Raw genomic sequence first — 56020 nt, 5'->3', positions numbered from 1 at the left:
CGGCGGGCCGCGCTGTGAATCCACGCGGGCGGGAGGTGAGCCGTGCCGAAGAAGAAACAGCCGAAGCTCTGGAGCTACGAAGCGGGGTCGCGCGGGTCGCGCGTCTGGGTGGGGGAGCGCGTGCCGGGCGGCGTCCTCACCTGCCGCTGGTGGGACCCCGTGCGGGGGCAGAACCACTTTCAAAGCTTGGGACACCGGGACAAGGCGAAGGCCATGGAGCACGCCGACGCCCTCTCGCGGCTTCATCGCACGAACAAGGAGGCGGGGGCGCGGGGCCTCCTCACCCTGGCCGCGCTGTTCGGCCTCTACGAGGGCGCCGGCGAGCCGGCCCGCAAGAAGAGGCGCGGCGCCCAGGACGACGCGCGGCGGATGGATATCTGGCAGGCGTACCTAGGGGACGCATTCGTCGTCCAGGACCTGACGCCCGGCATCCTCAAGCGGTTCGTCGCGGACCGCAAGGCGGGGCGGGTTGCGGTGCAGGGGCACGCCCTCGGCGCCGCTAGCGACACGACCGCCGGCAAGGACGTGGGCTTCTTACAGGCGGTGCTGCGGTGGGCCGGGCCCGAAGGCCATTTAGACGACGCGCCAGTTCGGCCGTCGGTCATGCAGTTCGCCCTGCCGCGTAACGTGAACCCGCGGCGGCCGGTGGCCACGTACGACCGCTTCCTCGCCCTCCGGCCGCACTGCAGCCGCCACGGCAGCGGCCGGTTCGGGGAGTTCGTGGACCTGGTGGAGGCGCTTGGCTGGCGGGCGGGGGCGATCTGCGCTCTGGACTACGCCGACCTGGATTTGCAGGCGCTGCCGCAGGCACCGCTCGGACGGGTCCTGAAGCGGGCGGAGACCGACAAGCGCGGCGTGGAGATGTGGATACCACTGCCTGCGGATGCGAGGTCCGCCATCGACCGGCTGCTGCGCAAACGCGGCGCGGTGGGGCGCGGACCCCTCTTCCCGCGGCCGAAGGACCCCACCCGCTGTTGGACGGTCGAGTACGCGATCAAGCAGCTGCGCCACGCGGAGAGGGACGCTGGCCTGCAGCCGCAGGCGCGGGGCGCCTTCCACCCGTACCGGCGCGCATGGGTGAGGGCACGGAAGGACTGGCCGCGCTCGGACGTGGCGGCCGCGGGCGGGTGGCAGTCGGTGCGGACGCTGGAGATCTACGACGGGGCGGACGAGCACACGCTGCTCGCGGTGGTGAACGAGCCGCGCAAGCTGCGCGACGCGGGGGCGGCGTGAGAGAGGAGGAGAACGGAGCGATGGACGCTATGACACATCACGCCTACAAGGCGTTCTTGCAAGCAGTCTCCGAGGAACACGGGAGCGACCCTCCGCCCATGGACGGTTCCTCGGTGATCGAACGCCTCGCATGGTGGATGGACCGGGCGCCGTCGCACGCCGGTACGCCCATGGCGTGGCTCCGCGAATTCGCGGCGGACCTACGCAAGTGGGCGGACCTGATTGAGGCGGACGTCGGAAGCATCGCCGGCGGGCAAGAAACGTAGCAAACTACGTAGCACGGCAGGAGCGGAGACGGGAACGCCCCACGGCGCGCAAGCACATGCGGGGCGAGGGGATAGGGAGGGAGAGGCGCCGCCCGGATTCGAACCGGGGGTCGAGGATTTGCAGTCCTCTGCCTTACCACTTGGCCACGGCGCCGTACCTGCTTCGACCCCGCGGCGGGCACGAGAGCGGGCAACCGGGCTCGAACCGGCGACCTCAACCTTGGCAAGGTTGCGCTCTACCAACTGAGCTATGCCCGCGTTTGGGAACGGCAAATGTACCGGTTCGGGCCGGTCGGGTCAACCCCCGCCGGCTCCCGCCCGGGCGCCGTCCTAACCCGATCCTAAGCCGTTTTCGCCGCGTTCGCGCCCCTCTGCGCGTTGACAAGGGCGGGGGCCGCGCGCTAGCGTCTCCTGCCCCGCGTCCGGCCCGGCCGGACCCGCGTCCCCGCTGCTTCCAGGGCGTACCCGATGAAGCGCTTCCTGCCGGCCGCCGGCGCGTCGCTCCTGCTCGCCCTGGCCTCCCCCGCCCTGCACGCGCAGGGCGAGGACGCGCGCGTGCTGCCGCGGGGATGGGTGGAGCTGAAGGGGACGGGGGCGTTCACCCACTACGAGTCGCGCTTCGCGGACGGGGGCTCGGAGCCGCTGGGGGCCGCGTTCCAGGAGCAGCTGCAGGCGCTCGCCGCGCGCATCTCGGAGCCGGTGGTGCCGCCGCTGCGCTCGCGGCTGGCCGAGTTCTTCACCGGGACGGCGGCGCGCGTCACGAGCCCGGTGCTCCCGGCGGAGGTGGCGGTGGGGAGCGCGGCCGTGCGGCTCTCGGCCGACCGCCGCGACGTGCCGCTCACCTTCTCGTACGGGCTCACCGGCCGCGTCACGCTGGAGGCGACGGTCCCGATCCACCGCCGGCAGACGGAGGTGCCGTTCCTCTTCCTCTCCGGCGCCACGGTGGGCGAGAACCCCAACGCAGGGGTCAACGCGGCTGTGCTGGCGGAGGTCGACTCGGCGTTCGCGGCGCTGGGGCGCTCGCCGTACCTCCCCACGGCGGGGTCGGAGGCCGGGATCGAGCTGCAGCGGCGGGTGCGCGAGCTCACCGGCGACACCCTGCAGCTGCCGCGGCAGGGGCTCTCCTTCGCCGACCTGCTGGGCGACACGGCGGCGGCGCGGCTGGCGGGGGCCGACAGCTTCGCGCTGGCGGCCGGGACGCGGCGCACCCCCTACCGGCTGGGCGACGTGCGGGTGGGGGCGCGGCTCCAGCTCGTGAACTCGGCGCCGGGGTGGCCCTTCCCCGACAGCGCGCGGGGGGGCGGGGTGCGCAGCACGCTGGCGGTGAGCGCGCGGCTCCCCACGGGCGCCCGGACGCCGCTCACGCTCCTGGAGGTGCCGCCCGAGGGCGGGCACCTCGGGGTGGGGGTGGAGCTGCTGAACGACGTCTTCCTCTCGAGCCGGTTCTGGCTGACGGCGGCGGCGTCGTTCGACGTGGCGTTCGCGGCCGACGTGGGGCGGCGGCCGTTCCTGGCCGACACGCTGTTCCCCAGCGACAGCGCGCCGGCGCGCACGCTGCGCCGCGAGCCGGGGGCGCGGATCACGGCCTCGCTCACGCCGCGCTACCGGCTCACGCGCGAGTTCGGCTTCGCGGCGCACTACGCCTTCGAGCGCCGGGGGGCGACGACGTTCACCGCCGGCGACGCGCTGGGCGAGGTGCTGCTGGGGCCGGTGGAGACGGCGGAGGCGTGGACGGCGCACCGCGTGGGGCTGGGGATGAGCTACAGCACCATCGAGGCGGCCCGGCGCGGGCGCACGCCGCTGGCCATCGAGCTGTGGGTGCTGTACCGCAACACGGTGGCGGGGAGCGGCGGGGCGCCGCACGCGGGGGTGATCGAGGCGGGCGGGCGCCTCCCCTACCAGCTCTTCGGCCGGCCGCCGCGCGCGCGGGCGGACACGGCGGGGGCGGACTCGGCGGCGCGCGTGCCGCCGCCGCCCGGGGCGGAACCGCCGGTGCGCCGCCCGCCGCTGCCGCTGCCGCTGCCCCAGCCGGCGCCCGCTCCCGCTCCCCCGCCGGCCCCGCCACCCGCGCCGGCCCGGCCGAGCCCGCCGCCACCGCCTCCTCCTCCGTCGGGGTCGGGCGAGTGACGCATGCGGCCTCCCGGCGCAGCCGGGAGGCCCCCTCCCCCGCGCGGCCCTCGGCTGCTCGTTCCTCGCAGCCGGAGGGCGCGCTCCCCTCCCCCGCTGCGCGGTAGAGGGGAACACCTCGGCGCTTCGCGCGACGAAGTTGCATGAGGGATGCGCGCCCGGAGGGCCGGGACGCCGCCGCCACAGGGGGTATCGTGGCGGTGGTGGCCCGGCGCCGTTGGGCAACGTCGTTTGTTGCCCTACGGCGCGCGCAGCCCGGCCCGGAGCGCAGCGGAGGGACATGCCCAAAACCGCAGTGCGTCAGTGCGGAAGTGCGTTAGTGCGTAACTGCTCCAGTCCCAACGCACTCACGCACTCACGCACTCACGCACTTCTTTTCACCCCACCGCGACGCCGCGCTCCAGCAGCTCGCGGGCGTGCTCCAGCGAGACGGCGCTCTCGGGGTCGCCGCCCAGCATGCGGGCGATCTCGCGGACGCGCTCCTCGTCTTCCAGCCGCTCCACTTCCGTCGTCGTGGTGCCGCCCTGCTCCCGCTTGAGCACCCGCAGGTGGGTGGTGGCGCGCGAGGCGATCTGCGGCAGGTGGGTGATGGCGAACACCTGGTGGCTGCCGGCCACCTCGCGCATCTTCTCTCCCACCTGCAGCGCCACCCGCCCGCCGATGCCGGCGTCGACCTCGTCGAACACCAGGGTGGGGACGGCGTCCTGGCGCGCCAGTATGGTCTTGAGCGCCAGCATCAGCCGCGACATCTCGCCGCCGCTCGCCACGAAGGAGAGCGGGCGCGGCTCGAAGCCGCGGTTGAGCGAGACGCGGAACTCGACTTCCTCGGCGCCGCGCGCGCCCGGCTGCGGGAGCGGGAGGCGGGCGACTTCGAACGCGCCGCCCGCCATCCCCAGCTCGGGGAGGACGCGGTCGACCTCGGCGGCGAGACGCTCGGCGGCCGCCGCGCGCCGCCCGGTGAGCTCGGCGGCCAGGCGGTGCAGCTCGGCGGCGGCGTCCGCGGCGCGCTTCTGCAGGGCGGCCAGGTCGAACTCGGCGGAGTCGAGCAGGTCCAGCTCGGCGCGGGCGGCGCGGCCGGTCTCGACCACTTCGGCCAGGGTGGCGCCGTACTTGGCCTTGAGGCGGAAGAGGAGGTCCTGGCGGCGGCGGATCTCCTCCAGCCGCGCGGGGTCGTGCTCGATGGTGCTGCCGTAGCGCTCCACCCGCTCGGCCAGCTCCTGGAGGGCGTAGTAGGCGGTGTCGTACAGCTCGCGCAGCTCGGCCTGCGAGGGGTCGATCGCCACGAGCCGGTCCAGCGTGCGGTTGAGCGAGCCGAGGGTGCCGACCAGGGCGCGGCCGCCGCCGGAGAGGGCGTCGTACAGCGAGGCGGAGAGGGCGGTGAGCTCCTCGGAGTGCGCCAGGCGGCGGGCCTCGTCCTCCATCTCCTCTTCCTCGCCGGGGCGCAGGGAGGCGCCCTCGATCTCGTCGGCCTGGAAGCGGAGGAAGTCGGCGCGCTGCAGGGCCTCGCGGCGGCGCGCGTCGAGGTCGGCCACCTGGCGCTCGAGGGCGGCGGCCGTCTCGTGCGCGGCGGCGACCCGGGCCAGCAGGTCGGCGTGGCCGGCGTAGGCGTCGAGGATGGCGCGCTGCTCGTCGCGCTTCAGCAGCGTCTGGTGCTCGTGCTGGCCGTGCAGGTCCACCAGGTGCCGCCCCAGCTCGCCCAGCACGCCGGCGGTGGTGGGGCTGCCGTTCACCCAGGCGCGGCTGCGGCCCTCGGCGGCGACTTCGCGCTTGAGCACCAGGAGCCCGTCGTCGGCCTCGATCCCGCGCTCGTCCAGCAGCCGCAGCAGCTCGGCCCGGCCGCCCACCTCGAAGACGCCTTCCACCGAGGCGCGGTCCTCGCCGGCGCGCACCAGGTCGGCCGAGGCGCGCTCGCCGAGCAGGAGCGACAGGGCGCCCACGATGATCGACTTCCCCGCGCCCGTCTCGCCCGTGAGCACGTTGAGCCCGGGGCCGAGGTGCACGGTGAGGCGGTCGATCAGCGCGAAGTTGCGGATCCGCAGCTCGGAAAGCATGGCCGAAGGTTACACCGATGGGGCGGGGCCGTTCGGGAGGGATGTGGACGGAAGGTAAACCCGCCGGAGGAGGGCGGCAACGGGGTGACGGCTCGCCCGCGCTCCTTGCGCCAGCGGGCGGACGGCTGCGACGACCGGCGTCGGCGCCGCGCCGGGCAGCCCCCGCCCCGGCGCCTGGCGCGCCTGTCCCTCCCCCGAACTTCAGGGGAGGGACTTCGGTGATCCCCACGGGCGCGGAAACTGCCGGCTTGCCGCTGTCCTGGGGGCGGAACATATTCGACTCCCGGCCGGGCCTGCCTGATCGGCCCGGCGCCAACCGTCCCGCTGGCTTCCTCCTGGCCTATGCGATCCAACCGCCAGACCGGCCCGAACCGGCTGCTCTTCGTGGCGCTCGCGTGCGGGGCCGCCGCGCTCGCCGCGTGCAGCGACCGCAGCCCCTTGCTGCGTGAAGGGACCGCCGGACCGCCGCCGCCCGTCCTGGCCGCGGTGCAGTGCCACGTGAGCGTGCTCTCCAGGAGCTTCACCTGCGACGTCCCCGTGGCGTCCACGGGCGCCCGGGCAGACGTGGTCGTCGGCGGCCAGCACCAGTTCGTGCGGCTGACCTCCAGCAACGTGTCGTTCGCGGTGGACACGCTGCGCGCCGACGTCACGCTGCAGAACCTGATGTTCCAGCCGATCGGCACCCCCGACAGCACCACCGCCGACGCCACGGGGAACAAGATCTTCTTCCACTCCGGGCCCACGGTGACGGCCGGCACGGGCGCGGTGGAGGTGGTGACCCCCGACACCGGCACCTTCACGGCCGCCAACCAGCCGTTCTACCGCTATGTCGGCGTCCTGCTGCAGAACGAGACCAGCGGACCCAGGACGTGGAAGTTCCGCCTCTCCCCCGGCGTGCAGGGCTTCTCGTTCATCGTGTACGTCTCGGCGCCGATGCCGCGCGAGGACGGCTACATCGACGTGACTCCGGCGCACCCGTCGCAGCCGACGGGCGGCAGCGGCACCGTGCAGCTCACCGGGGTGCCGCGCACCGCGGCCGGCGCGGTGTGGACCGACACCATCGTCTGGGCGTCGCAGGACACCTCCATCGCCTCGGTGGACCCCAACACCGGGCTGGTCACAGCCAGGGAGCCGGGGACCACCGTGATCACGGCCACCAGCACCTCGCGCCCCGGCCGCACCGGGTACACGAAGTTCACCAGCACCACGACCGGCGGCCCCGACCAGACGCCGCCCACCCTCACGGCGCTCTCCATCTCGCCGCGGGTGGTCGCCGGGGCGGACTCGAACTCGGTGGTGACCGTCACCTTCTCGGCCACCGACGCGTTCAGCACCACCGTGTCGGGCGTCGGGCTGGTGGTGACCGCCGTCACCTTCGTCACCCCCGGCGGCTTCTTCGTGGGCGACAACGGGTGCCAGCGCATCTCGGGGATCTCCATCAACGGCACCTGGCGGTGCACCGTGAGCGTGCCGCGGTTCAGCGACCCGGGGACCTGGAAGATCTTCTCGTTCGCCCTCCCCGACCAGGCCAACAACCGGCGGGTGTACACGGCCGAGGACCTGCGCGCCGCGGGCTTCCCGCAGACGATCCTGGTGCTGGGCCTGTAGGACACCGCGGTCCGTCGCTCACGGGCCTCTCCTTCGCCTTCGATTTTCTCCGCGGGCTCCGCGTCTCCGCGTGAGCCACGTTCCTTTCGGCTGAACCGCGTCGTGGTACGCTGTCTGCCCGGCCTCGCGCACCCTGAGCCCCCGCGCCGCCTTGATCGTCGACTGCCACACGCACCTGAACCGCTACACGCCGGACCTGCCGGCCACGCTGGAGGAGCGGTACGCGGCGCTCCGGGCGCTGATGGACGAGCACGGGATCGACTACGCGCTCGTCATCTCCTCGTACGACGTGACGCCGGAGCGGCCGCCGACGGAGGAGGTGCTGGAGATGGTGGCCGGCGACCCGAAGATCGGCGTGGTGGCGGCGGCCACGGCGGAGATGATCCAGCGCGCCGACTACGCGCCGATCCGGGCGCTGCTCCGGGCGGGGGCGGTGAAGGCGCTCAAGCTCTACCCGGGGTACGTCCCGGTGGCGCTCGGCGACCCGCGCGTGCGGCTGCTGTACGTGCTGGCGGCGGAGTTCGGGGTGCCGGTGATGATCCACACGGGCGACACCTTCGAGAAGAGCTCCAAGGTGCGCTTCGCCCACCCGCTGGAGGTGGACGACATCGCCGTGGACCACCCGGAGGTCACCTTCGTGATGGCGCACGTGGGCAACCCCTGGTTCCTGGACGCGGCGGAGGTCCTCTACAAGAACGACAACGTCTTCGGCGACGTCTCGGGGCTCACGCTGGGCGACTTCCAGCCGCGCTACGAGCGCTTCGCGCGGGCCAAGCTCAACGAGGTGCTCGCCTTCGTCAACGACCCCGGCAAGCTGCTCTTCGGCACCGACTGGCCGATCACCGACATCGGCGGCTGCCTGAAGTTCGTGCGCTCGCTGGACGCGACGGAGGAGGAGCTGGAGGGGATGCTGTGGAAGAACGCCGACCGGGTGTTCCGGCTGGGGCTGGCGGAGGGCGGACAGGGGGGCGATGGACCGTCCTGAGGCGCCGGAGCTCCGCCTGGTGGAGGTGGTGGACGAGCGGACGCCGCTGGCCCGGGCGGCCTTCGAGCTGATCCACGACTCGATGTGGGACGTGGCGCCGCTGGACTACCAGCTGGCCGAGCTGGAGGAGACGCGGCGCGGGCTGGCCGAGGGCGGCGACTTCCACCTGCTGGCGCTGGTGGACGAGGAGGGCGAGCCGGCGGCCGCGGCGTGCGGGGTGTACCTGGAGGCGGTGAACGCGGGGTTCATCACCTACCTGGCCGTGCGCGAGGACCTGCGCAACCGGCGGCTGGGGCGCGAGCTGCGCGCGCACCTGGTGGAGGCGTTCCGGGCCGAGGCGCGCCGGAAGCGGGGCGCGGACCTGGCCTGGGTGGTGGGCGAGGTGCGCCGCGAGAGCCCCTGGCTGCGCACGCTGGTCCAGGGCGGCCGCGCGATCGCTTTCGACGTGCCGTACTTCCACCCCTGGCTCCCGCTGCGCGCCGAGGGTCGGTACGTGCTCTACCGCGAGCCCATCACCGACCGGCGCGCGGAGCTGCCGTCCGCCGAGGTGGCCGCGCTGCTGCGGGCGATCTGGCAGCGCGCCTACGGCATCCGCTCTCCCCTCCAACGCGACACCTTCCACTACATGCTCCGCCACCTCGAAGGCCGTGCCACCATCGGCGCGGACCCGGGGTTCGCGCCGCCTGGTTCCTGAGCGCGGCCTCATATCCGGCGGAAGGATCAATCCATCACACCCGAACGATGTCATCCCGAGGGGCGCGGTAGCGACCCGAGGGATCTACTCGCCTCCGCCGGTGGATCGCTCCTGGCGCGGGAACCCGCCGGCACGGTGCGCTCACCGGTCTTCAGCCGGAGCCGGACGTTAGACGACGCCGATCTCGTAGAGCATGAGGATCGGGTTGAACGTGCGCGGATCGGCGAGGTCCAGGAACTGGTCGGGCGCGTCCAGCGCGTCGCGGGCCCGGTCGAAGAGCGCGAAACAGAGGCGGTCGGAGTCCCACCGCGAGCGATACTCGACCCCGTCCACCGCGTCGGGATGGCTCCAGAAGTCCAGCGCGAGCGCCTGGCAGCGGCCGTACGGGTGCCCGTGCGCCACGTCGGCGCCGATCCCGAGCCGGACAAGGCCCGGGCCGTGGAAGCGCACCAGCCGCAGCTCGCGCAGCACCGGCACGCGGGCGATGGCGCGCTCCGCGAGCCGGGCGCGCGGGATCAGCCGGTCGTGGGGCTGGCGGATGATGGTCTCGGCGACGGAGACTTCCGGCGAGTCGCCCAGGTAGCAGATCCGGTACTCGCCCCCGGGCGCGTCGAAGCGGTTCCTCGGTCCGCCCGCGGGGTCGGGTCCGAACCAGAGAACGTCCTGTCCTTTCCTGTGCACCCTCCAGAGCTGGCTTCCCGCCGGTACACGCACGAGGGGAAGCTTGCGCGGCGCAGCCGTCACGCCGCCCCTTGCTCCCAGAACGTCCGCGCCAACTCCGCCAGTGCCCTGGTGCGGTCAGGGTCGTCCAGCGCAGCGAAGGCGGTTCCCTCGCCGGTGACCGGGTCCGGGTTCGCCAGGAACGAGAGGACGACCCACGGGTCCTCGTCCGCTCCGAACGCGGCGAGCACGTCCCGCAGCCCCTCGCGGACCCGCCCGTCGGGAGCGAACTGGCGCGCGGGGTATCCCCACTCACCGTTCGCGAGCGGGATGGCCAGCAGCCCGCCCCGCCGCTGCCGCTGCTTCACGGCCGCGACGGAGATCCCGAGCAGCTCCGCGACTTCTCCCGACGAGAGCGCTCCCCCGGCGGCCTGGAGGGCGGACTGGCGGGCGGCCGTTCCCCGAAGGAGCGAGTCCGTCCAGTCGTCCCGTTCGATCCCGATGTCCGGCTTCGCGGAGATGGCGCGCGCGACCGTCTCCGCCGGGCTCGTGGCGGCGACGGCGTCGACGAGGTCCGCGTAATCCAGGTTCCAGAGGGTCAGGCGGAGATACGCTTCGACACGCCGGAGGAGCGCTTCGCGGAGCGCCTCGAGGTCCGGCTCGGCCGTGCTCCCTCTGCGCTGAGCTCCTATCCTTCGCAACCGAGGCATGGTCTCTTCCCTGAATAGCGTCTGTGAGCTTCCGCTTGTAGCAGAGCGCGTACCTGTGTGACAACGGTAAGGTACAGGTACGCCTGGATCTGCACAACCCTGCCGTCCATTGCGCGCGGTTCTTGCGCAGGCCTGCCCTTTACTGCAGGGTGGCCGACTCCGAGGCAGAGGAAGACCGATGCGGATTCCGCTCACGCTCGCGGTGGTGCTCACGGCCTCGCTCCTGTCCGCCTGCGGGGGCGGCGAGGAGGAGCCGAGGGTGGAGATCTCGCGGCCCGAGGAGGAGGAGCGCGACACGCTGGCCCGCGCGCCGCTCACGGACGCGGGGATCTACCTGATGGTGTCGCTGGTGAACGGGTCGGAGATCAGCGCCGCGCAGGTGGCCGTGCCCAAGCTGTGGAACCCGGAGGTGCGCGCGTTCGCCGAGATGCTGCTGGCCGACCACACGGCGATGAGCCGCGCGTCGCTCCCCGTGGCCGCGGCGCTGAAGCTCGACACGGCGCGGGTGCCGCCGCAGCAGTACGGGCCGATGCAGATGGTGTCGCAGGCGCAGGGCGGGACGATCAACGTGATGCCGACGGGGCCGCGCTACGACTCCGCCTTCGTGGCGCTCCAGGTGCAGGCGCACGCGACGGCGCTCGACAGCCTGCGGCGCTGGCGGCAGGCGGCGCGCTTCCCCGGCCTGCAGGGCGCCATCGCCGCCGCCCTCCCGCGCGTGCAGGCGCACCTCGACCGCGCGCGTGCGCTCCAGGCGCGGCTCGTCGCGATCCGCGGCAGCTACCCCGTCGCCCCGCCGCCGCCGGACACCGGCTGGATCCAGCGGCTCAAGCAGGCCTCCGTCCCCTACGCCACCGCCACTGCCGACACGCTCCCCGGCATGGCCGCGCCCCCGCCGCCGGATACGGTGCCGGCGACGGGGGCGGATACTACACGACCTGAAAACCTGAATCTTTAGCCGAGATTGGCCTGCGCATCATCGGCCTCGTTGCCGTCGCTGTGCATTCTTGACCTCGAGCCTTACCTCCCAAATTAGATCTTGCATTAAATTCGATTTGAAAAACACCCAATCGCCTTGTTTCTCGTGATAATTGCGAACACGCTGTTTGAGGAATTCTCTCGCGTAGTCGATGGACACAAATTGAATCCGCTGGTACCCACGTGGCTGGTAGTCTGCGACTAAAAGTTTAAGAATACGATGTGAACTTCCTAGGTCAACAAATCCTTCTTCGTGCAGCGATTCCCATTCTTCAGGAGCTAAATCCTCTGCGAATCCAAGTCGTCTAACCGAGTGCATCACACGGTCGTTTTGAAATATTGATCGAATCCGTATCCCGCTTTTAACCTCGCAAATCACACCGACAGTCCGACCTTCAGCCCAGTGGACTTCCAATCGTTGATCCCAATCCCACTGATTACCTCCGACTTCCTCAAAGACGTGAGGGGGACGGACGGCAAGCACGTCGCAATCCGATGCTTTTCGCCTGTCAGTTCGGTGCAGTACGAAGTTAGGCAACGGGAAAAATCCGTTAAATCGTAGGTACCAATATGCGACTTCTTCCCCGAAATTCATTTCGTCAGATGTCGGAGTGAAGTTGGTTTAAGCTGCGGATTACAACAACAACTGCGTCGCCATGCCCAGCAGCAGCAGGAAGCCGCACATGTCGGTGAAGGCGGTGACGAACATCGAGCTGGCGATGGCTGGGTCCACGCCCAGGCGCTCCAGCACGATCGGGACGAAGGCGCCGGCGAAGCTCCCCACCGTCAGGTTCATCCACATCGCCAGCATCACCACCACGCCGAGCCGCGGGTCGCCCTGCAGCACGAGCGCCACCCCGGCCACGATCAGCCCGATCACCAGGCCGTTGCCGAGGCCCACCAGCAGCTCCTTCCCCACGATCCCCCAGCGGTCGCGGCCGGCGTCGCCGCCCGTGAGCGCCAGGCGCCGCACGGTGACCGCCAGCGCCTGCGTGCCGCTGTTGCCGCCCATCCCCGCCACCACGGGCATGATCACCGCCAGCATCGCCAGGCGGTCGATGGTCTCCCGGAAGAGGTAGACCACCGTGGCGCCGAAGGTGGCCGTCACCAGGTTCACGCACAGCCAGGGCAGCCGCGAGCGCACCGCGTCCAGCCAGCCGCCGCGGATCTCCTCCTCCTGCGAGGTGCCGCCCAGCTTCAGGATGTCCTCGGTGGTCTCGGCCTCGATGACGTCGATCACGTCGTCGAAGGTGACGCCGCCCAGCAGCACCCCCTCCTCGTCCACCACCGGCACCACGGTGAGGTTGTAGCGGGCCACCACGCGCCCCACCTCTTCCTGGTCCATGTCCGGCAGCACCGCGGCCACCGGCGGCTCCACCAGCGCGTCGATGGAGGTGGACGGGTCCGCCGTCACCAGGTTGGGGAGCGGGAGCCAGCCCAGCAGGTGGCGCCCCTCGTCCACCACGAACACCACGTAGAAGTCGCCCACCTCCTGCGCCTGCCGCCGCACCTCGTCGATCGCCTGGGCCGCGGAGAGCGACGCCGGCACCGCCACCAGCTCGGTGGTCATGATGCCGCCCGCCGACTCTTCGTCGTAGCGCATCAGGTCGCGGATCTCGCCGGCCTCCTCGCCGGAGAGCGAGGCGAGCACGCGGTCCTGGTCCTCCGGGTCCATCTCCGCGACGATGTCGGCCGCGTCGTCGTCGGAGAGCTCCGCCATCACGGCGGCGATCTGCTCGGGGTGCAGCGCCGCCAGCGAGTCCTCGGGGTGCTCCTCGGGCTCCATCTCGGCCAGCGCCTCGGCCGCGAGCTCCGGCTCGTCGGTCAGGGCGACGAGCACGCGCAGGCGGTCGGCCTCGTCGAGCTGCTCGAGGAGGTCGGCCACGTCGCTGGCGTGGGGGAGCGCCGTCAGGAAGTCGCGCAGCGCGGCCTGGTCGCCGGCCGCCAGCAGCTCGCGCAGGCGCTCGAGCGGCTCGCGGTCGTCGGTCGCGGCTTCGGCCATCGGGCGCCCGGTGCGGCGGAAGGGTGGGGAAGAGGGAGGGCGCGGGCGCGCGCTAGGCGCCCGGCTCCCCGGCGAGGAACGACTTCAGCAGCTCCTCCTGGCGGACGAACATCTCGCTGCCCGCGCGGTCGGCGCCCTCCGGGTGGTCGTAGCCGAGCACGTGCAGCGTGCCGTGCACGGCCAGGCGCAGCACCTCCTCGGCCGGGGTGGCGCCGTACTCGGCCGCCTGCCGCAGCGCCTGCTCCACGCCCACGTACACGTCGCCCAGCGGCGCCTCGCCCTCCTCGTGCAGCGCGAAGGCGATCACGTCGGTGGGCCCCTCGTGCGAGAGGTAGTCGGCGTTCAGCCCGCCGATCTCCGCGTCGCCCACCAGCGCCACGGAGACCTCGGCCGCGCGCACCCCTTCCGCGCGCAGGACGTGGCGCACCGCCGCCTCCACCCGCGCGGGGTCGACCGGGGGCGTGACGCCCTCGCCGACGCTCACCTCGACGTCCATCTCCATCGCCTCATTCCATCAATCAAGGAACCGTGCGCGCGCAAGCTCGAAAGGCCTCACACAGAGGCACGGAGGACACAGAGAACTTCGCTCGTGTCTGCCGTTCCTCCGTGTTCTCTGTGTCCTCCGTGTGAGTCCAGCAGTTCATCTCAACGCGTACTCGTCCCCGCCCCCGTGGCCGCGGGCTCGGGCTGCGCACCGCCGTTCGCGGCCTCGCCGTCCTGCGCCGCGGGGGGCGGGGCGGGGTAGTCGAGGCGCGAATGGTACATCCCCGAGAGCGATCGGGCCAGCACTTCCTTCACGATGTTGATCTCGCGCAGCGTGAGCGGCGACTCGTCGAGCTGCCCGGCGGCGATCTTGGCGCCCACGATGCGGTCCACCAGCTCGCGGATGCGCGCCGGCGTGGGGTCCTGCAGCACGCGCGCGGCCGACTCGACCGAGTCGGCCAGCATCACCACCGCCGTCTCGCGCGTCTGCGGTCTGGGGCCCTGGTAGGCGTAGTCCGCGGGGTTGATCCTGCCCTCGGGGTCGGCCGCCTTCGCCTGGTCCTTGAAGAAGGAGATCGGCTGCGTGCCGTGGTGCTGGGTGATGAAGGCCTTCACCGCGTCGGGGAGCCGGTGCTGCTCGGCCAGCTTGAGCCCCTCGGCCACGTGGCTGCGCACGATGGCCGCGCTCATGGCGGGCTTCAGCTTGTCGTGCGGGTTGCGCCCCTTCGGCTGGTTCTCGATGAAGTACTGCGGCTTCACCACCTTGCCGATGTCGTGGTAGTAGACGCCGACGCGCGCCAGCAGCGCGTTGGCGCCGATGGCGTTGCAGGCGGCCTCGGCCAGGTTGGCCACGCTGATGGTGTGCGCGTACGTCCCCGGCGCCTCCAGCGACAGGCGCTTGAGCAGCGGGTGCTTGGGGTCGGCCAGCTCCTGCAGCGTCTGGTTGGTGGTCACCCCCGTGAACCACTCGGCCACGGGGAGGAAGCCCACCGCCAGCAGGCTGGACCCCGTGGCGTTCACCGCCCCCCAGAGCGCCGACCAGCCGATCTCCTCCAGGCTCCACGCCCGCAGGAGGCCGACCGAGAGCGCGGCCGCCGCGTACGCCGCGGTGATGATCCCCACCACCATCCAGGTCTGCAGCCGCCGCTCGGCCACGCGCACCCCGAAGGCGCCCGCCGCCCCGCCCACGGCCACGGTGAAGGGGACGGCCAGCCCCAGGAACGGCGCCTGCCCGCCCAGCACCAGCGCCAGGATCAGCGCCATGGCCAGCGCCAGCCGCCCGCCCCAGAGCACCGCCAGCACCATGGTGGCGAAGGGGACGGGGATCAGCTCCGGCGGCAGGTCGAGCCGCGCGATCACCGACGCCAGCGCCGCCACGGCCACGGTCAGCATCCCCAGGAAGAGGATGGTGCGGTCGTCGTCGTAGAGGTGCGCGCGGGAGAGGCGCAGCAGGAAGCCGACGATCCCCAGCAGGAGCAGGTTGAAGAGGACGGCCCCCGCCGCGCGCGCCGGGGCGTGCCCGCCCTCGCCGTCGGTGCGCCGCTCGGCGAGCGCAGCCTGGTAGGCGCGCAGGCGCTCCTCCTCGCGCGCGCCCACCTGCTCGCGCGCGCCCACGATCTTCTCCCCCGCCAGCACGCGCGCCTTCACCCGGTCCACCGCCGCGCGGGCCCGGGCGCGCGCGGCCTCCGTCTCCGCCTGGTTGACGGCGAGGGAGGGCTGGAACCAGCGGACGAGGAGGAGCCGCTGCAGCTCGGCCGCGTCCGCGCCCGCCCCGGCGGGGAGGCGCTGGGCGGCGGCGCCGTAGAACTGGTCGGCCGTGAGCAGCGAGTCGGCGGCAACCAGCCGCTCGCCCCCGCGCACCCCGCGCACGCGCACGGCCGAGATCCCGCTGCGCCCCGGCGAGCTGGCGGCGACGCCCGCGGGGAAGAGCTCGCGCACGGCCGCCACGGTGGCGCCCTGCAGCGCGGCGCGGCGGGCGGAGTCGGCGAGCACCTCCACGGCGCCGAGCGTGGTGGGCACGCCGCTGCGCGAGAGGACGGAGCGGACGGCCTGCGTCTCCTGCCCCGGCGGCGCGCCCCGGAGCGCCTCCTCCACCGCGGCGAAGAAGCCCGCCAGCCCGCCGGCCACGCTGTCCGCGGCGCCGGGGGCGTAGTCGTAGACGGGGGGGACGCCGCGGGCCGCCTCTTCCTGCTCGCGGCGCAGCTCCTCCTCGGTCTTGGGGATCTGGAAGGGGATGGCGGCGATGATGTCCTCGGGCGCCACCACGCCGCGCTCCAGCAGGACGGGCCCCGGCGCCGCGCCCGAGGGGAAGAGGAGGTGGATGGCGGCCGCGGTGGCGAGGAGGACGGCCAGGCGCAGCCCGTGGTGCAGGGCGCGCGCGAAGCGGGGGCGCGGCGGGAGGTCGCCGTCCCGGGGCGCCGCCCGGCGCTCGGGGGGCCGCTCCGCCGCCACCATCAGGCCTCGCCCTCCTCCGGCTCGCGCCCGGAGTGGGCCGCGTAGGCGCGGATGATCTCCTTCACCAGCCGGTGGCGGATCACGTCGCTGCCGTGGAAGTAGACGAAGGCGATCCCGTCGATCCCCTTGAGCACCTCCTCCACCTGCACCAGCCCCGAGTCCTCGCGGCGCGGCAGGTCGATCTGCGTCTTGTCGCCCGTGATCACCGCCTTGGAGTTGAGCCCCAGGCGGGTGAGGAACATCTTCATCTGCGCGTTGGTGGCGTTCTGCGCCTCGTCCAGGATCACGAACGCGTCCTGCAGCGTGCGGCCGCGCATGTACGCCAGCGGCGCGATCTCGATGGCCCGGCTCTCCATGGCCCGCCTGAGCCGGTCGTGCGGGATCATGTCCTCCAGCGCGTCGTAGAGCGGGCGCAGGTAGGGGTCGATCTTCTCCTGCAGGTCGCCGGGGAGGAAGCCCAGGTTCTCGCCCGCTTCGACGGCGGGGCGGGCCAGGATGATGCGCTTCACCCGCTTCTTGAAGAGCGCGTCCACCGCCATCGCCACCGCCAGGTAGGTCTTCCCCGTCCCCGCGGGGCCGATCCCCACCACGATGTCGTTCTCCTCGATGGCGGCCAGGTACTTCGCCTGCCCCTCGCTCTTGGCGCTGATGGTGCGCTTGGGCCCGGGGACCACCACGCGCCCCGCGTCGGCCAGGCGCTCCACGCCGCCCTCGCCCGTCTCTGCGGCGTCGAAGAAGCGGGCCACGTCGTCGGCGCCCACGGGAACGCCGCGGCGCGCCAGCTCGATCATGTGCTGGGCCACGGGGACGGCCTTCTCCACGCTCTCCACCGGCCCCGAGAGGAGGAGGTGGTCGTCGCGGAGGAAGACGCGCAGCCCCGAGCGGCGCCCGAGCTCCGTCAGGTTGGAGTCGTTGACCCCCGAGAGCGCCAGCGGGTCGGCGCCCTCCGCGGGGATCCGGTGCTGTACCGCCTGGTCAGGCATCTATCTCGACGGAAGAATGGTTCGTTTTCGGGTCCTGAGTGCTAAGTCCTAAGTGCTTAGTGCTTAGTCCTTAGAGTAGGCCTCCGACACTTCGCACTGCCGTTCGGGGCGTGTCCCTCCGCTGCGCTCCGGGCCGGGCTGCGCGCGCCGTAGGCCTGCAAACTACGCAGGCCAACGGCGCCGGGCCCCGGTCGTGCCAAACCCCCGGCACGCCCGGGTCCCGGCCCTCCGGGCGCGCATCCCTCACGCAGAGTCCGCCTCCGCGATGAGTTCCGTAGGGGCGAGCCTGCGAGTCCGTGCAGAGGCGGCATCGGCACCACCGGCCGCCTCTCGCGCACCTGCCGGCATCCAGCGGTCGAGGCAGGCCTCGACCCTACGAACCCCGCCTCGCGCTCGAAGCCCCGTCGAGTCCACCCTCTCCCAGACCTGGGAGAGGGTTGCCGCTCCAGGGCGGCGGGTGAGGGCCCCCCGCGGCTGCGCCGAAGCCGGCGATCCGCTCTCCGCCCTCCCCGGCTCCGGTCGTCGAAAGACTCCAAGAACCGGGCCAAAAGCCGTGGGGCGGGCCCGCACGTCTCGCGGTCCCGCCCTGCCGTGGATCGTCCGGCGCGCCATTGGTACGACGCAGGCGCGCGAAGGTTCGCTTACGCGCCCTCGATCGGCGTCGGCGCGCCCTCGAAAAGCGCCCGCCCGGTGGTCGTCTTGGGGAAGGCGATCACGTCGCGCAGGCTCTTCCCCCCCGACAGCAGCATCACCAGCCGGTCGAAGCCGAAGGCGCACCCGGCGTGTGGCGGCGCGCCGTACTGGAACGCCTCCAGCAGGAAGCCGAACTTCACCTTCGCCTCCTCGGCCCCGATCCCCAGCGCCGCGAAGATCGCCCGCTGCAGCTGGGGCTCGTGGATGCGAACCGAGCCGCTGCACATCTCCATCCCGTTCCACACCGCGTCGTACGCCAGCGAGCGCACCGGCCGCCGGTACAGCGCCCGCGCGGCCTCCGCCGTGAGCGCCCCGTCCCGCGCCGCCTCCAGCACCAGCGGCACGTCGTCCGGGTGCGGGCGGGTGAAGGGGTGGTGCTCGGCCACCAGCCGGTCACCTTCCGCGTCCCAGGCGAAGAGCGGGAACTCCGTCACCCAGAGCCAGGCGTGCTTGTTCGGGTCGACGAGGTCGAGCTTCCGCGCCAGGTGCCGCCGCAGCTCGTCGAGCGCCGGCTCCAGCCCCGCCTTCACCTCGTGCGTCTCCTCGGCCACCGGCGCCGCGCCCGTGGTCGACGTCACCACCGGCCCCGCCGCCCGGCTGCGGAACTCGCCCACCACCGCCACGAAGAGGTCGCCGTCCTCCATCCCCGTCGCGGCGTAGAAGGCGTCGCGGGTCCCCTCGTCCAGCGCCTTGGCGAACTGGCCGGAGAGGCCGTCGGGGCCGCGCCTGACCCAGAGCACGCCCGCCGCGCCGCCGCGCCGGGCCACCTCCTGCAGCTCGTCCAGCTCCTTGCGCGAGAGCCGCCCCCCGCCGGGCGCGCGGATGCCGCGGATGCGCTGGGCGGTGCCCGCCGTGCCCTGGAAGAGGCGGAAGTCGGCGCGCTGCAGGACGTCGGTCGCGTCCACGATCTCCAGGCCGTAGCGCAGGTCGGGCTTGTCGCTCCCGTAGCGCAGCAGCGCCTGCTCGTAGGGGAGTCGCGGGAACGGCGTCTCGATCTCGATCCCCCCCACCTCGCCCAGGATCGCCGCCATCAGCCCCTCGCCCACGCGGAAGACGTCCTCCTCGCCGGCGAAGGCCATCTCCAGGTCGATCTGCGTGAACTCGGGCTGGCGGTCGGCGCGCAGGTCCTCGTCGCGCAGGCACTTCGCGATCTGGAAGTAGCGGTCGAAGCCGCTCACCATCAGCAGCTGCTTGTAGAGCTGCGGGCTCTGCGGCAGCGCGTAGAACTCGCCCGGGTGCTGGCGGCTGGGCACCAGGAAGTCGCGCGCTCCCTCGGGCGTGGGCTTGGTGAGCACCGGCGTCTCGATCTCCAGGAACCCCTGGTCCGAGAGCCAGCGCCGGGTGACCTGGGCCGCGCGGTGGCGCGTGATCAGCGCGTGCTGCATCTCCGGCCGCCGGAGGTCCAGCGAGCGGTGGCGCAGGCGCAGCTCCTCGGCCGGCAGCTCGTCCTGCGGCCCGTAGAACACCTGGATCGGCAGCGGCTCGGCGCGGGTGAGCACGGTGAGCCGCGCGGCGCGCACCTCGATCTCACCCGTGGCCAGGTCGGGGTTGTGCTGCCCCTGGATGCGCGGGAAGACGGTGCCCTCCACCTGGACCACGTCCTCGGGCCCCAGCCGGCGCGCCTCCTCGATCGCCTCCGGCGCGCTCCACTGCGGGTCGAAGGAGACCTGCACCAGCCCCTCGCGGTCGCGCAGGTCCACGAACACCAGGCCGCCCAGGTCGCGCCGGCGGTGCACCCAGCCGGCCAGGGTCACGGAGGTGCCCGCGTCGCCGGCGCGCAAGCTGCCGGCGGCGGTGGTGCGGTACGAGGTCGGGTGCACGGGGCCGTGGCTCATGGCTGCAGGGGCTCGGCGCGGGGCGACAGGGATTCGCGTTCCTTCCGCCGCGCCTGCCAGACGGTGTAGAGGTAGAGGCCGGCCGCCACGCCCAGCGCGTCGGCCACCCAGTCGGCCAGCTCCACGGAGCGACCGGGGACGAACGCCTGGTGCACCTCGTCGGAGATGCCGTACAGCCAGCCGAGCGCCACCGCCCAGGCGGGGGCCAGGCCGGTGGCGGCGGCCGCGCGGGCCAGCAGGAAGCCGCCCAGGGCGTAGGCGCAGAAGTGCGCCGCCTTGTCGAAGCCGGGGAGTTCGGGACCCGGGACGCTGTGCCGGGAGGAGAGGAAGAAGATCGCCGCCGCCCACAGCAGCGGCGGCGCCCAGGGGGCCAGGGCGCGCCTCACGAGCTCTCGGCCTCGGAGAGGAGGCCCACGAACTCCTCCGGCGAGCCCGCCGCCGCCAGCCGCTCGCGCACGCTGTCCCTGCGCACCAGGCGCGCGATGCGCGAGAGCGCCTTCACGTGCGCCCCCGCGGCGCTCTCGGGGCCCACCAGGAGGAAGAAGAGGCGCACCGGCTGCCCGTCGAGCGCGTCGAAGTCGATCGGCTGGGGGGTGACGCCGGCCGCCATGGCCAGGCCGGTCGCGGCGGCCGCCTTGCCGTGCGGGATCGCCACGCCGCTGCCGATGCCAGTGGAGAGCACCTCCTCGCGCTGGCGGACGGCCTGCAGCACGTCGTCCGCGCTCCCCACGGCGCCCGTGTCGCGCAGCACGCCGACCAGCTCCTCCAGGACGGCGTCCTTGGTGCGCGCCTCCAGGGGGACCCGCACCCGCTCCGGGGTCAGCAGCTCGCTCAGCAGCACGGGACGGCCTCGATCTCCCTTCGGCTTCCAGAAACTGGCAGGCCACGCTTTGAGGCGTGGCCGGTGCGGACCTTGCAAAGCTAACGCCCGCCCTGTGCCGCATCAAGCACGCCCGGGAACAAGCGCCGGGGCCCGGTGAATCAAGGCCGTTCCTTCGCCCGAGCACACGATTCGAACCGACACGCAAGCCGAACGCCCGATGACCGTCGCCGTCGCCGCCGCGATCCAGCCGGACCTGGTGGGGCTCCTCCCCGAGGAGGCCGCGGCCGTGCTGCGCGACCACTTCGCCGCGCGGGGGCAGCCGGCGTACCGGGCGCAGCAGGTGGTGAAGTGGCTGCACGAGCGGCTGGCGCTCTCGTTCGACGAGATGAGCGACCTGCCGAAGGCCGAGCGCGACGCGCTCAAGGAGGCGTTCACGCTGGCCTCGCCGGGCACCGCCAAGCTCTCGCGCTCGGTGGACGGCACGGCCAAGCACCTCTGGCGCCTGCCGGACGGCGAGCTGATCGAGTCGGTGCTGATCCCCACGCCGTCGCGCCTCACCCTCTGCATCAGCTCGCAGGCGGGGTGCGCGATGGCGTGCACCTTCTGCGCGACGGGGTGGGCGGGGTACCGGCGCCAGCTCACCGCGGGCGAGATCGTGGCCCAGTACCGCCAGGCGCGCCGCTGGGCCGCCGAGAACGGCTACGGCGAGATCACCAACATCGTGTTCATGGGGATGGGCGAGCCGCTGATGAACCCCAGGGCGGTCTTCCCCACGCTCGCGATCCTGAACCGCGCCTACGGGGTGGGCGCGCGGCGGATCACGGTCTCCACCGTGGGCGTGGTGCCGGGGATCCTGCGCATGGCGGAGATGCCCGAGCAGTACCGGCTGGCGGTGTCGCTGCACGCCCCCAACCACGAGCTGCGCCAGAAGCTGATCCCGCTGGAGAAGAAGTATCCGCTCCCCGAGCTGCTCGACGCGCTCAGGAAGTTCGACGAGGCGGGGGGGAAGCGGATCACCTTCGAGTACGTGATGATCGACGGGGTGACGGACGCCCCGGAGCTGGTGGACGAGCTGGCCGACGTGGTGGGCGAGTTCAAGGCGTTCGTGAACCTGATCCCCTTCAACCCGATCCCGGGGACCGACTGGAAGCCGTCGAAGCGGGCGCGGCTCACCCACTGGGTGGAGCGGTTGGAGGCGCGGGGGATCGCGGCCGCCGTGCGCGAGAGCCGCGGCAGCGACATCGCCGCCGCCTGCGGGCAGCTCCGCGCCGAGGCCACGCAGGGACGCAAGCCGGTGCAGATGGGGTCGATCTAGCGCGAGGGTCGGCTGGGGTTACGGGCGCCTGAAGGCGCGGCAACAACCGCGGGAAGCCTCACAGAACTGCGTGAGGCTTCAACTGCGTTGCGGGACGAAGTTCTCCCTCCCACCGCGCAGCGGGGGGAGGGTCGGGGAGGGGGGCTGACCGCGGCCGCGCCGAAGCCGATCGAAGCGGGCCGGAAGTCACCCAGTTTTTCCTACCACCTCCCGCCGCCCGACCACGTGCCCGCCGTGTCGAAGTCCAGCTCCGGCTTGCGCACGTGCCTCCGCGGCGGCAGCGCGTCGCCGAAGTCCATGCGCGCGGTGTCGATCCCGAGCGCCTCGTTGAGCGGGCACACCTTGGTGATCGCCGTCTCCGTTACGAGCACCCCGGCCACCATCGCCAGCAGGCCGGGGAGGCGGCCGCGATTGCCTCCCAGCGCCGCGTAGCCCAGCACCAGCAGCCCCGGCCCCACCACCATCCTCATCTTGCGGTCCGCGCCGCCGACGTTCTCCCTCATCGGTCCCTCCCGAGCGCGTCGTTCCACCGTCCCGGTGATCGGGAGAGGGTACACGCACGCCGCAGGCCGCGCGTCGGATACCGGGGAAAGGAGGGGCGAGGATGATTTCGTTGTCTCGACCATCCCCGTAGCAGTATCATCCGGACGCGCTCTCGTGCTCCCTGACCGCGCCACCCACCCGCCGCCGATCCGACGATGCCGCTCCCTCGACTGCCGCGTCTCCGGCCGTCCCGCGCCCTGCGCCCGCTGGCGCTCGCGCTCGCCCTGGTGCCCGCCGCGCACGCCGCCGCCGGCGCGCAGGTGATCTGGCGCGGGCGTTCGGGCGGCTTCGACATCACCTGGGACACGAGCGACGTCTCCGCGCGGCGGGTGGGCGACGGGCGGCTGGTGTTCTCGCTCAAGCAGGCGTTCGACGCGGAGCGCGCCGGCCGGACGGGAGACGACGATCCGCCGATCCGCGAGGAGATGGTGACGTACCGGCTGCTCTCCGTGGTGGGGTCGATCGTCAGCCTGGAGCAGTACTGGTACTGCGACTGCGGCGGCGCCCACCCGATCTCGGGCCGCGGCTTCGTCTCGTACGACCTCGCGCGCAGCACGCCCGCCAGGCCCCATCCCGTCCGCATCACCGAGTTGGTCCCCGAGGCGCCGCTGCTGCGCGCCCTCACCGCCGACCGGTTGATCCGCGGCGTCATGGACTCGGTGGACGTCCGCACCGCCCGCTCGCTCGCCGCGCTGGTGGACACCCTGAAATACCAGGGCACCTTCGTCGCCACCCCCGACGACGACGAGCAGGGCATGGAGTGCTCGTACTCCGTGGGCGAGAGCTTCCCCAGCGACTTCGCGCTGCACCACGTCGAAAACGGGCAGCTCGCCATCCGCTTCAGCCTCTCGCACTCCGTGGAGATCTGCCGCGGCCGGATGGTGCAGGTCGGCGTGCTGGTCCCCGTTCCGCCGCGCCTCCAGCCTGCGCTCATGGCGGCGGACGCGCGGAGGTCGGGCTACCTGATGAAGGACGTGCGGAGGATCGCGGGAGACCGGGAGACGCGGATCGAGTGGGAGGCGAAGTAAGGGAGCGGAAGAAAACGCGCGACGCCCGCGGGATCTCCCGCGGGCGTCGCGTCTTGCCGCCGCCGAGCGATGCGGCCGCCTCAGACCCGCGGTCCGTGCCGCTGCTCGCGCCGCTCCTCGTAGCGGATGAAGAAGAGGCACGCCAGGTAGACCAGGAACGTCACCACGGCGAAGACGCCCATGTGGAAGAAGAGCTTGCCCATCGCGCAGTCGGCCGGTTCGGGGTGATTCGCGGTTGCCGGCCGCCAACATACAAGGGCGGCGCCGTCGAGGCTAGATGATGCGGTCCATGCATTCCGCGCCGAGGCCGGTCCTCGCGCCGAACCAGCCTGCGAAGGCAGGCTTCTCGCCGTTGTTGCCGCGGGTTCACCCGCCTTTGGCACCCCGCGCACGGGTGATCGAAGCGGGAAGAGGCCTCACACCGGCTCGTCGCTGATCTGCTCGGCCGCGAGTCCCAGGTCCTGCATCCGCAGGGTGCAGAGCACCTCGTCCGTGGGCTGGTCCATCCCCGCGACGCGGTTGGCGTGCTGGGCCACGGCGTTCTCGAACAGGTTCCGCACCTCGCGGCCGTTGGCGAAGTTCTCGCCGCGGTTCTCGTGCATCTCCGCGAACAGCTTGTCCGCGTAGCCCGACGCCTCGGGGTCCAGCGTGTACCCGCTCTCCCGGCACAGCTTGTCGAAGATGGCGCGCAGCTGCTCCGGCGTGTAGTCCTCGAACTCGATGTAGCGGTTGAAGCGGCTCTCCAGCCCGGGGTTGCTGCCGACGAACTCGCGCATCGGCTCCGGGTAGCCGGCCACGATCACCACCAGGTCGTCGCGGTGGTCCTCCATCAGCTTCACCAGCGAGTCCACCGCCTCGTAGCCGAAGTCCTCCGAGCCGCGGTTGGTGGTCAGCGCGTACGCCTCGTCGATGAACAGCACCCCGCCGAGCGCCCGCTCCACCACCTCGCGCACCTTGATGGCCGTCTGCCCCACGTAGCCCGCCACCATCCCCGAGCGGTCCACCTCCACCAGGTGCCCGCGCGAGAGCACCCCCAGCGCGCGGAAGATCTCGGCCAGGATGCGCGCCACCGTGGTCTTCCCCGTCCCCGGGTTCCCCATGAACACCATGTGCAGCGACATCGGCGGCACCGGGAGCCCCCGCTCGGTGCGCATGCGGCGCACGCGGATCACGTTGGTGAGCGTCTCCACCTCCTTCTTCACCCGCTCGAGCCCGACGAGGGCGTTCAGCCGCTCCATCAGCTGGTCGAGGGTGGCCACGTCGGGCTCGGGCGTGACCCCCGCCGCGCCCGAAGCCGCCCGCGCCGCGTCCGCCGCCAGGCCGCCGGGGTGGTCGGTCCAGGCCACCTTCACCCCCTGCGCCTCCGCGAAGCCGCGCAGCACCGCCAGGTGGCTGGTGAGCAGCTCGATCTCCTGCGGGTGGCTGGTCTTGTCGACGGCGATGACGCCCAGCCCCAGCTCGCGCAGGCACCAGAGCACGTCGCCCGCCGCGCGCGTCTTGGCGGCCAGGTCGGCGGCCACGATGGCGCGGAAGTAGTCGGGCGTGCGGGCCAGCTCGAAGCGGCGGGTGGCGTCGCGGATCACCTTCACCGTCTCGTCGTGGGTGGGCTCGTTGGGCTGGAAGGGGCGCGCCATCTCCATCACGTACGCCACCTCGTCGGCCCCCGAGGCCCCGTCCGCGCCGATGAGCGAGCCCAGGAGCCCCAGCACGTGCCGGGTGAGGTCGGCGTAGCGGTCGTCCTGCTTCTTCCAGAAGCCGCGCTCCGCCGCGTCGTCCACGGCGTCGAAGATGCGCTCCGCGTAGCGGGCCGGGCTGCGCTCGATGGTCATGCTGCTTGGGGAGGGAGGGGAGGATCGGGTATCGGTCGCCGCGGATGAACAGTATCGCATCACCTCCCTGCTGTCATCTTCGCACTTCGCACCTCGCGCTTCGCACCGCGGTTCGGGCATGTCCCTCCGCTGCGCTCCGGGCCGGGCTGCGCGCGCGGTAGGGCACGATACGACCGTGCCCAACCGCGCCGGGCCACCGCCGCCACGATACCCCGTGTGGCGGCGGCGTCCCGGCCCTCCGGGCGCGCATCCCTCATGCAACTTCGGTCGCGCGCAGCGCCGGGTCGCGAGTGCCTGAAGACACCCGCTGGAACTACGGAAAGCCTCGCAAACCCCGCGAGGCTTCAACCGCGCACCCCATTTTCGCTCGGGTCAGTCGCGCGCAGCGCCGAGGTGTTTCCCCTCTCCCGCAGTCTGGGAGAGGGGAGCGCGGCCCCTGGTCGTGAGGAACGAACGACCGGGGACGCGCGGGGGAGAGGGTCCCCGGCGGCTGCGCCGTCGGGGAGGTCGAGGCATGCCTCGACCCTACGGACGCGCCGCGGGTGGCCCCAGCCGTACCATGATCCGCCCGTCCACCGCCACGCCGCCCTCGGGGAAGGCGAGCCACGGGTTTACGTCCAGCTCGCGGATCGCCTCGTGGTCGCCCACCAGCTGCGAGACGCGCTGGACCATCTCCTGGAGCGCGTCCAGGTCCACGGGCGGCTCGCCGCGCACCCCCTTGAGCAGCCGCGCACCGCGGATGGCGCCGATCATCTCCCGCGCGTCCACGTCCGTCACCGGCTGCACGCGGAACACCACGTCGCCCAGCGCCTCCACGTAGATCCCCCCCAGCCCGAACATCAGCACCGGCCCGAACTGCGGGTCGCCCGTCATCCCGATGATCGTCTCCTTCCCCCCGCCCACCATCTTCTGCACCAGGACCCCGTCCACCTCCTCCGCCCCGATCCCCGCCCGCCGCGGCGCCTCCACCGCCACCCGCTCCCACGCCCGCCGCAGCTCGTCGGCGTCCTCCACGCCCACCACCACGCCGCCCACGTCGCTCTTATGCACGATCCTGGGCGAGAGGACCTTGAGCACCACCGGCCAGCCCACGCCGTCCGCCGCCTGCAGCGCCTCGTCCAGCGAGCGCGCCACGCGGTACGGGGCCACGGGGATGCCGTACGCCTCCAGCACCCGCATCACCTCCGCCTCCGCCAGCTTCTCGCGCCCCTCCGCGCGCGCCCCGTCGATGATCTCCGCCACGGCCGCACGGTCCACCTCGAACGTCCGCACTGTGCCCACCGGCCGCTCCGTCCAGCGCCGGTAGCGGTACATCGCCCCCAGCGCGCGCACCGCCGACTCGGGGAAGCGGTAGCCGGGGATCCCCGCCGCGTTCAGCTCCGCCAGCCCCTGCGGCAGTCCCTCGCGCCCCATCAGCACCGCCAGCACAGGCTTCTCCTTCTGCCCGGCGGCCACCTGCACGATCGCCTCGGCCACGTCCTCCTGCCGTATGCCCAGCGGCGGGACGAAGGTGGCGATCACCGCGTCGACGTTGGGGTCGGCGAGGACTGCTTCGACGGCCACGCGGTAGCTCTGCGGCGTGGCCGAGGCGATCATGTCCACCGGGTTGGAGAGCGACGCCTCCTCGGGGAAGTGCGCTGCCAGCATCGCCCGCGTGGCCTCGGCGAGTTCCGTGACCACCAGCCCCTGCGCCTCGCACGCGTCGGCGATGATGATCCCCGGTCCCCCGGCGTTGGTGACGATGGCCACCCGGTTGCCGCGCGGGATCGGCTGGTGCGAGAACGCCATCGCCAGGTCGAACATCTCCTCCACCGTGTCGGCGCGCAGCACGCCGCACTGGCGCAGCAGCGCGTCGGTGGCCAGGTCGGTGCCCGCCAGCGCGCCCGTGTGCGACGAGGCGGCGCGCGCCCCGGCCACCGAGCGGCCGCTCTTCACGGCGATGATCGGCTTACGCTTCGTGATCTCGCGCGCCAGCTGGGTGAACTTGCGCGGGTTCCCGAAGTTCTCCAGGTACATCAGGATCACGCGGGTGCGCTCGTCGGCCGCCCAGTACTCGATCAGGTCGTTGCCCGAGACGTCGGGCTTGTTGCCGACCGAGACGAACTGCGAGATCCCGATCCCGTACTCCGCCGCGTAGTCCAGGATGGTGACGCCCATCGCCCCGCTCTGGCTCATGAAGGAGACGGGGCCGGCCGGCGGCATGGTGGGCGCGAAGGTGGCGTTCATCGACCGGTCGGGCGCCGTGTTCAGCACCCCCATGCAGTTGGGGCCGACCAGGCGCATCCCGTAGCGGCGCACCACCGCCACCAGCGCCTGCTCGCGCTCGATCCCCGATCCGCCCACTTCCTTGAAGCCCGCGGAGATCACCACGAGCGCCTTCACCCCCTTGCGCCCGCACGCCTCCGCCGCGCCGACGACCAGGTGCTTGGGGACCACGATGACGGCCATCTCCACCTCGTCGGGGATGGCCTCGACGCTCGCGTAGGCGCGGATGGAGTGGATGGCGGCGGCGTTCGGGTTCACGGGGTAGACGGCGCCCGTGTAGCCGTGCCGCAGCAGGTTGTCCAGGATCTGGTAGCCGATGGTGTTCGGCGTTCGCGACGCGCCGATCACGGCGATGGACTTCGGGCGGAAGAGCGAGTCGAGCATGTAGGACGGAAGTGCGTGAGTGCGTGAGTGCGTGAGTGCGTGAGTGCGTGAGTGCGAAAGTGCGAAAGTGCGAAAGTGCGAAAGTGCGAAAGTACTGGATCGTGCCTGCACACCGTCGTTTTCGTAGGGGCGAGGCATGGCTCGTCCGGGCCGCGTCCGCGCGGCGGCCGGCCGCGCGGGCGGGAATGTACGGCGCGCCCGGCGCTCGCACCAACCGGCATCCGCCTGCGCAGGTGAAGGGAGAAGCCCGACTCCCTTTCGCGCGCGCCCGCTCTGTTGCAGCTTTCTGCGGCCCAGGCGACGCCGCCGGTCCGCCCGGTGCCGGCGGCAACTCTTTCCGCCGCCCGAGCGTACCAGGTGCCGGCCGCGCTCCACCGGGCTCCGCGAACCGTGAAGGAAGTCTTCCCCATGCCGTTTCCCCTCCGCCGTTCCAGGCCCGTGCTTCCGGGCCGCCCGGGCGTCCTGCTCCCGGCGCTCGCCGCCGCGCTCCTGGGGCTCGCGGTGCCGGCGAGCGCGCGGGCACAGCAGCACGAGCACGAACATCACGCCGCGCCGCCGTCCGCCCAGCGGCACGTCCACCCGGAGCCGCGCCCGGGGATCGACGCCACGGGGGTGCTGCCGGTGTCCCAGGTGAAGGGCCGGGCGAGGCAGGCATACGTCGCGGCCCGGCGGATCCCGCAGGTGCTGGACGGCATCTACTGCCACTGCGACTGCCACGAGCGGCACCCGGAGCTGCGCTCGCTGCTGGACTGCTACAAGAGCCAGATGGCCGCGGACTGCGGGATCTGCCAGGGCCAGGCGACCCTCGTCCTGAGGCTGCACCGGGAGGGGAAGACGCTGGAGGACATCCGGCAGGCGGTAGACACGGCATACGGCGGCGGCTCGTAGCCGCGGGGCCAGCCCGTACCGCAGAGAGGTGAGTCGAGCCTCCGCGTTCCGATGGGACGCGGAGGCTCCGCTTTTCCAGCATCGATCCTTCGACCTTGCGCCGGGAGGAGGAGTGCTGTATCCTTCCATCCGGCTGAACGAATGAAAGCGAACGGCGCGCCCCCGATCTTCGACCGCATGTCGGCGCTGGCCGACGGCACGCGCAGCCGGCTCCTGCTGCTCCTGGAGCGGCACGAGCTGACGGTGGGCGAGCTGTGCGCGGTGCTCCAGCTCCCGCAGAGCACGGTGAGCCGGCACCTGAAGCTGCTGGCGGACGAGGAGTGGGTGGCCGGGCGCGCCGAGGGGACCAGCCGCCGCTACCGCATGGTGGCCGACCGCCTGGACTCTTCCGCCCGCCGGCTCTGGCGGCTGGTGCGCGAGGAGGTGGCCGCCACCCCGGCGGCAGGGCAGGACGCCGAGCGGCTGCGCACGGTGCTGGCCCAGCGCAGCACGCGCTCGCAGGAGTTCTTCTCCTCCGCCGCCGGGCAGTGGGACAGGCTCCGCGCGGAGCTGTTCGGGCAGCGGGCGGACCTGGCGGGCCTGCTGGGGCTGCTCGATCCCGAGTGGACCGTGGCCGACCTGGGGTGCGGGACGGGGCAGGTGAGCGAGTCGCTGGCGCCCTTCGTCCGCCGCGTGGTGGCCGTCGACAGCTCGCCGGCGATGCTGGCGGCGGCGCGCAAGCGGCTGGGCGCGCTCGCGAGCGTGGAGGTGCGCGCGGGCGAGCTGGAGGCGCTCCCGCTGGACGACGGCGAGGCGGACGCGGCGCTCCTCTTCCTGGTGCTGCACTACGTCGCCGAGCCCCAGGCCGCGCTGGCCGAGGCGCGGCGGGTGCTGAAGTCCGGCGGGCGCGTGCTGGTGGTGGACATGGCCCCGCACGACCGCGAGGAGTACCGCCAGGCGATGGGGCACGTGTGGCTTGGTTTTTCCGGCGAGCAGATCGGCCGCTGGATGGAGGAGGCGGGCTTCGAGGGCTTCCGCCGCGTCCCCCTCCCGCCCGACCCGGCCGCGAAAGGGCCGACGCTGTTTGCCGCGTCGGCAAAGGCCGCGGGGTGAGAATCAGCGTGTCTCGGCTGAGGTCGGCGCGGCCGCGGCGGCCCTCACCCGCCGCCTTAGAGCGGCAACCCTCTCCCAACTTCGGGAGAGGGTGGACATGACGGGCCCGGCGCGGGGCGGGGTGGATCGTTGAGAACGGGAGGAGGGGGATGCCCAGGCTGATCGAGGCGCCGGCGATCGTGGAGGCGGCGGGGAGCAAGCCGAAGCGGATCGAGGAGTACGCGGGGCGGGTGAACAGCGGGCACCGCGAGGTGAGCGTGGCGCGGATGCGCTCGCCGGAGGGGTGGGTGGAGCCCGGGCAGCGTCCCGAGTTCGAGGAGATCACCGTGGTGCTCCAGGGGATGCTGCGGGTGGAGCACGAGGCCGGGGCGCTGGAGGTGCGCGCGGGGCAGGCGGTGGTCACGGCGCCCGGCGAGTGGGTGCGCTACAGCACGCCCGAGCCCGGCGGCGCCGAGTACGTGGCCGTCTGCCTCCCCGCCTTCTCCCCCGAGACGGTGCACCGCGACGGGTAGGGAGCCGTAGCAGGTCGTCACACCGCGAGGCCAGATGCGTGCGCCGGACCCCGTGCGGCACGAGAACCGGTAGTCCGCGAAGGCGGACTTCGTGTGGTTGTTGCAGCGAATTCATTCGCCCGAGTGGGCCGAACCCGAACCAGGGAGAGCAACGTGGACGCAGTCGCCGAGCTGACCAGCCCCTTCGCGGCCGCCGCCGAGGCGGGGCGCGAGCCGTTCAAGGTGAAGGACCTGTCGCTGGCCGAGTTCGGCCGCAAGGAGATCCGCCTGGCCGAGCAGGAGATGCCCGGCCTGATGGCGCTGCGCGAGGAGTACGGCGCGCAGAAGCCGCTCACGGGCGCCAGGATCATGGGCTCGCTGCACATGACCGTGCAGACGGCCGTGCTCATCGAGACGCTGGTGGAGCTGGGCGCCGACGTGCGCTGGGTCTCGTGCAACATCTTCAGCACGCAGGACCACGCCGCGGCCGCCGTCGTCGTCGGCAAGCACGGCACCGTCGACGAGCCGCAGGGGACGCCGGTGTTCGCCTGGAAGGGCGAGACGCTGGAGGAGTACTGGTGGTGCACCGAGCAGGCGCTGATGTGGCCCGACGGCGGCGGCCCCACCCTGCTGCTGGACGACGGCGGCGACGCCACCCTGCTGGTGCACAAGGGCGTGGAGTTCGAGAAGGCCGGCCGCGTCCCCGACTTCGACCCCGAGAACGACGCCGAGGAGTGGGGGGTGATCCTGCAGCTCCTCTCCCGCGAGCTGGTGGCCAACCCCGGCCGCTGGACGAAGGTCGCCGCCGGGATCCGCGGCGTCTCCGAGGAGACCACCACCGGCGTGCACCGGCTGTACGAGATGATGAACGCGGGGACGCTGCTCTTCCCGGCGATCAACGTCAACGACAGCGTCACCAAGAGCAAGTTCGACAACCTGTACGGCTGCCGGCACTCGCTCACCGACGGCATCCTGCGCGCGAGCGACGTGATGCTGGCCGGCAAGGTGGCCGTGGTCTGCGGCTACGGCGACGTGGGCAAGGGGTGCGCGCAGTCGCTGCGCGCCCAGGGCGCCCGCGTGATCGTCACCGAGATCGATCCGATCTGCGCGCTCCAGGCGGCCATGGAGGGGTACCAGGTGACGGTGCTGGAGGACGTGGTGGAGACGGCCGACCTCTTCATCACCGCCACGGGGAACAAGAACATCATCACCGTGGACCACATGGCGCGGATGAAGGACAAGGCCATCGTGGGCAACATCGGCCACTTCGACAACGAGATCGACATGGCCGGGCTGAAGAAGTTCGCCGGGATCGAGCGGATCAACATCAAGCCGCAGTACGACGAGTGGCGCTTCCCCGACGGCCACAGCGTGATGATCCTGGCGGAGGGCCGCCTGCTGAACCTGGGCTGCGCCACCGGGCACCCCAGCTTCGTGATGAGCAACTCCTTCAGCAACCAGGTGATCGCGCAGATCGAGCTGCACCAGAACGCCGACGGCTACGAGCGCAAGGTGTACACGCTGCCCAAGCACCTGGACGAGAAGGTGGCGCGGCTGCACCTGGACAAGCTGGGCGTGAAGCTCACGAAGCTCACCCCCGACCAGGCCGCCTACATCGGCGTCTCCCCCGAGGGCCCGTTCAAGCCGGAGCACTACCGGTACTAGGCGGGATCCATCCGCTCCAGGTCGGCGACAACAGGAAAGGCGCACGGCGATGTCGTGCGCCTTTCCGTTGCCGGGTTCGGGTTGATTCTGAGGATCTCCCGTGCCGGAACTTGGCGGCTCACCACACCTCGTTTCCGACGCTGAGGCCGGTGTCGGTCTCGTCGTGCAGGTTCTCGGGAGTAATCTGCGCGAGGAGATCCTCCAGCCTGTATGAAGGCTCGGTAGGGGAGTGATGACGAGCCGTCCACCCTGCATCGCGAGGTCTACCTCCGGACCGGGGCTCAGGTGCTCTCCGAAGCGAAAGATCGGGGAATGCGGAGAGCCGGGCTGTTTCCCCACCTCTGTATGCGCAGTCGCATGACTTACTCCGGATCGAGGTCCTCGACTGCGGGCTCCCGGCGCAGCTCCTCGGAGTAATCCGAGAGCGTTTCTCCCTGCTGGTCCAGAAGGTAGGCCAGATCCGCCGCGCGGTAGCAGACCTGCGTTACGAGGGCTTCGATCTTGGCGGGATCATCGAGCCCCTCTTCCAGCGCGCGCTGGACCGAGATGCGCACGCCGCGCCGGAACGACTCGGCCGGAGTCGGCGCGTCGACGATCTCCCTGGCTTCCCCGTAGGCCCGGCGCGCCACCTCGGCCTCGGCTTCGTCCGTGTCGAGCGCCTTCGCCAGCCGCGCCGCGTCCCACCCTTCGCGGTCCGCCCGCTCGAGGGTGTCCACGTCCTGCGGCATCAGCTTCGTAAAGCGTTCGTTGCGGACCTCGAGATGGTCCCAGTAGTTGGCGTAGCTGTAGCCGTAGACCTCGGCGGCGAGGAGCTGGCGTCGGTTCATGTCCGGCCTCCCGGCGGCGGGAAGAAAAGCAGGAAAGTAAACAAAGTGTGGGTAGGGCGATACGCTCGCAACGTTACCGTGGGAGCGTGGGGCCGCGCGGGCTGGCGTCCAGGATCACAGTCCGTCACAATCCGGCGAAGATCCTCTTGTCCCGAAGCCCGGCAAAAGACTTTTCTCACGCAGAGTCAGCAGAGTCAACGGAAGGGTTCTCTGCTGACTCTGCTGACTCTGCGTGAGGCTTTGTAGTTTTACTGCCTGGCGTAGACGAAGCTGATCTCCGGCGCGTCGCCGTCCACCTTCTGCCGGACGGTCAGCCGGTTGCCGTCGGCGCTGTAGCTCCCCCGGTGCACGAAGCCCGGGTACGTCGTGGAGACGAGCATGGGCTCGCCGGTGAAGGCGTCGTACATCAGGTCGCCGCTGTCCGTGAAGGTCCGGCTCCACGCCAGCACGCCGCCCTCGTAGGTGTCGAGCGTGAGGCGCTGCTCCCAGCGCGAGCCCAGGATCCGGATCGCGCCGCCCGTGGCCACCACGCGCAGGGTGTGCGAGACGCCGTCGTCGTCCTCGATCACCCTGTCGTAGAGGCGGGCGGGTACCGGCCGGCCCTCCGCGCTCTCCAGCCGGAACACCGTCTGGGAGAGCACCCGCACCGTCGCGCGGCCCACCACCCCGGAGACGGTGGCGGTGATCTCCGTGGTCCCCACCCCGCGGGCGGTCACCCGGCCGGACGCGTCCACCGTGGCGACCGACGCGTTCTCGCTGGCCCAGGCGATGGTCCGCCCCAGCGGGGCCCCGCTCGCGTCGAGCGCGGCGGCTCCGAGCGACGCCGTGCCGCCCACCGCGAGCTCCACCGCCGCCGGCGTCACCCGGACCGAGCGGACCAGCGTCAACACGCGCACCGTCACCGTGTCGCTCTTCCCCTCCACCGTCGCCGTGATGGTCGCCGTCCCGGCCGTGCCGGCCACCAGCCCCCCCGTATTGCTCACCCACGCCACCGACTCGTCGCTGCTCTGCCACACCGGGACGCGCATGTTCAGGTCGCTCCCGTCCGCGGCGCGCGGGACGGCGATCAGCTGCATGCTCCCGCCCTCGTACAGCGCCACCGGGCTCTCGGGGAGGATGGTGACCGTGGCGACCGGCTGCGGGCGGACGGTGAGGGTCGCGCGCCCCGCGCGTCCCTCGCTGCTGGCGGTGATGGTGGCCGTCCCCTCCGCGAGCGCCGTCACCCGCCCGGCGGAGGTGACCTTCGCCACCGCCTCGTCGCTGCTCTCCCACGCGATCGTCCGCCCGCCCAGCACCGTGCCGTCGGCCGCCTTCAGGGTGGCGGAGAGGTCCTGCGCGGCGCCCACCTCCAGGACCGGCGCGTCGGGCGTGACGACGACCTCGGCCACCGTCTTGACCGGGCCGGGCCCGTTGCCGCCCCCGTTGTTGCCTCCGTTGCCCGGCTCGGAGCCGGTGCCGGTGTCGCCGCACGCGGCCGCGGCCAGCACGGCCGCCGACAGGATCCACAGGCGCATGGTCTTCATACGTTCCCCCGTTCGCAGTTGTGTGGTCGTTTCGCCGGGCGGCGGGTACGTCGCCCCGGTCGCATCACAAGCTGGCGCGGAGGGGTTACGGGACGATTACCGGGACGAGCGGGAGCCGTGTAATCGCCCGGTAATCGGGGCGGGGCGACCTTGGGTGCGGTGAACGCGCGCACCTCCCGCGCGTCCGGACGACCCCGCAGCCAGAGCGAGCCCCGATGAGACCGACCGCCGATCCGCCCATCCTCGCACCCCGCTCCGCCCTGCGCCCCGCGCCCGGGGTGATCGAGGCGGTGGTCCAGACCGGCGCGGTCGAGACGCGGTACCGACGCGCGGGGAGCGGCGCACCCGTGCTGCTCCTGGCGGGCGAAGGCGCGCAGCCGCTGCTCGCCTCGCTCCTGTGCGAGCTGGCGATGCGCTTCCGCGTGATCGCGCCCGAGCCGTGGCGCGCGCGGAACGGCGATGCCCCGCCGCTCGCGACCTCCGCCTGGCTGCGGGACGTGATCGACGGGCTGGGGCTGGCGCGGCCGAGCCTGGTGGCGGACGAGAGCTTCGGCGTGGCCGCGCTGCACTTCGCGCTCACCGACCCCGCGCGGGTGGGCCGGCTGGCGCTCGTCCGGAGCGGCGCCGCGGACCCCGCGCTCGACGACGGTGGGATCGGCGACGCCCTGCTCCACTCCGGGCACCCCATCCTCCTCCTGCACGCAGGTCCCGACGGCGCGCCGCCGGGGATCGGCGCGGCGGCGGGCGACCGGCTGGTCCGCTTCCTGGCGGGGGAAGTGGAAGGGCGGTGATCCGGCGCTTTCCGCCCGCGTGTTGACGGGGCGGCGCCGGGCCTGTGAGATTGTCGGGTAAGGTCATCTGTTTCTCGGCATCTCCCGGCATCGACCAACCCGATCACCGCCGTTCCAGCGTTGCCTTTCCTCCCGCGCGCACCCTTCCGCCCGCTCGGCGCGCCCGTCCGCGCCGGCGTCGCTCGTCTTTTCCCCGCGGGGACGGGCCGTTCCGTCCGCCCGCGCGCGGCAGCGGAGCCGCGGGCATGAGCGCGACGCGTACGGCGGACAGCCTTCCGGTCCAGCTCACCAGCTTCGTCGGCCGCGAGAGCGAAGTGGCGGAGGTGCGGCGGCTGCTCGGCTCGACGCGCCTGCTGACGCTCACCGGCGCCGGCGGAAGCGGGAAGACGCGCCTGGCGCTGGAGGCGGCGGCGCAGGCGGCCGGGGAGTATCCGCACGGCGTCGCCTGGGTCGAGCTGGCGCCGGTGCAGAGCCCCGACCTGATCCCGCGGCAGGTCGCCGCCGCGCTGGGGGTGCGGGAGGAGGGCGGCCGTCCGCTCGTCGACGTGCTGCTGGAGGTGCTGCGCGAGCGGAGCGTGCTGGTGGTGCTCGACAACTGCGAGCACCTGGTGGAGGCCTGCGCCCGCCTCGCCGAGCTGCTGCTGCGCGGCTGCCCCGGGGTGAAGGTGCTGGCCACCAGCCGCGAGGCGCTGGGCGTGGCCGGCGAGCGCGCGTGGCTGGTGCCCGGGCTCGCGCTCCCCGGCGGCGAGGGGGCGGGGCTGGAGGACGCGGCGGGCGCCGCCGCGGTGCGGCTCTTCGTCGAGCGGGCGCGGGACAGCGCGCCGGACTTCCGCCTGACTGCGGCGAACGTGCCCGCCGTCGCGCGGATCTGCCAGCGCCTCGACGGGCTCCCGCTGGCCATCGAGCTGGCGGCCGCGCGCGTGCGGGTGCTCACGCCCGAGCAGATCGCGGAGCGCCTCGGCGACGCCTTCCGCCTGCTGACCGGCGGGCGCCGCACCGCCGTCCCCCGCCAGCAGACGCTGCGCGCCACCATGGACTGGAGCTACGGCCTCCTCTCCGGGCGCGAGCAGAAGCTGCTGGAGCGCCTCTCCGTGTTCGCCGGGGGCTTCACCATCGACGCCGCCGAGGCGGTCTGCGCCGGCGAGGAGGTCGAGCCGTTCGAGGTGCTGGACCTGCTCTCCGCGCTGGTGGACAAGTCGCTGGTGGCCATGCAGGAGCAGGGGGGCGCCGCGCGCTGCCGGCTGCTGGAGACGGTGCGGCAGTACGCGGGGGAGCGGCTGCGCCAGGCGGGCGAGGAGGAGCGCTGGCGGCGCCGGCACCTGGAGCACTTCCTGGCGCTGGCGGAAGAGGCCGAGCCGCGGCTCACGGGACCCGAGCAGGGCCGCTGGCTCGCCCGCCTGGAGGCGGAGCACGACAACTTCCGCACGGCGCTGCGCACGGGGCTGGAGACGGGGGATGCGGAGGCCGCGGCCCGCCTGGCCGGGGCGCTCGCCCGCTACTGGCAGCAGCACGGGCACCTGGGCGAGGGCCGGCAGTGGCTGGCGGAGGCCCTCTCGGCCGGAGGGCTCCGGGAGCAGACGCGCGCGAAGGCGCTGCTGGGGGCCGGCAACCTGGCGACGCGGCAGCGGGACTATGCCGCCTCGCGGCCGCTGCTGGAGGAGAGCGAGGCCCTCTACCGCGCGCTGGACGACCGGCGCATGACCGGGCGCGTGCTCAACAGCCTGGGACTGGCGGCCGCCGACCAGGGCGACTTCGCGCGCGCGGAGGCGCTCTACGAGCAGGCGCTCCCCCTCCTGCGGGAGGCGGGGGACCGGTGGTTCGCGGCGATGGTGCTGAACAACCTGGGGACCACCGCGCTGCGGCGGCGCGACTTCGCGCGGGCGGAGGCGCTCTACGGCGAGCGGCTGGCGCTGGCGCGCGAGATGGGCGACCCGGCGGGCGCGGGGAACGCGCTCAACAACCTGGCGGCCACGGCCTACGAGCAGGGCGACTTCCACCGGGCCGGGGGACTCGTGCGGGAGTCGCTGCCGCTCACGCTCGAGGGCGGCAACGTGTTCATGGCCCTGCTCTCGCTGGCGCACCTGGCGAAGGTAGCGAGCGCCACGGGCGACGACGAGCGCGCGGCGCGCCTGTTCGGGGCGGCCGAGGCGCGCCTGGCGGCCGTCGGCTCCCACGTCACTCCCGTCGACCGCGAGGCGTACGAGCACGCCCGGGCCGCCACCCGCGCGCGGCTGGGCGAGGCCGCCTGGGAGCGCGGGTGGAGGGAAGGGCAGGCGCTGCGGCTGGAGCAGGCGGTCGAGTTCGCCCTCGCGCCCGCGCACGCGGCGGGGGACGTCCCGGCGGACCGGCCCCCCGCGTCTTCGGTGCTCGCGGAGGCGTCGTCCGACGCCGGGAGCGACGCCGCGGCTGCCGCGCCCGCGCTCGTCGTGCGCGCGCTCGGCCCGCTGGAGATCGCCACCGAGGGCGAGCCGCTGGCCCCCGACGCGTGGACCCACGCGCGGCCGAGGGAGCTCCTGGTCTTCCTCCTCGGCCACCCGCAGGGGAGGACGCGCGAGCAGGTGGGACTCGCGTTCTGGCCGGACGCCTCCGCCGCGCAGGTGAAGAACAGCTTCCACGTGCTCCTGCACCGCCTGCGCAGGAGCCTGGGCCGCCCCGACTGGATCGTGCAGGAGGGGGAGCGCTACCGGATCGCTCCCGGGCTGGAGGTGTGGTTCGATGCCGCCGTCTTCGAGCGCGAGGCCGCGGCCGCGCTCCGGGACGCGCGCTCCGGCGCCGCCGGGGCGGAGCAAAAGCTCCGCGCCGCGCTCGGCCTCTACCGCGGCGACTTCCTGGAAGGCGAGGCGGTGGGCGACTGGCACCTGGAGGTCCACGACCGCCTGCGCCGGCTGTACGTGGACGGCCTCTCCGCGCTCGGCGGCCTCCTGATGGAGCGCGGCGACTTCGCCGGGGCGGCGGACGTCTTCGAGCGGCTGGTGCGCAGGGAGGAGCTCGGCGAGGACGCGCACCGCCGCCTGATGCTCTGCCTGGCGCGCGCGGGGCAGCGCGACCGCGCCCTGCGCGTGTACGAGCGCCTGCGGGCGCTCCTGCGCCAGGAGCTGGACGCCGAGCCCGAGGCCGAGACCGCCGCCCTGGCGGAGGAGATCCGCCACGGGCGCCTCGCGGCCTCGCCCGAGCCGCAGCCGGGATAGCGCCGGCTCGTCCTTCGTCCCCCGCGCGGAGCCGTGCTCCGCCCGCTCCCAAGCCGCCGCCGAGAGACAGGTCGTGCTCGGAACCTAGCGTACGGGGGGTGAGTAGACGTAATCTTCCCTGTTTTCCGCGCCCCACGACTCCGACCATCTTCCCGGAGCGACCATGTCTGGTTCCACCCTGCGCGCCGCGCTCCTCGCCCTCCTGTCGGCCGCGGCGCTGGGCGCCTGCAACGGCGACCGCGGCGGCGCCGCCCGCGGCGGCGAGGACGACAACGTCCCCGAAGAGCAGAAGTTCGGCGGCACCGTCACCATCGGCGCCTACGGCGACCTGCAGTCGATGAACGCGCTGACCTCCAGCGACAACAACAGCAACTCGGTGCAGCGCGAGCTGCTGTTCATGCCGCTCATCAAGTACGACGAGAAGCTGAACCCCACGCCCTGGCTGGCCGAGCGCTGGGACACCGCGCGGGTGAAGCCCGACACCATCGAGCTCACCTTCCACCTGCGCCGCGACGTGAAGTGGCACGACGGGCGGCCCACCACCGCGCGCGACGTGCTCTTCACCTTCCAGCGCGCGGTCGAGCCCAAGACGGCGTTCCCCAACGCCAGCGGGTTCGACCTCTACGACAAGCGCGCGGTGCTGGTGGACGACTACACGATCAAGTTCCGCCTGCGGCCGCACTCCGACTTCATGGACATGTGGTACCAGACGCCCGCGATGCCCGAGCACATCCTGGGCAGGGTGCCGCCGGAGCAGCTGCTGAACCACCCGTTCGGCACCAAGACGCCGGTGGGGAACGGGCCGTTCCGCTTCGTGCGCGCCGTTCCCAACCAGGAGTGGGTGTTCCAGGCCAACGACTCGTTCCCCGAGGCGCTGGGCGGCCGCCCGTACGTGGACCGGGTGGTCTACCGCAACATCCCCGAGCAGACCACGCTGCTCACCGAGCTGCTCACGGGGCGCATCGACATCTACCTGGGGCCCCGGCCCGACATGGCCGCGCAGATCCAGAACAACCCCAACACGCGCCTGATCGCCGCGCCCAACCGGCAGTGGGTGTACATCGCCTGGAACACGCGCCTGCCGCAGTTCTCCGACGCGCGGGTGCGGCGGGCGCTCACCATGGGGATCGACCGGCGGCAGATCGTGGACGCGCTCCTGTACGGCTACGCCGACGTGGGGCGCTCGACGGTGACGCCGGCGCACTGGAGCTACGACACCACCGACGTGCAGACGATCCTGCCGTACGACACGGTGCAGGCGCGCCGCCTCCTCACCGAGGCGGGGTGGACCGACCGCAACGGCGACGGGACGCTCGAGAACGCGCAGGGGGTGCCGCTGCGCTTCTCGCTCAAGACCAACCAGGGCAACGACCTGCGCAAGGACATCACCGAGGTGGTGCAGGCGCAGCTCGCCAAGCTGGGAGTGCAGGTGACGCCGCGGCTGGTGGAGTGGAACACGCTCATCAGCCAGCTGCAGGGGACGGAAGGGGCCGGCGGGAAGCGCACCCGCGACTTCGAGGCGACGGTGAACTCGTGGGTGGACTACTTCCGCAAGGACGACAAGGACATCCTGCACTGCACCAACCTGGAGAGGCCGTACCAGTACGTGGGGTACTGCAACCCGCGCGCGGACCAGCTCATCGACACGCTCGCCGTGCTGATGGACCGCGACCAGGCGATGCCGCTGTGGAAGGAGTACCAGCACCTGATGGTGCAGGAGTCGCCGTACACGGTGCTCTACTACCCCAAGCGCCTGACGGGCGTGAGCCGGCGCCTGCGCGACGCGGAGATGGACATCCGCGGCGAGCTCACCAGCGCCACCCGCTGGTGGATCGACCCCGCCCGGCGCGGCGCCACCGCTCCCGCCGCCCCGCGCCCGGCCGACACCCCCCGCGGCGACACGACGAAGCGATAGCCTCCGCCGCGGGATCGAGACCGACGAGCGGGGCGGCGGACTTCGGTCCGCCGCCCCGCTCCCGTTCGTCGCCCGCCGCCTGTACCGGATCCGGAAAACATCAGGCCTCACGCAGAGTCAGCAGAGTCAACAGAGGGGTTCTCTGCCGACTCTGCTGACTCTGCGTGAGAAAAGTCTCTACCCGGTTCGACGATAAGAGCTACCGCCGCTCGACGGCGAAGTCGGCGACGTGCACGTCGAGCCGGTGGTTCACGCGCAGGCCCACGATGCCGTCGGTGTTGAGATACGGCACCTGCGACTTGAGGAACTCGGCCACCCGGGTGCCGTTCACCAGGAAGCGCACGCCGAAGGCGCCCGCCTCGGCGGCGACGGCGTTGGTGGCCCTGCCCTGCGTGTCGGCCCTGGCGATGGCCGCGTGCTCGGTCCAGGGGACGATGTCGTGCAGGTCGCCGTTGGCGGCGCGGTGGCGCACCATGTACTTCCCGTCGCCGCGCACCAGGAAGTACATGTAGTCGGGCCCCTGGGGCGCCTCCCCGTCGAGGTTCTTGCCGGCCAGGACCAGCCCGTACGCCTCGGGGTGCTCGGGGGCGCGCGTCTGGGTGAAGGTGGCGCGGGCGCGGTACTCGCCGCTGGCGGCGTTGGCCGGGTTCCAGTAGATGGCCGCCGGCCCCGAGGTCACGTGATAGCCGCCGCCCATGGCGGTGAAGGTCACCTCTTCCAGCTTCGCGTCGGCGCGGTCGGCGCGGGCGTGCCAGCCGCCGGGGAGGGTGGTGTGCGGGGCGGCGCCGTGGGCGTGCCCGCCGGCGCCGCCGCCGTGCTGGTGCTGCGCGGCGAGCGGCGCGGCGGCGCCCACCAGGGCGGCGGCGAGGATCAGCGTTCGCATCGGGTGGATCTCCGCGAAGGGTTGAGCGTGGGTCGGGGTGGTCGGAAGCTAGTCGCGCGGCGGAGGGCGCGAAAGTGCGAAGTGCGAAGTGCGAAAGTGCAGGGTCGGAGCCGGCTGTACCCTGTCCCCTGCAGTTGCGTGAGGGATGCGCGCCCGGAGGGCCGGGACCGGGCGTGCCGGGGGTTTGGCACGACCGGGCCCGGCGCGGTTGGGCACAGTCGTATCGTGCCCTACCGCGCGCGCAGCCCGGCCCCCTTCAGGGGGACACGCCCGAATCCGCAGTCGCCGTTCGCCGTTCGAAGCGCTTCGACGCTCAGAAGGGCAGGGGGAAGAGCAGGAGGAAGCCGTTGAGCATCAGCAGCGTGCCGAGCGCGCCCAGCGCCACGGAGACCGCCAGCACCCTGCGCGAGGTGGCCAGGATGGCCACGGAGCCCAGCACGATGGCCAGCTGCAGGAAGACCTCGGAGTAGTCGAAGTTGCCGTCGCGCGCCCCGGCCCGCTCGCGCTCGCGCTCGTAGGCCCGCGCCTGCGCCGAGAGCTGCTTCTTCCCCTCGCCGCGCAGGCTGTCGCCCGGCGCCCGCGGGTCGGGCTCGTCGTCGTAGCGGGCGATGGTCTCGCGGTAGCGACCGAGCTTCTCCTCGAGCGCCCGCCGCGCCTCGGGGGCCAGCCCCGGCGCGGCGAGCCGCACCTCCAGCTCGTCGGCGGCCAGGCGGTAGGCGGTCTGGCGCACGTTCTTGGCCTGGTAGAAGGCCCAGGTGTCGCTCGCCTTGATGTTGTTGTGCACCAGGTCGTCGGTGGCGTTGCCGCCGCCCAGGCTGCCGATCGCCAGCGCCGCCGCCAGGATGGCGATCAGCAGCGCGGCCCGGTTGCGGAACTTCTCGTCGGCTTCGTGCTCGGCGCGCTCCTCCCTGATCTCTGCGATCAGCTCGGCGGCATCCGTCGCTTCCATCGCCATCTGCGGAAAACTCGTGACTACGGGGGTGGTGGATGGAACAGGATCCGGCACGCCGGGGCGGACTCGCGTGCCTGTCGAGCCGGGTGCGGGGCGGAGCGGGCGGGACGGGGTGCCGGGCCGCGCGGGGCGGCAAAATCGGGCGCCCGCCCGCGGCGCGCAAGGGCCGCGGGCGGGCGCGGGGGGGGGCCGGGCCCGGCTCCGGGATCAGGGCTGCGTGTTGGCGTTGGGCCGCTCCACGACCTCGCGGCGCGAGCCGCGCTCGCCGGTGAGCGTCCACACCAGGAGGATGGGGCCCATGGCGTAGCGCGGGTCGCCGTTGGGGATGAACTCCACGCTCTCGATGCTCTTGGGCTGCAGGTTGCGCACGATGATGTCGTCGGCGTACAGCCCGTCGACGAACACGGAGACGACCGTTCCGCGCGTGAGGAAGCGCAGCGCCCGCGGGTCGTCGAGCACGCTGATGCCGGGGATGGTGCGCACCAGGTCGCCCACGCTGTGCATGGCCTCCAGGCGCGGCTCGATCTCTTCGCGGGTGATGCGGGTGCTGCGCGCCCCGCGCGAGCGGCCGGTGCCGGCCAGCCGCTGGATCGGGCGCGCGGTGGCGACGATCGGCTGCAGCGCCACCGCCTGCCCCTGCGCGGCGGCGCCCCCGCGCTGGGCGGCATCGGTCCCGGTCTCGGCGCTCGCCACCGCCTCGGTGTTGGCCTGGGCGGCCACGCGCGACTCGGCCGCCGACGAGCCGCGGTTCTCCGCCGGGGCCACCTTGACCTCGATGTCGGTGCCGGGCGCGTCCAGGACGTTCACGAAGGTGCTGCGCTCGGGGTAGCTGGCGTGCGACACCTGCAGCGCGTACTGCCCCGGCAGCACCTCCTCGAAGAGGAAGCGCCCGTCGCGGCCGGTGAGCACGCGCTGCCCGCCCAGATGTACCGTGGCGGCGCCCACCGGCCGGTTGGTGGACGCGTCGATCACCTGCCCGGTGACGGTGCGGGCCATGGCCTGCTCCGCCACGCCCGCGGGGGCGCTGCGCGCGGCCGCGGCCGCCGCCTGGGCCAGCGTGGTGCGCGGCAGGTCGATGGAGAGGTCCTGGTGCGCCCGCTGGTCGGCGGCCAGGCGCAGCGTGGAGGTGGCGGTGGAGCCGCCCATGGCCGCGCGCACCTGCAGCGGCACGCCCACGGGGACGGAGCAGGCGCGGAAGACGCCGCCGGCGTCGGCCTGCAGCCGCACGCTGTCGGCGCCGGCCTCGCCCGTCCACGACACGGTGACGGGCGCGGCGGGCAGCGCCACCCCGTCGGTGCTCCGCACCCGGCCGGCCAGGGCGGCCGTCCCGGGGGTGCGCGGGCACGCCTGGGTGAGGAGCGTGCCCATGGAGGGCACGTGGAAGTCGCGGCGGGCGGTGGCCGAGCGGCGCACGCTCACCCGCGCGGGGTCGAAGGCGTGGCCCAGCGAGTCGAGCCGCGGGTGGGTGACTTCGACCTCGTACTCGCCCGCGGCCAGGTCGCGCAGCACGTAGGCGCCGGCGGAGTCGGTGACGGCGGCGAGCTGGGTGCCCGAGAGCGACACCCGCGCGCCGGCGAGCGGCCGGGCGCGGGTGCTGTCGTAGACGGCGCCGGCCAGCTGGGCGAGGCCCTCCAGCGGCACCGGGCGCCCGCCGGCGGTGCGGATCTCGGCAACGTCGCCGCCCTCCTCGCGCAGCGCCGTGATCACGGCCAGGTGCCGGAAGCCGCCCACGGCGGTGCTCTGCTCCTCGACCATCGGCAGGCGGATGCGCCAGCTGCGCACGATCCAGGCGCCATCGGGGAGGCGGTGGAAGTCCACCTCGCCGCCCAGGCGGCCCGCCACGGGGCCGCGGATGTTGAGCCCGGTGTAGCGGTACTCCAGGCGGCGCAGCTCGGCGGTGGCGGCGTCGAGCCAGAGCACCCCCTCCACGTCGGGGACGCGCCGCTCGCGCACGGGCTCGAAGGCGAGCCCCACCCAGTCGCGGTGCCCGCGCGGGGCCTCGGCCACGTGGAAGCAGTGCGACTCCTGGAAGAAGCCCGAGGTGAGGATGTCGGCGTCGGGGGCGAAGTAGACGGTGTTGCCGCGCTCGGCCTGCACCCACCCCAGCTCCAGGCGGTAGGCGGGGACGCTCACGAACGGCTTGGCCAGGAAGGCGCTCTGGGTCCCCGAGCTGTCCTGCAGCACCAGGTCGTCGCCCGCGCGGGTGGCGCGGGTCCAGCGCCTGACCAGGTAGCGGTAGGGGCGCGCCTCCTCGGTGCCGCGCGTGCCCCGGAGCGCCTTGCGGGCCTCCTCCCACAGGGTGGTCACCTGCACGCCCCCCTGCGCGCGCGGGGCGCAGCGGCTCCTCCCGGTCACCACGATCCCCTGCAGCTGGATGCGCTGGGCGGCGGCCGAGAGCCGGTACTGCAGCGTCTGCCCCGCCTCCAGCCGGAGCGCCGGGGAGGTGGCATTGGCGTAGCCCACCCGCTCCAGGCGCAGGGTGTAGGTGCCGGGGCCGCCGGCGCGGAGCACGAAGCGGCCGGCGTCGTCGGTGAGGGTGCTCCCCACCTCGCTGCCGGCCGCGTCCAGGAGCACCACCATGGCGCTGGAGATGCGCTCGCCGCTCTCGGGGTCGACGGCTTCGCCCGCCACGGTCTGGGCGGAGAGCCGCGCGGCGGCTCCGAGGAGGAGGATCGGGAGGAGAAGTCTGGTCCGCATGGGAGAGGCCCCGGCAGAAGGACAGCGCGCGCTCGGACGGCCGGCAGGTTTTGCGAATACTGGACGTTGCCGCATCGGGCTCCGTATGTCAAGGTGCGGCGCGGACTTGTCGCCATTCCGCAACCGCCGGTCGCACCCTCCGGCGCACGTTGCAATTGAACGTCCGCGGGGGGGAAGTTCTGCCCGCGCGGGGCGAGGTGTGGATACGAGGGGCGAGTGGTGTGGGGGAGGGACGGAAGTGCGTGAGTGCGTGAGTGCGAAAGTACGAAAGTACGAAAGTACAAAGTGCGAGGTACGGGGTACGGCGTACGGCGGCGCCTTGCCCGTAGGGGCGAGGCCTGCCTCGCCCGGCGGAACTCGCGGCGGCGCGGCAGGCTGCGTCGCGCGCCGATCTCGCCGCGGGAGTCCGCGCAGGCGGACTTGCGCCGTTGTAGCGGCCGGTTTCAACCGGCCGACTCAACCGGCCGACATCAACCGGCCTCGTCGGTTCGATCGGACGGTCGCCTACGGCCTGCGGCCCGGCGGCAGCGTGCGGTCCCAGTGGAGCGCGTCGTAGCGGCGCAGGACCTCGAGCGTCTGGTCCAGCGGGAGGGCCTCGACGGTGGCGCGGCGGCCGCGGACGGTGGTGGCGCGGAAGAGCGAGTTGTAGATCGCCTCCTCCGTGGCCTCGGCGACGGCCTGGAAGAGCGGCGAGAGGGCGTCGTTCGGCAGGTCGGCCACGCTGGCCGGGGTGGCGCCTCCGCGGCGGCGCACCTCGGCGGCGGTGGAGAAGGCGATCACGTAGTCGCCCGAGCCGTTGGTCATGCTGGCCCCCGTGCGCGCCAGCCCCGTGAGCGCGCGCGCGGCAAGGCGCTCGAGGTTGCGCGCGTCGAGCGGGGCGTCGGTGGCCACCACCATCATGATGCTGCCGTCGCCGCGGTCCCCGGGCCCCGCCGCGGGCGGCGCCAGCTCGCGCTGGAAGGCGTAGCGGCCCAGCTCGCGCCCCACCGGCGCGCCGTTGATCGTCAGCACCCCGCCGTAGTTGCTCTGCACCAGCACCCCCACCGTGTGGCCGCCCAGGCTCGCCGGGAGCCGCCGCGAACTGGTGCCGATCCCCCCCTTCCACCCGAAGGCCACCGTCCCCGCCCCCGCGCCGACGGAGCCTTCTTCCACCGGCCCGGCCGAGGCCGACTCCAGGGCGCGGACCACGTGCTCGGGGCGGATCGGGCGGGCGCGGATGTCGTTCAGGCCGCCGTCGTTCGTCTCGCCCACCACGGGGTTGATGGAGCGCACGTCCTCCATCCCCGGCCGGGCCAGCAGCCACGCCACCATCGCGTCGGCCGCCTTCCAGACACAGAGGGTGCAGGTGAGCAGGATCGGGGTCTCCAGCTCGCCCAGCTCGCGCACCTGCGTGACGCCCAGCAGCTTGCCGAAGCCGTTGCCCACGTGGATGGCGGCGGGGACGCGCTCGCGGAAGAGGTCGCCCCCGTGCGGGAGGACCGCCGTCACCCCGGTGTGGACGGAGTCGCCCTCGACGACCGTCACCTGGCCCACGCGCACGCCGGCCACGTCGGTGATGGCGTTCAGCGGGCCGGGCGGGAGGATGCCGGCCACCACGCCCGCCTCGCGCGCGCGGGGGCGCGCCTGGGCGGAGCCGTCGGTCGCGGGGAGCATCGTCAGCACCAGGAGGGCGGCGAGGACACGGGGGAGAGCGGGCACGGCGGTGGCGGCTCGGGAGTACGGAGGTTGCGGGCTCGCGGGGGAAGATCGACCGGGCGGCGGCGGAGCGCAACAGAACCGGCCGCCCGGGTGTCACATCCGCGTCGCCCGACCCGTTGAACTGGCTGGACCCCAACCCGTCTGCCCGATGAAGACCCGTCTCCGTCTCGCCGCCGCGGCGCTCGTGCTCGCCGCCTGCGGCACGGCCGACCCCACGCCGCGCGACCCCGAGCTGATGGCCGCCTACCGCGGCACGCAGGCGCCTTCGATCTACGGCCTGATCGGCGAGCGCCAGCGGCTGAGCCTGACCTCGCCGCAGGTGACCGCGCTCGACTCGATCGCCGAGGAGCTGCGCACCACCAACCGCCGCCTCACCGACTCGCTGCGCGAGATCACCGGCTCGCGCCCGGGTGGGCCGGTGCGCGCGCCCCGCGACTCGGCGCAACGGGCGGCGTTCCTCCCCGTGCTGCGCCGGATCGGCCAGAACAACCAGGCGGCCGTGCGCGCCGTGGAGTCCGCGCTCACGCCCGACCAGCGGCGGATCGTCTGCGACATCGCGCGGGAGAACGTGGACGAGCGGACCCTGCAGGCGGGGCGGCGCGGCCCCCCGGGCGGGATGCGCCGCATGCCCCCGGGGGGGATGGAGCCCGACAGCCTGATGCCCGCCGGCTACCGCGGCTGGCCCTGGTGCGGGCCCGTCCAGATGCGCCCCGACAGCCTGCGCCCGCGCACCACCTCGTCCAATTCGTCCGGCCGGGGCTGAGGAGCCGCCCTCGAGAGGGTCTTCCCGCGAAGGCGCGTAGCGAGCGCAGCGGGAACGTGTCTTGCCGCACCCCTCCCGCTGGCCCCCGCATCCCCAGGGGCGGCGCGAAACCTCACGCGAGGAGGGAGCGATGAAAAAGCTGCGGCTGGAACTGGACGACCTGGAGGTGGCGAGCTTCGAGCCCGACGCCGGCGCCGACGGGAGGGGGACGGCGCACGCGCACGAGGAGCAATGCAGCGGGGGGTACACGTGCGGCATCGACTCCCGCGAGCCCAAGGACGGGTACGAGCAGATCCGGACCCGCTACTGCTGCGTCTGAGCGCGGCGCCAGCCGGCCTGGAGACAGGGAGCCCCGCCACGAGCGATCGTGGCGGGGCTTCCTCGTGAAACGCGCCGCCGGGCGCGTCCGCGGCCCCCCGGCGCTGGGCGTCCGGCCTGGCGGCGGCGTGCGTCGCTCAGTCGCCGGTGTCCGGCTGGGTGGTGTCGCAGCAGCCCGGCGAGCAGGTGGTGAACACGGTGCAGCCGTGTCCCGACGAGCCGGAGCGAAGCTCTTCCATGGGCGCCGCGCCGGTCTCGAACGTCTCCACCGTGAGCTGGTCTACCTCGATCCTGTTCTTCATCGCGGGCCTCCGATCGGTCGGGGTGAGGGTCAGCGCTTGCCGAGGTCCTGCGTGTCGGTGTTGCAGTTCTCGGGGCAGCAGGTGGTCAGCACGGTGGTGCACATGTAGCCCGAGGAGCACTCCGTCCCGGTCATCACCATCGCCGCGCTCAGGGGGTGGATGCCGGTCTCGAAGCTGTCGATCTCCAGCCGGTCGATGCTGAGGCTGCGCTTCTTCATGCCGTCCTCCGCGTGCTGGGTGGGGGTACGCTGACGATATGCCTGGCAAGATAATTAAGACGGAATAGGAAAGAAGAGATTTGCGCCTGATCCACCATGGCAGCACCTGCGGCGGCAATCCTGTACGCACGACGGTCTTTTTGTGATCTATACACCGGGATTGGCGCAGCTGGTGGACGCAGGCCTGCACTCGGCCGGGGTGGGTACGTCTTCCTCGCCGGCAGGAGCCGCTCGTGCCGCGCGGGTCGCATTTCGTCCCATCCTCGTCGTCCGGCGGGCGGAACGGGGCCACCTTGCTCCCGGGCCCGGCGCACCGGGCGAACGCCGCCGGCGCCGGGTCCGCCCACCCGAACGTCGGAGACTGGAACGATGACGAAGAAGCTGACGCTGGACCTGGATGAGCTGGCGGTCGTCTCCTTCGAGACCGCCGCGCCGGCCCGGGAAAAGGGAACGGTGCGGGGCCACGACTGGGCTTGGAGCGACGAGTCCATCTGCCCCACCACCGCGCCGTCTGACCGGCGCCCCTGCGTGTGACGTGATTCCCCGCACCTCGACGCAGCAGCCCGGGAAATCCTCGGGGCCCGCTGCCCACACGAATGCCGGAGACCGGAACGATGACGAAGAGGCTGACGCTGGACCCGGAGGAGCTGGCGGTCGTCTCCTTCGAGACCGCCGCGCCCGCCCGGGAGAAGGGAACGGTGCGGGGCTACGACTGGGCCTGGAGCGACGACTCCGTCTGCCCCACCACCGGGCCGTCGGACCGACGCCCCTGCGTGTGACGTGATTCCCCGCACCTCGAAGCAGCAGCCCCCGGGGATCACCCTCGGGGGCTGCTGCTTTGCGCCGGGGTGATGAAGCGAGCGGTCTTCCGTGTCGCTGCCGCGCCCGGCCCACGCAGCAAGGGGAGAAGATTCTTCGGCCCTGCCGTCGATGGGGCGGCCGCGGGTTCCGTGTGACCGGGCCTCAGAATGACAGCGAACACCTACCGGTGCTTCGGAACCGGGATCGATTCCCGCACCCTACTCCCCCCGGAACACCGGCCGGCGCTTCTCGTTGAAGGCGGCGATCCCCTCGCGCGCGTCGGCGGAGCGGAAGCAGTGCATCTGGGCGTCGCGCTCGGCGGCGAGCATGGCGTCCAGCGGCTCGTCGAGGGAGCGGGCGAGAGAGCGTTTCGCGGCGGCGAGCGCCAGGGGCGGCCTGGCGGCGAGCTCCAGGGCCAGCTTCCTCACCTCCTCGTCGAACGCGTCCGCCGGGACCACGCGCTCAAAGAGGCCGATGCGCAGCGCCTCCTCCGCCTCCACCATCCGCCCCGTCAGCACCAGCTCGGCGGCGCGGCCGCGGCCCACCAGGCGCGGGAGGAAGTACGTCGCCCCCCAGTCGGGGTGCAGGCCGATGCGGTTGAAGGTGATCCCGATCGACGCGCGCTCCGACGCGATCCGCACGTCGCAGGCGAGGGCGAGCGACGCGCCGGCGCCCGCCGCGGGGCCGTTCACCGCGGCGACCACGGGCTTCCCGACGCGCGCCAGGCGCCGGATCACCCGCATCCCCGCCTCCACCAGCCGCTCGAACGCCGCGTCGTCGCCGCGGGCGAGCAGGTCGCTCATCACCTCCACGTCGGCGCCGGTGCAGAAGCCGCGGCCGGCGCCGGTGATCACCAGCACGCGCGCCGCGGGCTCGGCGTCCGCGCGGTCGATGGCCTCGTACAGGTCGTCGCGCATCGCCCCGGCGAAGGCGTTCAGCCGGTCGGGGCGGTTGAGGGTGATCCAGGCGACGCCGTCCTCCACGCGCAGCAGGACCAGGCCGCTCTCCGCCGCCTCCGCGCGCTCCGTCATCCCTCCACCCGCTCCACGATCATCGAGATCCCCTGGCCCACGCCGATGCACATGGTCGCCAGCCCGTAGCGCACGCTCTGGCGGCGCATCTCGTGGACGAGCGTGGTGAGGATGCGCGCGCCCGACGAGCCCAGCGGGTGCCCCATCGCCACCGCGCCGCCGGAGACGTTCACCCGCGCCGGGTCGACCCCCAGCGCCTTGATGCAGGCCACGGACTGCGCCGCGAAGGCCTCGTTCAGCTCCACCAGGCCGATGTCGTCGATGGACAGCCCCGCGCGGGCGAGCGCCTTCCGAGTGGCCGGGACGGGGCCGATCCCCATGCGGTGCGGCTCCACGCCCGCCACGTCGCTCGCCACCACGCGCGCCAGGGGGGCGAGCCCCAGCCGCTCCGCCGCCCCGGTGGACGTCACCAGCAGCGCTGCCGCGCCGTCGTTGAGCCCCGACGAGTTGCCGGCCGTCACCGTGCCGCCCTCCCTGCGGAAGGCGGGCTTGAGCGCCGCGAGCCCCTCGGCGCTCGTGTCCGGCCGCGGATGCTCGTCGGTGTCGACCACCAGGGGCGGGCCCTTGCGCTGCGGGACCTCGACGGGGGCGATCTCGCCGCGGAAGTGCCCCTCGGCGATGGCCGCGCACGAGCGCCGCTGGCTGGCGAGCGCGAAGGCGTCCTGCTCCTCGCGGGTGACGCCGTACTCGGCGGCGACGATCTCGGCCGTCTCGCCCAGGCTGACGGTCCACTCCTTCGGCATCTTCGGGTTCACGAAGCGCCACCCCAGCAGCGAGTCGGCCGTCTCGGGGACGCCGCGGGGGAAGCCCTCGGTCGGCTTGAGCATCACCCAGGGCGCCCGCGACATGCTCTCCACGCCGCCGGCGATGAACACCTCGCCCTCGCCGGCTTTGACGGCGTGCGCGGCGCTGCGGACCGCCTGGAGCCCCGAGCCGCAGAGGCGGTTCACCGTCTGCCCCGCCACGGTGACGGGGAGGCCGGCCAGGAGCCCGGCCATGCGGGCGACGTTGCGGTTGTCCTCGCCCGCCTGGTTGGCGCAGCCGAAGATCATGTCGTCCACCAGCGCCGGGTCGATCCCCGTGCGCTCGACGATCGCCTTGACCACGGTGGCCGCCAGGTCGTCCGGCCGGACGGAGGAGAGCGCCCCCGCGAAGCGCCCGATCGGCGTGCGGACGGCGTCGATGATCAGCGCGTCGGTCATTGAATCAGTGCCTAGTGCCTAGTGCCCAGTGCCCAGTGCCCAGGAACAACCCCGCAGTTCCTGGGCACTGGGGACTGGGCCCTGGGCACTGCCGTTACCCCAGGTTCACCCAGATGCTCTTCACCTGCGTGTACAGGTCGAGCGCGTACCTGCCCAGCTCGCGGCCGTAGCCGGACTGCTTGTAGCCGCCGAACGGCGAGCCGGTGTCGAGCGTGTGGTACATGTTCACCCACACCGTGCCGGCGCGCAGCGCGTGCGCGATCCTGTGCGCCTTCTTCACGTCCTGCGTCCACACCGCGGCGGCCAGGCCGTAGATGGTGCGGTTGCCGATCTCGACCGCCTCCTCCGCGTCGGCGAAGGGGGTCACCGCCAGCACGGGGCCGAAGATCTCCTCGCGCGCGATGGTCATCTCCGGCGTCACGCGGTCGAAGATGGTGGGGTTCAGGAAGTAGCCCTTCTTCCCGTCGATCTCGGGGCGGTCGCCGCCCAGCACCAGCTCGGCGCCCTCCTCCTTCCCCTTCTCCACGAAGCCCATCACCCGGTCCAGCTGCTCGCGCGAGACCAGCGGGCCCATCCGGCACTTGGGGTCCAGCGGGTCGCCGGGGCGCATCCCCCCGGCGCGCTTGACCAGCTTCTCCATGAACTCCTCGCGCACCTTCTCTTCCACCAGGAGCCGCGAGCCCGCGGTGCAGGCCTGGCCGGTGTTGTAGAAGATGGCCGAGGTGGCCCCGCGCACCGCCGCCTCCAGGTCGGCGTCGGCCAGCACGATGTTGGGGCTCTTGCCGCCCAGCTCCAGGGAGACGCGCTTGAGGGTGGCCGCCGCCTCGCGCTGGATGACCTTGCCGACCTCGGTCGACCCCGTGAAGGCGATCTTGTCCACGTCGGGGTGGCGCACCAGCGCGGCGCCCGCCGTCTCGCCGAAGCCGGGGACCACGTTCAGCACCCCCGGCGGCAGCCCCGCCTCGTGCGCGGCGCGCGCCAGCTCCAGCGCGGTGAGCGGCGTCTGCTCGGCGGGCTTGAGGACCACGGTGTTCCCGCACGCCAGCGCCGGCGCCACCTTCCACGCGGCCATCTGCAGCGGGTAGTTCCACGGGATGATCTGTCCGCAGACGCCCACCGGCTCGCGCCGCGTGTAGTTCAGGTACGGACCCGGGATCGGGATCACGTCGCCGTCGAGCTTGTCGGCCCAGCCGGCGTAGTAGCGGAAGCACTCGATGCTGCCCTCGATGTCGAAGGCGCGCGCCTCGCGCAGCGGCTTGCCGTTGTCGAGCGTCTCCAGCCGCGCCAGCTCGTCGGCGCGCTCCTCCAGCCGGTCGGCGATGGCCCAGAGGAGCTTCCCCCGCTTGCGGGCGTCCATCCCCGCCCACGGCCCGCGCTCGAACGCCTCGCGCGCGGCCTTCACGGCGCGGTCCACGTCGTCCGCGCCGCCCTCGGCCACCTCGGCGAGCACCTCGCCCGTGGACGGGTTCCAGGTCTCGAACGTCTTCCCCGACGCCGCGTCCTGCCACTCGCCGCCGATGAAGAGCCTGCCGGGCTGGACCTCGGCCCCCGCCGCCGTCGTCGTGTCTGCCATCGTTCCAGGAATCAGAAGGTTCGCTGCTCGCCGGCGGACTTCCGCGCGGGGCCCTCACCCGGCGCCGCTACCGCGTCGCCACCCTCTCCCAACTTCGGGAGAGGGTACTCGACGGGGCTCCGTGCTTCACCCGTAGCTGTCATTCCGAGGGAGCGCCCGCGCGGAACTTCCCCGTGCACGGACGATCGGGCGCTCCCGAGGAATCTACTCACCCTGTCGAGGGGGCCGCCTCTCGCGGTGTGTTTCGTAGGGGCGAGCCTGCGAGTCCGAGCACAGGCGGCATCCGCGCAAGAGGCCGCCTGCCGCGCACGGGCCGGCATCCGCCGGTCGAGGCATGCCTCGCCCCTACGGGTCGAGACGACACCATCTCCCATCCCCCGCCGACAAAAAAGGAGGGCGCCGGACGAACGCGCGCCCGGCTCCCTCCCGATCGGCCGACCCGGCTTACTTGCCGGAGAAGTGCGGCTGGCGCTTCTCGACGTAGGCCGTGAGGCCCTCCTTGGCGTCGCTGGAGTTGAAGAGCAGCGCCTGCAGCTCGCGCTCCAGCGCCAGCCCCTGCTCCAGCGGCAGCGCGCCGCCCGTCTGGCAGCTGCGCTTGATGTTGCCCACCGCGAAGGTGGCCTTGCCGGGGCGCGTGAACTTGCGGGCGTACTCCAGCACCTGCTCCAGGAAGGCGTCGCGGCTCTCGGCGTCCAGCACCCGGTTCACGATCCCCAGCTGCGCCGCCTGGTCGAAGTCGAAGTTGCCCCCCTCGGCCATCAGCTCGATCGCCCGGGAGACGCCCACCAGCCGCGTCAGCCGCTGCGTGCCGCCGGTGCCGGGGAGCACGCCCAGCGCCACCTCGGGGAGCCCCACCTTGCCGGCGCCCCGGCGCGCGACGCGCAGGTCGGCCGCCATGGCGATCTCCAGCCCGCCGCCCACCGTGTGGCCGTTCATGGCCGCGATCACCAGCTTGGGCGTGTGCTCCAGGCGCAGCAGCGTCTCGTTGGCGTGCAGGCAGAAGTAGTACTTCCAGGTGGGGTCGGCCTGCTGCAGCATGTTGATGTTGGCGCCCGCGCAGAAGAACTTCTCGCCCGCCCCCACGATCACGATCACGTCGACCGCCGTGTCGAAGCGCGCCCGGAGGATCGCCTCGTCCAGCTGGCGCATCATCTCGTGCGTGTAGGTGTTGGCCGGCGGGTCGTCGAGCGTGAAGATCGCCACGCCGTCCCGCACCTCGTAGTGCACCAGGGTCTTCGCGGCGGTCTCGGTGGCCGGCACTTCAGCGGTCGCGGTAGCCATCAGTCGCTCCGGATTCTCGGGGAAAGTGGAAAAGGTCGCGGCGCCCGGGCCCCTAGACCCGGGCGGATCGCCAGATCGGCTGCGTTTCGCCCGCGGCGGCCTCGCCGGCGTCGTCGGGGACGGTGACGCCGTCGGGGAGGTAGCCGTGCAGGAAGATGCGGTACATGTCGTCCACCAGCTTCTCCACCGGCGGGTCGCTCTCGGGGCGGTGCCAGTTGTACAGCCAGTTCATCATCCCGAAGAGCGAGAAGGTGGCCACCCGCGCGTCCACGTCGCCCGCCGGGCGCAGCTCGCCCAGGATGTCGGCGGCGATGTCGGAGAGGCGCCGCTTCTTGGCGTTCACCTGCCGGCGGTACTCGCCGGTGAGCGACTCCGACTCGTGCGAGAGCACCTTCATCTCCGCGCGCGCGCCCATGAAGTAGCGCAGGTGGTTCTCCATCAGCACGCGTAGCCTCCGGTGCGGCTCCTCCACCCCCTCCAGCTGGCGCTCCAGGCTGGCCAGCACGGTGCCGAAGGCGTGGTCCTGGATCAGGAAGAGCAGCTCTTCCTTGCTGTCGAAGTAGTAGTACAGCCCCGACAGGCTCACCCCCGTGGCCCGCGCGATGTCGCGGATCGACGCCTGGTGGTAGCCCTTCTCCGCGAAGATGGCCGCCGCGGCGCGGAGGATGCTCTCCAGCTTCTCGTCGTAGGCGCTGCGCTCCACGCTCACCCGAACGCGCTCAGGAGACGGGCGGGCCGGCGCGGCCCCTGGCCCTGTCGCCCGTCAACCTATCCCGCGCTTCGGAAGGGTGTCAAGGCTGGCCCGGGGTTTGCGCTTGACGCGCCCCAAGTGCGCGAGTAGCTTGCAATTGCCTGCCTCCCGCGCAAGCGTTCGAACCCGATCCCCAACCCAGGCCCGATGACCGTGCCCCGCCGCGTCCCGGCGCGCTCTCTCGTCTTCGGCTGCGCCGCGCTCGTCCTGGCCGCGTGCGCCGACTCGCCCACGGGGCCCACCTCGTACGTGCACGAGGCGGGCGGGGCCGTGTGGGTGGCGGTGGCGCCGCCGGCCGGGCTGCCGGACCTGCGCACCTGGACGCCGTTCGTGGCGCCGGGCTCGCCGGCCCAGCGCGAGGTGAAGCGGCTGCACGACGAGTCGGGCCGCGCCCGGCGCGCGGGCGAGCTGGAGCGCGCGGCGGAGCTGGAGGCGCAGGCGGCGCGGCTGGCGGCGGAGTCGATCGCCGCCGCCCCCCCGCCGGTGAAGCTCCTCTCGGCGATCGCGGCGCTCGACGCGTGGACGGAGCGCTCCGAGGAGCGGCTGGCGAGCGGGAGCTTCCCCGGGCTCGACAGCGCCACGGCGCGGGTCCGCGAGCTGCGCAACGCGGCGCGCGCCTCGCTGGTGCGCGGCGACACCAACCAGGCGGTGCTGGAGATCACCGGGGCGGCCGAGGCGGCGCGCGGCTACGCCCCGCTGGCGGTGGCGCTCCGGCTGGTGACGCAGGCCGAGGCGCGCATCGACGACACGCCGGACCCGTCGCAGAACCTCCGGCGCGCGCGGCTCCTGCTGCGCACGGCGCGCGAGGCCATGGCCACGGGCGACCAGACGCGGGCCATGAAGCGCGCCTGGTACGCGCTGCAGCTCATCGAGATCGAGGAGGCCGGCGGCGTCCGGGAGTAGAAGCGGGGAAAGCGGTTGATTCCGCGCCGCTCCTGCCTTATTTTTCGCGGCCCGCCCGGATGGCGAAATCGGTAAACGCAGCAGACTCAAAATCTGCCGCCCGCGAGGGTTTGTCGGTTCGAGTCCGACTCCGGGCATGCAACGACGCGCGGCCCGCCCCGGTTCTTCCGGGGCGGGCCGCGTCGTGTGTGCCCAGCATGGACAGTGGTCAGGAGGTGAAAGTCCTCCCGGAACTTGGTCGTAGGGACCGAAGCGAGCCGCAAGGCGCCGACCGCGAGGGGAGCGCTGAAAGAAGCGGGGTAGCGAACCCGTCGAGCCGAC

General features: G+C 72.7%; 49 protein-coding genes and 3 tRNA genes (1 of these 52 cut by a window edge). 23 read left to right on the top strand and 29 right to left on the bottom strand.

Annotation, left to right across the window (positions count from 1 at the left end; translation table 11 throughout):
- The 3 genes in view from VF746_13185 to VF746_13175 are tightly spaced (at most 24 nt apart) and all read left to right on the top strand, a layout consistent with a single transcriptional unit that may run on beyond the window.
- Positions 1 to 18 carry the final stretch of a hypothetical protein gene (locus tag VF746_13185; protein HEX8693371.1) on the top strand. It extends 372 nt beyond the left edge of the window, so only the last 18 of its 390 coding nucleotides appear in the window; its start codon lies off the left edge, out of view; its stop codon occupies positions 16 to 18.
- Between the two features lie 24 nt (positions 19 to 42).
- Complete coding sequence (locus VF746_13180) at positions 43 to 1233, top strand: tyrosine-type recombinase/integrase (GenBank protein ID HEX8693370.1); 1191 nt, start codon at positions 43 to 45, stop codon at positions 1231 to 1233.
- A gap of 20 nt (positions 1234 to 1253) precedes the next feature.
- Complete coding sequence (locus tag VF746_13175) at positions 1254 to 1499, top strand: hypothetical protein (protein HEX8693369.1); 246 nt, start codon at positions 1254 to 1256, stop codon at positions 1497 to 1499.
- Positions 1500 to 1582: 83 nt separating this feature from the next.
- Here the strand turns inward: VF746_13175 and VF746_13170 are convergent.
- Both VF746_13170 and VF746_13165 read right to left on the bottom strand, forming a co-directional pair.
- Positions 1583 to 1653: transfer RNA gene (locus tag VF746_13170), tRNA-Cys, on the bottom strand.
- 31 nt (positions 1654 to 1684) lie between these two features.
- A tRNA-Gly gene (locus tag VF746_13165) sits at positions 1685 to 1757 on the bottom strand.
- A 210-nt stretch (positions 1758 to 1967) separates the two neighbouring features.
- Here VF746_13165 and VF746_13160 point away from each other — a divergent pair.
- Positions 1968 to 3626 (top strand): hypothetical protein, encoded by a 1659-nt coding sequence (locus VF746_13160; protein ID HEX8693368.1) that lies wholly within the window; start codon positions 1968 to 1970, stop codon positions 3624 to 3626.
- Between the two features lie 377 nt (positions 3627 to 4003).
- Here the strand turns inward: VF746_13160 and recN are convergent, their stop codons facing one another.
- Positions 4004 to 5677, bottom strand: a complete 1674-nt coding sequence (recN, locus tag VF746_13155) for a DNA repair protein RecN (protein ID HEX8693367.1) — start codon at positions 5675 to 5677, stop codon at positions 4004 to 4006.
- A 342-nt stretch (positions 5678 to 6019) separates the two neighbouring features.
- Between recN and VF746_13150 the strand changes: the two genes are divergently transcribed.
- The 3 genes from VF746_13150 to VF746_13140 all read left to right on the top strand — a co-directional run bounded on the left by VF746_13150 (position 6020) and on the right by VF746_13140 (position 8964).
- Positions 6020 to 7285: an Ig-like domain-containing protein gene (locus VF746_13150; protein HEX8693366.1), complete on the top strand. Its 1266-nt coding sequence runs from the start codon at positions 6020 to 6022 to the stop codon at positions 7283 to 7285.
- A gap of 151 nt (positions 7286 to 7436) precedes the next feature.
- Entirely contained in the window at positions 7437 to 8270 is an 834-nt protein-coding gene (locus VF746_13145; GenBank protein ID HEX8693365.1) for an amidohydrolase family protein, read from the top strand.
- Positions 8257 to 8964, top strand: coding sequence for a GNAT family N-acetyltransferase (locus VF746_13140; GenBank protein HEX8693364.1), 708 nt, complete (start codon positions 8257 to 8259; stop codon positions 8962 to 8964). Before VF746_13145 ends, VF746_13140 begins: the two co-directional genes overlap by 14 nt.
- A 168-nt stretch (positions 8965 to 9132) precedes the next feature.
- Here the strand turns inward: VF746_13140 and VF746_13135 are convergent, their stop codons facing one another.
- Both VF746_13135 and VF746_13130 read right to left on the bottom strand, forming a co-directional pair.
- Positions 9133 to 9645 (bottom strand): RES family NAD+ phosphorylase, encoded by a 513-nt coding sequence (locus VF746_13135; GenBank protein ID HEX8693363.1) that lies wholly within the window; start codon positions 9643 to 9645, stop codon positions 9133 to 9135.
- Between the two features lie 59 nt (positions 9646 to 9704).
- Entirely contained in the window at positions 9705 to 10325 is a 621-nt protein-coding gene (locus tag VF746_13130; protein HEX8693362.1) for a hypothetical protein, read from the bottom strand.
- 187 nt (positions 10326 to 10512) lie between these two features.
- Here VF746_13130 and VF746_13125 point away from each other — a divergent pair, with 187 nt between their 5' ends.
- Positions 10513 to 11289 carry a DUF4142 domain-containing protein gene (locus VF746_13125; GenBank protein ID HEX8693361.1) on the top strand — a complete coding sequence of 259 codons (777 nt, stop codon included), beginning with the start codon at positions 10513 to 10515 and terminating at the stop codon, positions 11287 to 11289.
- Positions 11290 to 11943: 654 nt separating this feature from the next.
- Here the strand turns inward: VF746_13125 and mgtE are convergent.
- From mgtE to VF746_13090, 7 genes are all read right to left on the bottom strand, one after another.
- Complete coding sequence (gene mgtE / locus VF746_13120) at positions 11944 to 13311, bottom strand: magnesium transporter (GenBank protein ID HEX8693360.1); 1368 nt, start codon at positions 13309 to 13311, stop codon at positions 11944 to 11946.
- A gap of 52 nt (positions 13312 to 13363) precedes the next feature.
- Complete coding sequence (gene ybeY / locus VF746_13115) at positions 13364 to 13813, bottom strand: rRNA maturation RNase YbeY (GenBank protein HEX8693359.1); 450 nt, start codon at positions 13811 to 13813, stop codon at positions 13364 to 13366.
- Positions 13814 to 13956: 143 nt separating this feature from the next.
- Positions 13957 to 16248: an HDIG domain-containing protein gene (locus VF746_13110; GenBank protein ID HEX8693358.1), complete on the bottom strand. Its 2292-nt coding sequence runs from the start codon at positions 16246 to 16248 to the stop codon at positions 13957 to 13959.
- Complete coding sequence (locus tag VF746_13105; protein ID HEX8693357.1) at positions 16248 to 17231, bottom strand: PhoH family protein; 984 nt, start codon at positions 17229 to 17231, stop codon at positions 16248 to 16250. Before VF746_13105 ends, VF746_13110 begins: the two co-directional genes overlap by 1 nt.
- Before the next feature lie 641 nt (positions 17232 to 17872).
- Entirely contained in the window at positions 17873 to 19759 is a 1887-nt protein-coding gene (aspS, locus tag VF746_13100) for an aspartate--tRNA ligase (GenBank protein HEX8693356.1), read from the bottom strand.
- Positions 19756 to 20145 (bottom strand): VanZ family protein, encoded by a 390-nt coding sequence (locus VF746_13095; GenBank protein HEX8693355.1) that lies wholly within the window; start codon positions 20143 to 20145, stop codon positions 19756 to 19758. The genes aspS and VF746_13095 overlap by 4 nt, the downstream gene beginning before the upstream one ends.
- Positions 20142 to 20600, bottom strand: coding sequence for a PTS sugar transporter subunit IIA (locus VF746_13090; GenBank protein HEX8693354.1), 459 nt, complete (start codon positions 20598 to 20600; stop codon positions 20142 to 20144). The genes VF746_13095 and VF746_13090 overlap by 4 nt, the downstream gene beginning before the upstream one ends.
- A 199-nt stretch (positions 20601 to 20799) precedes the next feature.
- Between VF746_13090 and rlmN the strand changes: the two genes are divergently transcribed.
- A complete protein-coding gene (rlmN, locus tag VF746_13085; protein HEX8693353.1) occupies positions 20800 to 21897 on the top strand; it encodes a 23S rRNA (adenine(2503)-C(2))-methyltransferase RlmN in 1098 nt (365 codons plus the stop codon).
- Positions 21898 to 22097: 200 nt separating this feature from the next.
- Here the strand turns inward: rlmN and VF746_13080 are convergent, their stop codons facing one another.
- Entirely contained in the window at positions 22098 to 22400 is a 303-nt protein-coding gene (locus tag VF746_13080) for a DUF2892 domain-containing protein (protein ID HEX8693352.1), read from the bottom strand.
- A gap of 195 nt (positions 22401 to 22595) precedes the next feature.
- On the opposite strand from VF746_13080, the gene VF746_13075 reads away from it, so the two are divergent.
- Positions 22596 to 23468 carry a hypothetical protein gene (locus VF746_13075; GenBank protein HEX8693351.1) on the top strand — a complete coding sequence of 291 codons (873 nt, stop codon included), beginning with the start codon at positions 22596 to 22598 and terminating at the stop codon, positions 23466 to 23468.
- Positions 23469 to 23548: 80 nt separating this feature from the next.
- Here the strand turns inward: VF746_13075 and VF746_13070 are convergent, their stop codons facing one another.
- The 3 genes from VF746_13070 to VF746_13060 all read right to left on the bottom strand — a co-directional run bounded on the left by VF746_13070 (position 23549) and on the right by VF746_13060 (position 27946).
- Positions 23549 to 23671 carry a hypothetical protein gene (locus VF746_13070; GenBank protein ID HEX8693350.1) on the bottom strand — a complete coding sequence of 41 codons (123 nt, stop codon included), beginning with the start codon at positions 23669 to 23671 and terminating at the stop codon, positions 23549 to 23551.
- 213 nt (positions 23672 to 23884) lie between these two features.
- A complete protein-coding gene (locus tag VF746_13065; protein HEX8693349.1) occupies positions 23885 to 25297 on the bottom strand; it encodes an AAA family ATPase in 1413 nt (470 codons plus the stop codon).
- 525 nt (positions 25298 to 25822) lie between these two features.
- Positions 25823 to 27946 (bottom strand): acetate--CoA ligase family protein, encoded by a 2124-nt coding sequence (locus VF746_13060; protein HEX8693348.1) that lies wholly within the window; start codon positions 27944 to 27946, stop codon positions 25823 to 25825.
- 408 nt (positions 27947 to 28354) lie between these two features.
- On the opposite strand from VF746_13060, the gene VF746_13055 reads away from it, so the two are divergent.
- The 4 genes from VF746_13055 (at position 28355) to ahcY (ending at position 32082) form a co-directional block, all read left to right on the top strand.
- Positions 28355 to 28834: a PCYCGC motif-containing (lipo)protein gene (locus tag VF746_13055; GenBank protein HEX8693347.1), complete on the top strand. Its 480-nt coding sequence runs from the start codon at positions 28355 to 28357 to the stop codon at positions 28832 to 28834.
- A gap of 141 nt (positions 28835 to 28975) precedes the next feature.
- Positions 28976 to 29926: a metalloregulator ArsR/SmtB family transcription factor gene (locus VF746_13050; protein HEX8693346.1), complete on the top strand. Its 951-nt coding sequence runs from the start codon at positions 28976 to 28978 to the stop codon at positions 29924 to 29926.
- Positions 29927 to 30075: 149 nt separating this feature from the next.
- Positions 30076 to 30438, top strand: a complete 363-nt coding sequence (locus tag VF746_13045) for a hypothetical protein (protein ID HEX8693345.1) — start codon at positions 30076 to 30078, stop codon at positions 30436 to 30438.
- 153 nt (positions 30439 to 30591) lie between these two features.
- A complete protein-coding gene (gene ahcY, locus VF746_13040; GenBank protein ID HEX8693344.1) occupies positions 30592 to 32082 on the top strand; it encodes an adenosylhomocysteinase in 1491 nt (496 codons plus the stop codon).
- A 362-nt stretch (positions 32083 to 32444) separates the two neighbouring features.
- On the opposite strand, the gene VF746_13035 is transcribed toward ahcY, so the two are convergent.
- Positions 32445 to 32909 carry a hypothetical protein gene (locus tag VF746_13035; protein ID HEX8693343.1) on the bottom strand — a complete coding sequence of 155 codons (465 nt, stop codon included), beginning with the start codon at positions 32907 to 32909 and terminating at the stop codon, positions 32445 to 32447.
- Between the two features lie 248 nt (positions 32910 to 33157).
- Entirely contained in the window at positions 33158 to 34432 is a 1275-nt protein-coding gene (locus VF746_13030) for an Ig-like domain-containing protein (GenBank protein ID HEX8693342.1), read from the bottom strand.
- Between the two features lie 215 nt (positions 34433 to 34647).
- Here VF746_13030 and VF746_13025 point away from each other — a divergent pair, with 215 nt between their 5' ends.
- The 3 genes from VF746_13025 (at position 34648) to VF746_13015 (ending at position 40326) form a co-directional block, all read left to right on the top strand.
- Complete coding sequence (locus tag VF746_13025) at positions 34648 to 35223, top strand: hypothetical protein (GenBank protein ID HEX8693341.1); 576 nt, start codon at positions 34648 to 34650, stop codon at positions 35221 to 35223.
- Positions 35224 to 35468: 245 nt separating this feature from the next.
- Positions 35469 to 38411: a BTAD domain-containing putative transcriptional regulator gene (locus VF746_13020; GenBank protein ID HEX8693340.1), complete on the top strand. Its 2943-nt coding sequence runs from the start codon at positions 35469 to 35471 to the stop codon at positions 38409 to 38411.
- Positions 38412 to 38574: 163 nt separating this feature from the next.
- Positions 38575 to 40326: an ABC transporter substrate-binding protein gene (locus VF746_13015; GenBank protein ID HEX8693339.1), complete on the top strand. Its 1752-nt coding sequence runs from the start codon at positions 38575 to 38577 to the stop codon at positions 40324 to 40326.
- A 199-nt stretch (positions 40327 to 40525) separates the two neighbouring features.
- Here VF746_13015 and VF746_13010 read toward each other — a convergent pair whose 3' ends face one another.
- The 4 genes from VF746_13010 to VF746_12995 form a co-directional block, all read right to left on the bottom strand.
- Positions 40526 to 41209: a hypothetical protein gene (locus tag VF746_13010; protein ID HEX8693338.1), complete on the bottom strand. Its 684-nt coding sequence runs from the start codon at positions 41207 to 41209 to the stop codon at positions 40526 to 40528.
- A gap of 313 nt (positions 41210 to 41522) precedes the next feature.
- A complete protein-coding gene (locus VF746_13005) occupies positions 41523 to 42158 on the bottom strand; it encodes a DUF4337 domain-containing protein (GenBank protein ID HEX8693337.1) in 636 nt (211 codons plus the stop codon).
- 210 nt (positions 42159 to 42368) lie between these two features.
- Positions 42369 to 44858 (bottom strand): carboxypeptidase regulatory-like domain-containing protein, encoded by a 2490-nt coding sequence (locus VF746_13000; GenBank protein HEX8693336.1) that lies wholly within the window; start codon positions 44856 to 44858, stop codon positions 42369 to 42371.
- Positions 44859 to 45362: 504 nt separating this feature from the next.
- Positions 45363 to 46556: a P1 family peptidase gene (locus tag VF746_12995; GenBank protein ID HEX8693335.1), complete on the bottom strand. Its 1194-nt coding sequence runs from the start codon at positions 46554 to 46556 to the stop codon at positions 45363 to 45365.
- Between the two features lie 148 nt (positions 46557 to 46704).
- Between VF746_12995 and VF746_12990 the strand changes: the two genes are divergently transcribed.
- Together VF746_12990 and VF746_12985 are read left to right on the top strand one after the other, a co-directional pair.
- Positions 46705 to 47319, top strand: coding sequence for a hypothetical protein (locus VF746_12990; protein ID HEX8693334.1), 615 nt, complete (start codon positions 46705 to 46707; stop codon positions 47317 to 47319).
- 130 nt (positions 47320 to 47449) lie between these two features.
- On the top strand, positions 47450 to 47638 hold the full coding sequence (locus tag VF746_12985; GenBank protein HEX8693333.1) for a hypothetical protein: 189 nt from the start codon (positions 47450 to 47452) through the stop codon (positions 47636 to 47638).
- 136 nt (positions 47639 to 47774) lie between these two features.
- Here VF746_12985 and VF746_12980 read toward each other — a convergent pair whose 3' ends face one another.
- Both VF746_12980 and VF746_12975 read right to left on the bottom strand, forming a co-directional pair.
- Entirely contained in the window at positions 47775 to 47939 is a 165-nt protein-coding gene (locus VF746_12980; protein ID HEX8693332.1) for a hypothetical protein, read from the bottom strand.
- Between the two features lie 29 nt (positions 47940 to 47968).
- Positions 47969 to 48157 carry a hypothetical protein gene (locus VF746_12975; GenBank protein HEX8693331.1) on the bottom strand — a complete coding sequence of 63 codons (189 nt, stop codon included), beginning with the start codon at positions 48155 to 48157 and terminating at the stop codon, positions 47969 to 47971.
- 369 nt (positions 48158 to 48526) lie between these two features.
- Here VF746_12975 and VF746_12970 point away from each other — a divergent pair, with 369 nt between their 5' ends.
- Together VF746_12970 and VF746_12965 are read left to right on the top strand one after the other, a co-directional pair.
- Complete coding sequence (locus VF746_12970) at positions 48527 to 48691, top strand: hypothetical protein (GenBank protein HEX8693330.1); 165 nt, start codon at positions 48527 to 48529, stop codon at positions 48689 to 48691.
- Positions 48692 to 48771: 80 nt separating this feature from the next.
- Positions 48772 to 48936: a hypothetical protein gene (locus tag VF746_12965; GenBank protein ID HEX8693329.1), complete on the top strand. Its 165-nt coding sequence runs from the start codon at positions 48772 to 48774 to the stop codon at positions 48934 to 48936.
- A 240-nt stretch (positions 48937 to 49176) separates the two neighbouring features.
- Here VF746_12965 and VF746_12960 read toward each other — a convergent pair whose 3' ends face one another.
- From VF746_12960 to VF746_12940, 5 genes are all read right to left on the bottom strand, one after another.
- The gene (locus VF746_12960) at positions 49177 to 49989 is read right to left on the bottom strand and encodes an enoyl-CoA hydratase-related protein (protein HEX8693328.1); all 813 of its coding nucleotides are present in this window, start codon (positions 49987 to 49989) and stop codon (positions 49177 to 49179) included.
- Positions 49986 to 51191 carry an acetyl-CoA C-acyltransferase gene (locus VF746_12955; GenBank protein ID HEX8693327.1) on the bottom strand — a complete coding sequence of 402 codons (1206 nt, stop codon included), beginning with the start codon at positions 51189 to 51191 and terminating at the stop codon, positions 49986 to 49988. The genes VF746_12960 and VF746_12955 overlap by 4 nt, the downstream gene beginning before the upstream one ends.
- Before the next feature lie 94 nt (positions 51192 to 51285).
- Positions 51286 to 52764 carry an aldehyde dehydrogenase family protein gene (locus VF746_12950; protein HEX8693326.1) on the bottom strand — a complete coding sequence of 493 codons (1479 nt, stop codon included), beginning with the start codon at positions 52762 to 52764 and terminating at the stop codon, positions 51286 to 51288.
- Positions 52765 to 53208: 444 nt separating this feature from the next.
- Positions 53209 to 54045, bottom strand: coding sequence for an enoyl-CoA hydratase/isomerase family protein (locus tag VF746_12945; protein HEX8693325.1), 837 nt, complete (start codon positions 54043 to 54045; stop codon positions 53209 to 53211).
- Positions 54046 to 54097: 52 nt separating this feature from the next.
- On the bottom strand, positions 54098 to 54754 hold the full coding sequence (locus VF746_12940) for a TetR/AcrR family transcriptional regulator (GenBank protein ID HEX8693324.1): 657 nt from the start codon (positions 54752 to 54754) through the stop codon (positions 54098 to 54100).
- 189 nt (positions 54755 to 54943) lie between these two features.
- Here VF746_12940 and VF746_12935 point away from each other — a divergent pair, with 189 nt between their 5' ends.
- Together VF746_12935 and VF746_12930 are read left to right on the top strand one after the other, a co-directional pair.
- Positions 54944 to 55699: a hypothetical protein gene (locus VF746_12935; protein HEX8693323.1), complete on the top strand. Its 756-nt coding sequence runs from the start codon at positions 54944 to 54946 to the stop codon at positions 55697 to 55699.
- A gap of 53 nt (positions 55700 to 55752) precedes the next feature.
- Positions 55753 to 55836 (top strand) — tRNA-Leu (locus VF746_12930).
- Positions 55837 to 56020: the final 184 nt, after the last annotated feature.

The organism is Longimicrobium sp. (assembly GCA_036389795.1).
Lineage (GTDB): Bacteria > Gemmatimonadota > Gemmatimonadetes > Longimicrobiales > Longimicrobiaceae > Longimicrobium.
This window is presented reverse-complemented; position numbering and strand designations above follow the sequence as displayed.

What these genes read in the sequence shown, in the direction of transcription:
- VF746_13075 (HEX8693351.1), top strand. Translation starts at nt 22,596, where the DNA reads ATGCCGCTCCCTCGACTGCCGCGTCTCCGGCCGTCCCGCGCCCTGCGC.
- VF746_12960 (HEX8693328.1), bottom strand. Translation starts at nt 49,989, where the DNA reads ATGACGGAGCGCGCGGAGGCGGCGGAGAGCGGCCTGGTCCTGCTGCGC.
- VF746_12970 (HEX8693330.1), top strand. Translation starts at nt 48,527, where the DNA reads ATGACGAAGAAGCTGACGCTGGACCTGGATGAGCTGGCGGTCGTCTCC.
- VF746_13125 (HEX8693361.1), top strand. Translation starts at nt 10,513, where the DNA reads ATGCGGATTCCGCTCACGCTCGCGGTGGTGCTCACGGCCTCGCTCCTG.
- VF746_13060 (HEX8693348.1), bottom strand. Translation starts at nt 27,946, where the DNA reads ATGCTCGACTCGCTCTTCCGCCCGAAGTCCATCGCCGTGATCGGCGCG.
- VF746_13160 (HEX8693368.1), top strand. Translation starts at nt 1,968, where the DNA reads ATGAAGCGCTTCCTGCCGGCCGCCGGCGCGTCGCTCCTGCTCGCCCTG.
- VF746_12945 (HEX8693325.1), bottom strand. Translation starts at nt 54,045, where the DNA reads ATGGCTACCGCGACCGCTGAAGTGCCGGCCACCGAGACCGCCGCGAAG.
- VF746_13110 (HEX8693358.1), bottom strand. Translation starts at nt 16,248, where the DNA reads ATGGTGGCGGCGGAGCGGCCCCCCGAGCGCCGGGCGGCGCCCCGGGAC.
- VF746_13150 (HEX8693366.1), top strand. Translation starts at nt 6,020, where the DNA reads ATGCGATCCAACCGCCAGACCGGCCCGAACCGGCTGCTCTTCGTGGCG.
- VF746_13065 (HEX8693349.1), bottom strand. Translation starts at nt 25,297, where the DNA reads ATGACCATCGAGCGCAGCCCGGCCCGCTACGCGGAGCGCATCTTCGAC.
- VF746_12965 (HEX8693329.1), top strand. Translation starts at nt 48,772, where the DNA reads ATGACGAAGAGGCTGACGCTGGACCCGGAGGAGCTGGCGGTCGTCTCC.
- VF746_12950 (HEX8693326.1), bottom strand. Translation starts at nt 52,764, where the DNA reads ATGGCAGACACGACGACGGCGGCGGGGGCCGAGGTCCAGCCCGGCAGG.
- VF746_13020 (HEX8693340.1), top strand. Translation starts at nt 35,469, where the DNA reads ATGAGCGCGACGCGTACGGCGGACAGCCTTCCGGTCCAGCTCACCAGC.
- mgtE (HEX8693360.1), bottom strand. Translation starts at nt 13,311, where the DNA reads ATGGCCGAAGCCGCGACCGACGACCGCGAGCCGCTCGAGCGCCTGCGC.
- VF746_12935 (HEX8693323.1), top strand. Translation starts at nt 54,944, where the DNA reads ATGACCGTGCCCCGCCGCGTCCCGGCGCGCTCTCTCGTCTTCGGCTGC.
- VF746_13025 (HEX8693341.1), top strand. Translation starts at nt 34,648, where the DNA reads ATGAGACCGACCGCCGATCCGCCCATCCTCGCACCCCGCTCCGCCCTG.
- VF746_13105 (HEX8693357.1), bottom strand. Translation starts at nt 17,231, where the DNA reads ATGCCTGACCAGGCGGTACAGCACCGGATCCCCGCGGAGGGCGCCGAC.
- VF746_13015 (HEX8693339.1), top strand. Translation starts at nt 38,575, where the DNA reads ATGTCTGGTTCCACCCTGCGCGCCGCGCTCCTCGCCCTCCTGTCGGCC.
- aspS (HEX8693356.1), bottom strand. Translation starts at nt 19,759, where the DNA reads ATGAGCCACGGCCCCGTGCACCCGACCTCGTACCGCACCACCGCCGCC.
- ybeY (HEX8693359.1), bottom strand. Translation starts at nt 13,813, where the DNA reads ATGGAGATGGACGTCGAGGTGAGCGTCGGCGAGGGCGTCACGCCCCCG.
- VF746_13035 (HEX8693343.1), bottom strand. Translation starts at nt 32,909, where the DNA reads ATGAACCGACGCCAGCTCCTCGCCGCCGAGGTCTACGGCTACAGCTAC.
- VF746_13030 (HEX8693342.1), bottom strand. Translation starts at nt 34,432, where the DNA reads ATGAAGACCATGCGCCTGTGGATCCTGTCGGCGGCCGTGCTGGCCGCG.
- VF746_12990 (HEX8693334.1), top strand. Translation starts at nt 46,705, where the DNA reads ATGAAGACCCGTCTCCGTCTCGCCGCCGCGGCGCTCGTGCTCGCCGCC.
- rlmN (HEX8693353.1), top strand. Translation starts at nt 20,800, where the DNA reads ATGACCGTCGCCGTCGCCGCCGCGATCCAGCCGGACCTGGTGGGGCTC.
- VF746_13055 (HEX8693347.1), top strand. Translation starts at nt 28,355, where the DNA reads ATGCCGTTTCCCCTCCGCCGTTCCAGGCCCGTGCTTCCGGGCCGCCCG.
- VF746_13080 (HEX8693352.1), bottom strand. Translation starts at nt 22,400, where the DNA reads ATGAGGGAGAACGTCGGCGGCGCGGACCGCAAGATGAGGATGGTGGTG.
- VF746_12985 (HEX8693333.1), top strand. Translation starts at nt 47,450, where the DNA reads ATGAAAAAGCTGCGGCTGGAACTGGACGACCTGGAGGTGGCGAGCTTC.
- recN (HEX8693367.1), bottom strand. Translation starts at nt 5,677, where the DNA reads ATGCTTTCCGAGCTGCGGATCCGCAACTTCGCGCTGATCGACCGCCTC.
- VF746_12975 (HEX8693331.1), bottom strand. Translation starts at nt 48,157, where the DNA reads ATGAAGAAGCGCAGCCTCAGCATCGACCGGCTGGAGATCGACAGCTTC.
- VF746_13070 (HEX8693350.1), bottom strand. Translation starts at nt 23,671, where the DNA reads ATGGGCAAGCTCTTCTTCCACATGGGCGTCTTCGCCGTGGTGACGTTC.
- VF746_13000 (HEX8693336.1), bottom strand. Translation starts at nt 44,858, where the DNA reads ATGCGGACCAGACTTCTCCTCCCGATCCTCCTCCTCGGAGCCGCCGCG.
- VF746_13045 (HEX8693345.1), top strand. Translation starts at nt 30,076, where the DNA reads ATGCCCAGGCTGATCGAGGCGCCGGCGATCGTGGAGGCGGCGGGGAGC.
- VF746_13140 (HEX8693364.1), top strand. Translation starts at nt 8,257, where the DNA reads ATGGACCGTCCTGAGGCGCCGGAGCTCCGCCTGGTGGAGGTGGTGGAC.
- VF746_12980 (HEX8693332.1), bottom strand. Translation starts at nt 47,939, where the DNA reads ATGAAGAACAGGATCGAGGTAGACCAGCTCACGGTGGAGACGTTCGAG.
- VF746_13005 (HEX8693337.1), bottom strand. Translation starts at nt 42,158, where the DNA reads ATGGAAGCGACGGATGCCGCCGAGCTGATCGCAGAGATCAGGGAGGAG.
- VF746_12955 (HEX8693327.1), bottom strand. Translation starts at nt 51,191, where the DNA reads ATGACCGACGCGCTGATCATCGACGCCGTCCGCACGCCGATCGGGCGC.
- VF746_13010 (HEX8693338.1), bottom strand. Translation starts at nt 41,209, where the DNA reads ATGCGAACGCTGATCCTCGCCGCCGCCCTGGTGGGCGCCGCCGCGCCG.
- VF746_13050 (HEX8693346.1), top strand. Translation starts at nt 28,976, where the DNA reads ATGAAAGCGAACGGCGCGCCCCCGATCTTCGACCGCATGTCGGCGCTG.
- VF746_13175 (HEX8693369.1), top strand. Translation starts at nt 1,254, where the DNA reads ATGGACGCTATGACACATCACGCCTACAAGGCGTTCTTGCAAGCAGTC.